General features: G+C 64.2%; 47 protein-coding genes and 1 pseudogene (1 of these 48 running past the window's edge). 10 read left to right on the forward strand and 38 right to left on the reverse strand.

What is annotated here, in order from left to right:
* From E1N52_RS32140 to E1N52_RS32150, 3 genes and pseudogenes are all read left to right on the forward strand, one after another.
* Positions 1 to 139 (forward strand): annotated as a pseudogene (locus E1N52_RS32140) (IS5/IS1182 family transposase); the annotation flags it as partial.
* A 211-nt stretch (positions 140 to 350) separates the two neighbouring features.
* The gene (locus E1N52_RS32145; RefSeq protein WP_133187478.1) at positions 351 to 1,382 is read left to right on the forward strand and encodes an SGNH/GDSL hydrolase family protein; all 1,032 of its coding nucleotides are present in this window, start codon (positions 351 to 353) and stop codon (positions 1,380 to 1,382) included.
* Positions 1,383 to 1,828: 446 nt separating this feature from the next.
* Positions 1,829 to 2,119, forward strand: a complete 291-nt coding sequence (locus E1N52_RS32150) for a CBS domain-containing protein (RefSeq protein WP_342777913.1) — start codon at positions 1,829 to 1,831, stop codon at positions 2,117 to 2,119.
* Between the two features lie 104 nt (positions 2,120 to 2,223).
* On the opposite strand, the gene E1N52_RS32155 is transcribed toward E1N52_RS32150, so the two are convergent.
* A complete protein-coding gene (locus E1N52_RS32155; protein WP_133187480.1) occupies positions 2,224 to 3,408 on the reverse strand; it encodes a citrate synthase family protein in 1,185 nt (394 codons plus the stop codon).
* Positions 3,409 to 3,581: 173 nt separating this feature from the next.
* Between E1N52_RS32155 and E1N52_RS32160 the strand changes: the two genes are divergently transcribed.
* The gene (locus E1N52_RS32160) at positions 3,582 to 4,946 is read left to right on the forward strand and encodes an MFS transporter (RefSeq protein WP_133187482.1); all 1,365 of its coding nucleotides are present in this window, start codon (positions 3,582 to 3,584) and stop codon (positions 4,944 to 4,946) included.
* A gap of 47 nt (positions 4,947 to 4,993) precedes the next feature.
* A complete protein-coding gene (locus E1N52_RS32165) occupies positions 4,994 to 5,962 on the forward strand; it encodes a 2-hydroxyacid dehydrogenase (protein ID WP_133187484.1) in 969 nt (322 codons plus the stop codon).
* A gap of 17 nt (positions 5,963 to 5,979) precedes the next feature.
* On the opposite strand, the gene E1N52_RS32170 is transcribed toward E1N52_RS32165, so the two are convergent.
* From E1N52_RS32170 to E1N52_RS32205, 8 genes are all read right to left on the reverse strand, one after another.
* Positions 5,980 to 7,050, reverse strand: a complete 1,071-nt coding sequence (locus tag E1N52_RS32170) for a LacI family DNA-binding transcriptional regulator (RefSeq protein WP_133187486.1) — start codon at positions 7,048 to 7,050, stop codon at positions 5,980 to 5,982.
* Positions 7,051 to 7,105: 55 nt separating this feature from the next.
* On the reverse strand, positions 7,106 to 8,398 hold the full coding sequence (locus E1N52_RS32175) for an MFS transporter (protein ID WP_425468173.1): 1,293 nt from the start codon (positions 8,396 to 8,398) through the stop codon (positions 7,106 to 7,108).
* A 115-nt stretch (positions 8,399 to 8,513) separates the two neighbouring features.
* Entirely contained in the window at positions 8,514 to 9,263 is a 750-nt protein-coding gene (locus E1N52_RS32180) for a ribonuclease activity regulator RraA (protein ID WP_133187490.1), read from the reverse strand.
* 27 nt (positions 9,264 to 9,290) lie between these two features.
* Complete coding sequence (gene araD / locus E1N52_RS32185) at positions 9,291 to 11,039, reverse strand: L-arabinonate dehydratase (RefSeq protein WP_342777915.1); 1,749 nt, start codon at positions 11,037 to 11,039, stop codon at positions 9,291 to 9,293.
* Positions 11,040 to 11,242: 203 nt separating this feature from the next.
* The gene (locus tag E1N52_RS32190; protein WP_133187494.1) at positions 11,243 to 12,304 is read right to left on the reverse strand and encodes a hypothetical protein; all 1,062 of its coding nucleotides are present in this window, start codon (positions 12,302 to 12,304) and stop codon (positions 11,243 to 11,245) included.
* 9 nt (positions 12,305 to 12,313) lie between these two features.
* Positions 12,314 to 18,715 (reverse strand): ATP-binding protein, encoded by a 6,402-nt coding sequence (locus E1N52_RS32195; protein WP_133187496.1) that lies wholly within the window; start codon positions 18,713 to 18,715, stop codon positions 12,314 to 12,316.
* Positions 18,712 to 21,000, reverse strand: a complete 2,289-nt coding sequence (locus E1N52_RS32200; RefSeq protein ID WP_133187498.1) for a CHAT domain-containing protein — start codon at positions 20,998 to 21,000, stop codon at positions 18,712 to 18,714. The genes E1N52_RS32195 and E1N52_RS32200 overlap by 4 nt, the downstream gene beginning before the upstream one ends.
* Before the next feature lie 3 nt (positions 21,001 to 21,003).
* Positions 21,004 to 22,431, reverse strand: a complete 1,428-nt coding sequence (locus E1N52_RS32205) for a neutral zinc metallopeptidase (protein ID WP_133187500.1) — start codon at positions 22,429 to 22,431, stop codon at positions 21,004 to 21,006.
* A gap of 403 nt (positions 22,432 to 22,834) precedes the next feature.
* Between E1N52_RS32205 and E1N52_RS32210 the strand changes: the two genes are divergently transcribed.
* The gene (locus E1N52_RS32210; RefSeq protein ID WP_133187502.1) at positions 22,835 to 23,497 is read left to right on the forward strand and encodes a gamma-glutamylcyclotransferase; all 663 of its coding nucleotides are present in this window, start codon (positions 22,835 to 22,837) and stop codon (positions 23,495 to 23,497) included.
* Here the strand turns inward: E1N52_RS32210 and E1N52_RS32215 are convergent.
* Positions 23,494 to 24,144 (reverse strand): LysE family translocator, encoded by a 651-nt coding sequence (locus E1N52_RS32215; RefSeq protein ID WP_133187504.1) that lies wholly within the window; start codon positions 24,142 to 24,144, stop codon positions 23,494 to 23,496. The two genes, E1N52_RS32210 and E1N52_RS32215, sit on opposite strands and share 4 nt — an antisense overlap.
* A gap of 114 nt (positions 24,145 to 24,258) precedes the next feature.
* Between E1N52_RS32215 and E1N52_RS32220 the strand changes: the two genes are divergently transcribed.
* A complete protein-coding gene (locus E1N52_RS32220; RefSeq protein WP_133187592.1) occupies positions 24,259 to 24,726 on the forward strand; it encodes an Lrp/AsnC family transcriptional regulator in 468 nt (155 codons plus the stop codon).
* Between the two features lie 18 nt (positions 24,727 to 24,744).
* Here the strand turns inward: E1N52_RS32220 and E1N52_RS32225 are convergent, their stop codons facing one another.
* Positions 24,745 to 26,046: an aspartate aminotransferase family protein gene (locus E1N52_RS32225; protein WP_133187506.1), complete on the reverse strand. Its 1,302-nt coding sequence runs from the start codon at positions 26,044 to 26,046 to the stop codon at positions 24,745 to 24,747.
* An 86-nt stretch (positions 26,047 to 26,132) separates the two neighbouring features.
* Between E1N52_RS32225 and E1N52_RS32230 the strand changes: the two genes are divergently transcribed.
* Positions 26,133 to 27,041, forward strand: a complete 909-nt coding sequence (locus E1N52_RS32230) for a LysR family transcriptional regulator (RefSeq protein WP_205965697.1) — start codon at positions 26,133 to 26,135, stop codon at positions 27,039 to 27,041.
* 15 nt (positions 27,042 to 27,056) lie between these two features.
* On the opposite strand, the gene E1N52_RS32235 is transcribed toward E1N52_RS32230, so the two are convergent.
* The 13 genes from E1N52_RS32235 to E1N52_RS32295 all read right to left on the reverse strand — a co-directional run bounded on the left by E1N52_RS32235 (position 27,057) and on the right by E1N52_RS32295 (position 42,332).
* A complete protein-coding gene (locus E1N52_RS32235; protein ID WP_133187510.1) occupies positions 27,057 to 28,055 on the reverse strand; it encodes an AraC family transcriptional regulator in 999 nt (332 codons plus the stop codon).
* Between the two features lie 49 nt (positions 28,056 to 28,104).
* Complete coding sequence (locus E1N52_RS32240) at positions 28,105 to 29,178, reverse strand: porin (protein WP_133187512.1); 1,074 nt, start codon at positions 29,176 to 29,178, stop codon at positions 28,105 to 28,107.
* Positions 29,179 to 29,272: 94 nt separating this feature from the next.
* A complete protein-coding gene (locus tag E1N52_RS32245) occupies positions 29,273 to 29,614 on the reverse strand; it encodes a c-type cytochrome (protein WP_205965698.1) in 342 nt (113 codons plus the stop codon).
* 41 nt (positions 29,615 to 29,655) lie between these two features.
* Positions 29,656 to 31,905 carry a xanthine dehydrogenase family protein molybdopterin-binding subunit gene (locus tag E1N52_RS32250; protein WP_133187514.1) on the reverse strand — a complete coding sequence of 750 codons (2,250 nt, stop codon included), beginning with the start codon at positions 31,903 to 31,905 and terminating at the stop codon, positions 29,656 to 29,658.
* Positions 31,886 to 32,329 (reverse strand): (2Fe-2S)-binding protein, encoded by a 444-nt coding sequence (locus E1N52_RS32255; RefSeq protein WP_133187516.1) that lies wholly within the window; start codon positions 32,327 to 32,329, stop codon positions 31,886 to 31,888. Before E1N52_RS32255 ends, E1N52_RS32250 begins: the two co-directional genes overlap by 20 nt.
* A 464-nt stretch (positions 32,330 to 32,793) precedes the next feature.
* Positions 32,794 to 34,689: an FAD-binding monooxygenase gene (locus E1N52_RS32260; protein WP_133187518.1), complete on the reverse strand. Its 1,896-nt coding sequence runs from the start codon at positions 34,687 to 34,689 to the stop codon at positions 32,794 to 32,796.
* A 109-nt stretch (positions 34,690 to 34,798) separates the two neighbouring features.
* Entirely contained in the window at positions 34,799 to 35,890 is a 1,092-nt protein-coding gene (locus tag E1N52_RS32265; RefSeq protein WP_133187520.1) for a porin, read from the reverse strand.
* 82 nt (positions 35,891 to 35,972) lie between these two features.
* Positions 35,973 to 36,992 (reverse strand): 4-hydroxy-2-oxovalerate aldolase, encoded by a 1,020-nt coding sequence (dmpG, locus tag E1N52_RS32270; protein WP_133187522.1) that lies wholly within the window; start codon positions 36,990 to 36,992, stop codon positions 35,973 to 35,975.
* 4 nt (positions 36,993 to 36,996) lie between these two features.
* A complete protein-coding gene (locus E1N52_RS32275) occupies positions 36,997 to 37,944 on the reverse strand; it encodes an acetaldehyde dehydrogenase (acetylating) (protein WP_133187524.1) in 948 nt (315 codons plus the stop codon).
* A gap of 13 nt (positions 37,945 to 37,957) precedes the next feature.
* Entirely contained in the window at positions 37,958 to 38,746 is a 789-nt protein-coding gene (mhpD, locus tag E1N52_RS32280) for a 2-keto-4-pentenoate hydratase (protein WP_133187526.1), read from the reverse strand.
* A gap of 70 nt (positions 38,747 to 38,816) precedes the next feature.
* Complete coding sequence (locus tag E1N52_RS32285; protein ID WP_133187528.1) at positions 38,817 to 40,355, reverse strand: bifunctional 3-(3-hydroxy-phenyl)propionate/3-hydroxycinnamic acid hydroxylase; 1,539 nt, start codon at positions 40,353 to 40,355, stop codon at positions 38,817 to 38,819.
* 144 nt (positions 40,356 to 40,499) lie between these two features.
* On the reverse strand, positions 40,500 to 41,354 hold the full coding sequence (bphD, locus tag E1N52_RS32290) for a 2-hydroxy-6-oxo-6-phenylhexa-2,4-dienoate hydrolase (protein WP_133187530.1): 855 nt from the start codon (positions 41,352 to 41,354) through the stop codon (positions 40,500 to 40,502).
* 54 nt (positions 41,355 to 41,408) lie between these two features.
* Positions 41,409 to 42,332: a VOC family protein gene (locus E1N52_RS32295; protein ID WP_133187532.1), complete on the reverse strand. Its 924-nt coding sequence runs from the start codon at positions 42,330 to 42,332 to the stop codon at positions 41,409 to 41,411.
* 178 nt (positions 42,333 to 42,510) lie between these two features.
* Here E1N52_RS32295 and E1N52_RS32300 point away from each other — a divergent pair, with 178 nt between their 5' ends.
* Positions 42,511 to 43,296: a TetR/AcrR family transcriptional regulator gene (locus E1N52_RS32300; RefSeq protein ID WP_246089307.1), complete on the forward strand. Its 786-nt coding sequence runs from the start codon at positions 42,511 to 42,513 to the stop codon at positions 43,294 to 43,296.
* 111 nt (positions 43,297 to 43,407) lie between these two features.
* Here E1N52_RS32300 and E1N52_RS32305 read toward each other — a convergent pair whose 3' ends face one another.
* The 14 genes from E1N52_RS32305 to E1N52_RS32370 all read right to left on the reverse strand — a co-directional run bounded on the left by E1N52_RS32305 (position 43,408) and on the right by E1N52_RS32370 (position 56,849).
* Complete coding sequence (locus E1N52_RS32305; RefSeq protein ID WP_133187534.1) at positions 43,408 to 44,835, reverse strand: MFS transporter; 1,428 nt, start codon at positions 44,833 to 44,835, stop codon at positions 43,408 to 43,410.
* A 39-nt stretch (positions 44,836 to 44,874) separates the two neighbouring features.
* On the reverse strand, positions 44,875 to 46,116 hold the full coding sequence (locus E1N52_RS32310) for an NAD(P)/FAD-dependent oxidoreductase (protein WP_133187536.1): 1,242 nt from the start codon (positions 46,114 to 46,116) through the stop codon (positions 44,875 to 44,877).
* Entirely contained in the window at positions 46,113 to 47,075 is a 963-nt protein-coding gene (locus tag E1N52_RS32315) for a VOC family protein (protein ID WP_133187538.1), read from the reverse strand. The genes E1N52_RS32310 and E1N52_RS32315 overlap by 4 nt, the downstream gene beginning before the upstream one ends.
* Before the next feature lie 74 nt (positions 47,076 to 47,149).
* Entirely contained in the window at positions 47,150 to 48,643 is a 1,494-nt protein-coding gene (locus E1N52_RS32320; RefSeq protein WP_133187540.1) for an aldehyde dehydrogenase, read from the reverse strand.
* A 25-nt stretch (positions 48,644 to 48,668) separates the two neighbouring features.
* Positions 48,669 to 49,496 carry an aspartate dehydrogenase gene (locus E1N52_RS32325; protein ID WP_133187542.1) on the reverse strand — a complete coding sequence of 276 codons (828 nt, stop codon included), beginning with the start codon at positions 49,494 to 49,496 and terminating at the stop codon, positions 48,669 to 48,671.
* A complete protein-coding gene (locus tag E1N52_RS32330) occupies positions 49,489 to 51,147 on the reverse strand; it encodes a thiamine pyrophosphate-binding protein (protein ID WP_133187544.1) in 1,659 nt (552 codons plus the stop codon). The genes E1N52_RS32325 and E1N52_RS32330 overlap by 8 nt, the downstream gene beginning before the upstream one ends.
* Positions 51,140 to 51,955 carry an SDR family oxidoreductase gene (locus E1N52_RS32335; protein WP_133187546.1) on the reverse strand — a complete coding sequence of 272 codons (816 nt, stop codon included), beginning with the start codon at positions 51,953 to 51,955 and terminating at the stop codon, positions 51,140 to 51,142. The genes E1N52_RS32330 and E1N52_RS32335 overlap by 8 nt, the downstream gene beginning before the upstream one ends.
* Positions 51,952 to 52,818, reverse strand: coding sequence for an IclR family transcriptional regulator (locus E1N52_RS32340; RefSeq protein WP_133187548.1), 867 nt, complete (start codon positions 52,816 to 52,818; stop codon positions 51,952 to 51,954). Before E1N52_RS32340 ends, E1N52_RS32335 begins: the two co-directional genes overlap by 4 nt.
* A complete protein-coding gene (locus tag E1N52_RS32345; RefSeq protein ID WP_133187550.1) occupies positions 52,815 to 53,720 on the reverse strand; it encodes an alpha/beta fold hydrolase in 906 nt (301 codons plus the stop codon). The genes E1N52_RS32340 and E1N52_RS32345 overlap by 4 nt, the downstream gene beginning before the upstream one ends.
* Before the next feature lie 29 nt (positions 53,721 to 53,749).
* Entirely contained in the window at positions 53,750 to 54,286 is a 537-nt protein-coding gene (locus E1N52_RS32350; protein ID WP_028207180.1) for a cupin domain-containing protein, read from the reverse strand.
* A gap of 45 nt (positions 54,287 to 54,331) precedes the next feature.
* Positions 54,332 to 55,108, reverse strand: a complete 777-nt coding sequence (locus tag E1N52_RS32355) for an SDR family oxidoreductase (RefSeq protein ID WP_133187552.1) — start codon at positions 55,106 to 55,108, stop codon at positions 54,332 to 54,334.
* Complete coding sequence (locus E1N52_RS32360) at positions 55,101 to 56,186, reverse strand: aromatic ring-hydroxylating dioxygenase subunit alpha (RefSeq protein WP_133187554.1); 1,086 nt, start codon at positions 56,184 to 56,186, stop codon at positions 55,101 to 55,103. Before E1N52_RS32360 ends, E1N52_RS32355 begins: the two co-directional genes overlap by 8 nt.
* Before the next feature lie 35 nt (positions 56,187 to 56,221).
* Positions 56,222 to 56,533 (reverse strand): recombinase-like helix-turn-helix domain-containing protein, encoded by a 312-nt coding sequence (locus tag E1N52_RS32365; protein ID WP_133187556.1) that lies wholly within the window; start codon positions 56,531 to 56,533, stop codon positions 56,222 to 56,224.
* 1 nt (position 56,534) lies between these two features.
* Positions 56,535 to 56,849: a non-heme iron oxygenase ferredoxin subunit gene (locus E1N52_RS32370; RefSeq protein ID WP_133187558.1), complete on the reverse strand. Its 315-nt coding sequence runs from the start codon at positions 56,847 to 56,849 to the stop codon at positions 56,535 to 56,537.
* A 450-nt stretch (positions 56,850 to 57,299) separates the two neighbouring features.
* On the opposite strand from E1N52_RS32370, the gene E1N52_RS32375 reads away from it, so the two are divergent.
* Positions 57,300 to 57,671: the 5' end (the start) of a porin gene (locus E1N52_RS32375; RefSeq protein ID WP_133187560.1), read on the forward strand. 702 nt of this gene lie beyond the right edge of the window; 372 of the gene's 1,074 nt are visible here — the first part of the coding sequence; the start codon lies at positions 57,300 to 57,302; the stop codon falls past the right edge of the window.

Here is a 57,671-nt window from a genome sequence, read left to right on the forward strand (position 1 = left end):
TTTCGGCTGGGCCAAGACCGTGGGGCGCATGCGCCAGGTGATGGTGCGTGGCTTGAAGAAGGTGGACCAGATGTTCGTGTTGAATATGGCGGCCTACAACCTTGTGCGCATGCGATCGCTGGCACAGGTGCGTCCATAGTGGCGGGAAAGCGGCAATGAGGCCAAAAAAGTAGCCTCAAACCGCCGAAACAACGTTGAATTCGCGTTGAGATTGCGCAATCTGAAAAATTTTGCGGCAGGAGCCGCGTAAGCGGAACAAGGCCGTCTCCGTTGGGCTGTATTTCAGCGGCCTGTTAGGCCCGCCGTATCCGGTCGCGGGCGCAATCGCGTCAAGCGGTAAGGGGGGCACAATGGCAACGATCGATTCCCGGATTCGGGTGGCAATTTCTGCCGGACTGATTTTCCTGTTAGCCGCTTGCGGCGGCGGTGGCGGAGGAGGAGGAGGCGGCGGCTCGAGTAGCGGCACCAGCACGCCGGCGGGCGGCGTGAAGCTGCAGGTCGTTTCGTTCGGCGACAGCCTTTCCGACGTCGGGACCTACGCGCCGCTTGCGAGCGCCGTGGGCGGCGGACGGTTCACGACCAACCCTGGTCAGGTCTGGTCCCAGGATATCGCGCAATACTATGGCGACACCCTGAACGCCGCGTACACCGTCGGTCTCGATCACAAGCTGAGCGCGCAAGGCGGCTTCGGCTACGCAGAGGGCGGCTCGACGGTCGCCACGCCAGCCAACCAGTACGACTTCCTCTCTGACGTGATCGGCAACATCGAAATGCCGGTTAATCAACAGGTGTCGAGCTACATCTCCGCTCACGGCACCTTTAACTCCGGCCAACTCGTGCTGGTCTGGGCCGGCGCGAACGACGTGCTGCGCGCCGGCAATCCGCCGACCGCCAATACGGTCGTGCAGACTGCCGCCACGACGCTCGCCCAAATCGTCGGACAGATCGTGCAGGCCGGCGCCACGCATGTCGTGGTGATCAACGTGCCGAACATCGGCCTCTCGCCCAAGGGCATCACCTCGGCCGACGGCGGCGCAAACCTGACCCAGCTATCGCAGCTCTTCAACTCGACATTGAACGGCGCGTTGCAGACGGCCGGCCTGCAAGGCAAGGTCATCGAAGTCGATTCCTACACGTGGATCACGCAGCTCATCGCGAACTTCCAGACGAACGGATTCTCCGTGTCCAACACGGCCCAGGCGTGCGACCCTTCGAAAACGCCGGACAATACGTCGCTGCTCTGCTCGCCCGCCACCTACGTCGCGGCCCATGCCGACCAGACTTATATGTTCGCCGACGACCTTCACCCGACCACGCACACACATTCGCTGTTCGCGCAGTTCGTCGAGCAGCAGATCGCGGCGAGCGGTCTGGGTCACTGAGTGCTGGGCTTACGTGGCCGCGCCGGGATGGGCGCGGCCATTTTCAAGAACATCCCGCGCATCACTTCGTTCGCTATCCATATTATTTCCAGGTCTGGAAATATGGCCCCAAAGCCCGCTGCGCTCGGCTCGCCTCCATCATTTGATGGAGATCGCAAGCCCCCTGAAGGCTGCGCACGGCGGCGCTTAGCCAGCACACGCTTACCAGAAGAGTTGACCTACACTCATTGCGTGACGCATTTCGCAACCCGCTCGACGTGACCGCGCTATGCAGCGAGGAGACCATCGCCTGCCATCGGTGCGCATCGCAGGCAGTGCGAGCAGTCGTTCGTTGTGAATCCCGATTCTGGCGCCTCAGCACCGTGTGCCCCCGCCGGTGTGTCTGCCAGAATCCTGTGGCGAGTGCGACGGTTGAAGACTCGTCGCGTCACGTTGAAGGAGCGACCATGCGCGCACTCGACATCATGACCGAGTCCGTCGTCACCGCCACGCCGGAGATGACGATCCACGACGCCGCGACCTTGTTCGTCGACAATCATATCGGCGGCCTGCCGGTCATCGACGCAACGGGAAAGGTCGTCGGCATCGTCAGCCATAGCGACCTCCTGAATCGAATAGAGAACGGCCCGAACCGCTCGAAGCGCGCGTTGTGGCTCGACATTCTGTCTTCGTCTCCGCGCGAACAAGCCGCGAAGTCCGTGCGTGAGCATGGGCGCGTCGTGGGCGACGTAATGTGAGAGAGACGCGTGATCCGCATTGCTGCCGAGAGTGTCGCCGGCGTCAAGCGCGTCGAGACCCACCTGGAATTTCCTGGCGTAATTCCCACGCTCCAGCACAGTCGTCAAGATTCCTGAGGATTCCCGGCGATTCGCGTGGCGCCGGCGGGTCCGATATAGTTGGCCCGCGGCCGCAGCAGCGTGCCGCTGGTCATCTGCTCGATGGCGTGCGCCATCCAGCCCACGCTGCGCCCAATGGCGAATAGCGCGAACACTGCGTCTTCCGGCAAGCGGCAATAACCCGCAAGCGCGGTGAGCGCGATGTCGATCGTTGGCGCAAGACCGCGCGATACGTGCACGTGCTCGATCAGCGCGCGCACTTCGTCCGGCGCATCGAAGGCCGCGAGCAGGTCCGCCGCACGCGGGTCGCCTTGCGGGTACAACTCGTGACCGAAACCGGGCAGCGGCCCGTTCTCCTTCAGCCAGCGCTCGACCGCCGCGACCACACCCATCTCTCGCACATTAGCGAGCAGCGCCTGCACGCGCAGTGCGGCGTCGCCGTGCAAGGGCCCGGCGAACGCGGCCAGGCCCGCCAGCATGCACGAGCCGAGCGACGCCCCCGTCGATGCCGCCACACGTGCCGCAAACGCCGACGTCGTCAACTCCTGGTCCGCGAGCAATGCAAGCGCGCGCCGCAGCAAGTCCGCCTGTGCTTCGCACCGCCACGCTCGCGCAAGACGCGCATGCAGCGCGCCGCTATCGCCGAAGCGGCCGATATCGGCCGGCTTGACGAAGGCGCTCGCGAAGCGACCGACGAGCCTGGCCGCTTCCTCATTCAACTGTGCAGCGTCAGGCGCGCCGCTCGCACGCGGTTGCGCCGAAGCCAGCGCGATCGACGCATATACCCGCGCACGCGGCGGCGCACCCTCGGGTACGCTCACGTCGTCGTCGAAGGTGGGGAAGACCGGCGCCGCGTCCGTTTCCCATAAGCATCGAGCCACGTCTTCGAGCGTCGCCCGGCTCGCCAGTTCGATTGCATCGTGGCCGCGGTAGTAAAGCCGCCCCCGCGCGATCGTGGAAATGCGCGTGTTGATGATGGGCTCGCCCCACGCCATCGTGCTCGCTGCGATGCTCTTGTGGGCGCGGCCAAGGTCACGCTTCTTCCTGAGCGCCGCGACGTCCGAGCCGCGGTACAGCTTGCGGCTCGCGTGCTCCGGGTCCCAGCGCACTTCGATGCGCCCGCGGCTCACATACGCATACAAGGTCTGCTTGCGCACGCCCAGCGCGTGGCAGGCCTCCTCCTGTGTCATCCAGATTTCCACTAGGTTTCCACGAGTTTTCAGGTTGATTGGCTTAATCAAGATTGACGCGTACTGGCGGGGTGCGTCAAATACAGTCAATCTGCCCCGGGCATGGAGACGATGCTTGCGGGTACGGATCGATAATGATACCCGCGGCTTCGAGCGCGGGACTGGAGACATCGATGTCAACGCAGAGGACCGCCGGCTTTGCCGCCACCGAAGTCACGGGCGCCACTCGCGCCACCCGCACGCGATTCACGATTCTGGCCGCCATCCTGCTGCTCGCGACGGTCGCCTATGCAGACCGCGCGATCCTCTCGATTGCCGGGCCCGGCATTGCAAAAGAATTCGGGCTCAACCATATTCAGCTCGGCTACGTGCTCTCGGCGTTCAGCTGGGCTTATGTGGTCGGCCAGATCCCGGGCGGCCTGCTGCTCGACCGGGTCGGCACGAAAGTCATGTACGCCGCCACACTGATCCTGTGGTCGCTCGCCACGATTCTCGTCGGCTTCGTCGGCAGGGTCACGACCGATGTGTCGATGGCGCTGGGCCTGCTGTTCGCCCTGCGCTTCGCGCTCGGACTCATCGAAGCGCCGAGCTTCCCCGCCAACAGCCGCGTGACGGTCATGTGGTTCCCGAAGGAGGAGCGCGGCTTCGCCACGTCGCTGTTTGCGTCCGCATCGTATTTCGCCGTGGCGATCTTCTCGCCGTTCGCGGGCTGGCTCACCGGCAAGTTCGGCTGGCCCGCGCCGTTCTTCGCGCTCGGCCTGATCGGCATTGCCAGCGCCGGAATCTGGGCGCTCGTCATGTACGAGCCGCGCAAGCACCCGCGCATCTCGCCCGCCGAACTCGACCGCCTCGTGGCGGGCGGCGCGATGATCGACATCGACTCGAAGCTCGAGCGTCTGTCGCGGCCCGCCGTGTCCGGCAAGGCACTGCGTATGCTGCTCGGCAACCGCATGCTCTGGTGCTCGTATATCGGCCAGTATTGCGTGATCGCGCTGAGCTATTTCTTCATCACGTGGTTTCCGATCTACCTCGTGCAGGCGCGCGGCATGAACGTCATGGAGGCCGGCCTCGCGACGATGCTGCCCGCCATCGCGGGCTTTGTCGGCGGCATCGCGGGCGGCGCGATTTCAGACGCGCTGATCCGGCACGGCTGGAGCGTTTCGTGGGCGCGCAAGACGCCGTATATCGTCGGCATGGCCGTGGGCTGCTGCATCGTGTTCTCGGCGTTCACCGAGAGTAACACCGTGATCGTCCTGCTGATGACGCTCGCCTTCTTCGGCAAAGGCGCCGCGGCCGGCGCGGGCACGTGGGCCATTGCATGCGATACCGCGCCGCGTGAAGCCGTGGGCCTTGCCGGCGCGATTTTCAACTGCATCGGCAATATCGGCGGTATCGTCACGCCTATTGTGTTCGGCTATATCGTGCAGGCAACGGGCGGCTACACGGCAGGTCTTTATTTTGTAGCGGCACACTGTGTGGTCGCGGCGCTGGTTTACCTCGTGTTCATGGGCCGCATCGAGCGCGTGAAAGTCAGCTGAGCCCGCGAGCGCACGCACTAAACGAAGCAAGGATTCATCGATTCATCATGGCAAAACCCATCATTCTCAACGCGGCCGAATTGCCGGAACGCACCCAGGCGGAACTCGCGTCGCTCTTCACGATGCTCGATCTGCCGAAGGCGCCGGACGACGCGGCGGCGTTCCTAGCGCAGCATGGCGCGTCCATTCGCGGCATTGCGCTGCGCAAGACGAAGATCGACGCGGCGTTTCTCGACGCCCTGCCCGCACTGGAGATCATTGCGAGCTATAGCGCCGGACTCGATAATCTCGACGTGAAAAGCGCGCAGGCGCGCGGTATCCGCATCGAGAATGCCTCGCACGTGCTGGCCGAGGATGTCGCGAACACCGCTATTGGCCTCGCACTCGCGCTCACGCGCGATATCGTGCAGGCAGATGCATATGTGCGTTCCGGCAAGTGGCCCGAGCACGGTGCGCTGCCGCTTGGCCGCTCGATCTCGCGCATGAAGGTCGGCATTGTCGGGCTCGGCATGATCGGCGCGGCGATCGCGAAGCGGCTCAAGGCATTCGGCTCGCAAGTCGCGTATTACGGGCCGAACCGCAAGAGCGTTGATTTACCGTACTACGACGATGTCACGCGTCTCGCAGCCAATAGCGACATGCTGATCCTCACCTGCCCGCTGACGCCGCAAACGCATCATCTGGTGAATGCGGCCGTGATCGACGCGCTCGGGCCCCAAGGCTTCCTCATCAACATCGCGCGCGGCCCCGTGGTGGATGAAAAGGCACTGATCGCGGCGCTCGATGCGCAACGGCTCGCGGGCGCGGCGCTCGACGTGTTCGAGCACGAGCCACACGTGCCGCAGGCACTGATCGACAACCCGCGCGTCGTGCTCACGCCGCATATTGGTTCGGCCACCGAAGAAACGCGCACGGGCATGGCGGACAACGTGGTCGATATGCTGGCGGCCCACTTTGGCATTGCGAGTCCGCGCAGTGCGCCTGCGCAAACCCTCGAAAACGCCGCCGCAGCCTGAAGGCTACACGAGGCGGCTCAAGCCGATTCGCGCGCGACGATCGTGAACCCCACGTCGAGCGCGCGAGGCTCGCTCACGCTGGTTTCGCCGCTCAGGCGGTCGAGCAGAAAACGCGCGGCGTTCACGCCGATACGGGTGCCCTCCACGCGCACTGTCGTTAGCTGCGGTGTAGTTTCGGTCGCGAATTCCAGATCGCCGAAGCCGCAGACCGCCAGTTGCGAGGGCACTTGCACGCCCATCTGGCGCGCAGCGCCGAGCGCGCCGATGGCGAGCAGATCCGAGCCGCAGAACACGGCGTCGATATCCGGCCCGCGTTCGAGCAAGGGCGGCAGCGCGCGCTTGCCGTGCGCGACCGAACTGGGCGGCGCGACCAGTTCTTCGGGCACGTCCTCGATGCCTGCCTGCGCGAGCCGTTCGCGAAAGCCCGCGCGGCGCGCGAGCGCGCGAGCGTCATTGGCGGAGATGAGCGCGGGACGGCGGGCGCCGCGCGCGAGCAAATGCGCAGCCACTGCGGCGCCGATCTGGTAGTGAGAAAAGCCCACGAGCATGTCGATCGGCGTATCGGTCATGTCCCACGTTTCGACCACGGGAATACCGACGTTCTTCAGCCGCTCGCGCAACGAATCGGTATGCGCGACGCCCGTGAGCAGCACGCCTTCGGGGCGGCGGCTCAATACCGTATCGAGCAGGCTTTCTTCGTTCGACGCGCTATAGCCGCTCAACGCGAGCAGCACCTCGTAACCCGCGCGCGACATCGTCTCGCTGAACACCTGAATGGTTTCCGAAAACAGCGAGTGCGAAACGGTCGGCACGATGGCCGCGATGAGCCGCGAGCGCGCCGACGACAAACCGCCCGCCAGCCGGTTCGGCACGTAGCCCAGCTTCTGCACGACCTGACGCACGCGCTCCAGCGTTTCCGGCGCAACCGACTCCGGGTTGTTGAACACGCGCGACACTGTGATGGGCGAGACGCCCGCCTGCGCGGCCACGTCGGTGATGCGAAGACCCTTCGGCCCGCCGCGCGTGCGCTTCGTGCGCACGGAGGCGTCCGCGTGTTCGATGCTCGGAGCGGGTTTGATGGTCGACATGAACTTGAACGGAGGTGGGCAATGCGCGGCTATTGTAGCGAAACCGCCTCGCAGCCTAGCGCGCGTTGTTCGGCAGCGGCGTGCCGTCAACGGTTTGCGGCGTGCGGTTGCCACCATCGCCACGGCGCAGGATCATGGCGGTCACGATCGCGAAGATCACCATGCACGCGGCGGGCACGAGCATGGGCATGCGCGTGCTGCCCGTTGCCTGCTTCACGAAGGGCACGAGGTTTTGCGCAATGAAGCCGCCGATATTGCCGAGCGAATTGATCGCCGCGATGCCCGCCGCGGCACGCGCGCCGTAGAGGAATTTGGGCGGCAGCGTCCAGAAGCACGGAATCAGCAGATACATGCACGGCGCGCCGAGACACAACGCGGCGAAGCGCAGCGCGTGGCCAGGCAGAAAGACCGACGAAACGAAGAACACCATGCCGAGCAGCGACGACACCAGCATCGCGACGGTCGCATGGTTGCTCGCGCGCAGGCGCGAAGGCAGCGTGGCGAGCACGATCGTCGCCAGCAGCCAGGGGATGATGTTGAGCAGCCCGTTCGTCGTGTTCGTCACGCCAAAGCCTTTTACGAGCGTAGGCAGCCAATAGCTCACGCCGTACACGGAGATCGACAGCATCATGTAGTAGAACGCCATGCCGAGCACGCGCCGCTCCGTGAACACGCTGAGCACCGAGCCGTGGCGCGCCCGGCTGCGCGCGGCCGCGCTTTCGGTCGAGAGCGTGTGCGTGAGCCAGCGCTTCTCGCCTTCCGAGAGGAACTTCGCCTGCTGCGGGGCCTGAGGCAACAGGAACAGCACGACGATCGTCAGCAGAACCGATGGAATGCCGGTGACCACGAACACGAGCTGCCAGCCTTGCAGGCCGAACAGTCCGCCCTTGTCGAGCAGCCAGCCGCAGATCGGCGCGCCGATCATGTTGCCGAGGCTGCTGCCCACCGTGAAGTAACCGAGCATGCGCACGCGGTGGCGCTGCGGGAACCACAGCGTGAGGTAATAGATCACGCCGGGATAGAGCCCGGCTTCCGATGCGCCCAGCAAAAAGCGCAGGATGTAGAACATCGTGGCGTTGCGCGTGAAGGCGAGCAGGATCGTGACCACGCCCCACGTGAACATGATGCGCGCCATCCAGCGCGGCGCGCCGTACTTGTGGAGCAGCACATTGCTCGGCACCTCGAACAGCAGATAGCCGATGAAGAAGAGCGAGGCGCCAAGCCCGTATGCGACTTCGGAAAGCCCGAGGCTGCCGAGCATCTGCAGCTTCGCGAAGGCGATGTTGGAGCGGTCGATATACGCGACCAGGTAGAGCACGCCGAGCAGCGGCATCAGCCGCCAGCCCATGCGGTTGATCAGACGCGGCTCGTCGATCGCTGCGGTGGCATCGTTCACGTTGTCTCCTGAGCCCGCGTCATGCGCGGGCCTCTGTTTATCGGTATCGTCCTGCGTGCTGCGTGCGTTATTTTGCCTGCTGATCGCACCATGCGCGATACGCCGCCAGCGTTTCCTCGTTGGGCGGATACGTGCCGCGCAGTGCGAGTCCCGACTCGATACGCTCGGTGATGAACGCTTCGAGCCGCTCCTGCTCGGTGGCGTCGCGCGCCACTTCCTCGGCCATTTCGTGCGGCACGATCACCACACCGTCGGCATCGCCCACCACGATATCGCCCGGATAAACGGCCACGCCGCCGCATGCGATCGGCACGTTCAGGTCCACGGCGTGATGCTTCGCGAGATTGAGCGGCGCGCTCGCCCCCGCGCACCAGATGCGCAGGCCAAGCGCCGCGATCGTGCCGCTGTCGCGCACGGGTCCGTCCGAAACCATGCCCGCCACGCCGCGCTTGGCGAGGCGCAGCGCGAGAATCGAGCCCACCGATGCCACGGTGCGGTCGCCGCGGCAGTCCTGCACGAGCACGCTGCCCACGGGCGCGGTTTCCACGGCCTTGCGCTGCGGGTGGTCCGGATTCTGGAACACGCCCACGTGGTCGAGGTCCTCACGCGCAGGAATATTGCGCAGCGTGAACGCCGGACCGACGAGATTCGGCACGCCCGGCTCAGGCTTCACGAGCGGCGCCACGCCCTGCAGAAACACGTTGCGCAGGCCGCGCTTGAAGAGTTGGGTCGTGAGCGTGGCGGTGCTCACGTGACGCAGTTGCTCGAGCGCGGCTTCGCTGACTGGCGGGTTCGATGCGGGGTTCGGTGCGGTCATGATCGGTGATGTCTTCAATGATGGGGATTAGTGAATTTCGGGTTCGGCGCCGTGGGCTTCGCACGACGTGGCGGCCGGCGTTTCGAGGAAGTCGAAATCGCAGCCCTTGTTCGCCTGCGTCACGTGCAATTGATGCATCACACCGAAGCCGCGCTCGAACGGCCGCTTCGGCGGCGTCCACGCCGCCTTGCGCGCGGCGAGTTCCGCGTCGCTCACATGCAGATGCAGGTGACGCGCCTCGACGTCGAGTTCGATGATGTCGCCGTCTTTCACGAGCGCGAGCGGGCCGCCCACGAACGATTCGGGCGCCACGTGCAGCACGCACGCGCCGTAGCTCGTGCCGCTCATACGCGCGTCGGAAATGCGCAGCATGTCGCGCACGCCTTGTTTCAACAGCTTCTGCGGAATCGGCAGTTGGCCCCATTCGGGCATGCCCGGCGCGCCCACCGGGCCGGCGTGCTGCAACACGATCACGGAGTCGGCGCTCACGTCGAGGTCTTCACTGTCGATGCGCGCCGCCATGTCGTTGTAGTCCTTGAACACCACCGCGGGGCCGCGATGCCTGAGCAGATGCGACTCCATCGCCGCGGGCTTGATGACCGCGCCGTCCGGCGCGAGATTGCCCGTGAGCACGGCGAGTCCGTCGCGCGCGACGAGCGGATTGCTGCGCGTACGAATCACGTCGTCGTTGAAAATCTCCGCACCCGCGATGTTCTCGCCGAGCGTCTTGCCGTTCACGGTCATCTGCGTGCCGTCGATCAGGTCGCCCAGTTCCACGAGCAGTGCGCGCAGACCACCCGCGTAATAGAAGTCCTCCATCAGATACCGGCCCGCGGGGCGGATATTGCCGAGCACCGGCGTCACGCGCGCGAGTTCGTCGAAGCGCGCGGTGGTCAGATCGATGCCCGCGCGGCGCGCGACGGCCACGAGGTGGACGATCGCGTTGGTCGAACCCGACATCGCGAGCACGGTGGTCACGGCGTTGTCGAATGCCTTCGCGGTGAGGATGTCCGACGGCTTCTGGTCGGTCCACACCATCTCGACAATGCGCTGCCCCGTGAGCGACGCATACTGCGCGTGACGCGAATCCGCGGCGGGAATCGACGAGAAGCCGGGCAGCGTGAGGCCGAGCGCTTCGGTCGCGCTCGTCATCGTGGAGGCCGTGCCCATCGTCATGCAGTGGCCGGGCGAGCGTGCAATGCCGCTCTCGATGCCCTTCCACTCGTCTTCGGTGATCTTGCCCGCGCGCAGCTCCGCCCAGTACTTCCATGTGTCCGAGCCGCTGCCGAGCGTGCGGCCGTTCCAGTTGCCGCGCAACATCGGCCCGGCGGGCAGATAGATGGCGGGCAGGTCCATGCTGATCGCGCCCATCAGGAGACCCGGCGTGGTCTTGTCGCAGCCGCCCATCAGCACGCAGCCGTCGAACGGGTAGGACTTGAGCAGCTCCTCCGTCTCCATCGCGAGGAAGTTGCGGTAGAGCATGGTGGTGGGCTTCTGGAATGGCTCGGCCAGCGTCATGACCGGCATCTCGACCGGAAAGCCGCCCGCCTGCCAGATGCCGCGCTTCACTTCCTCCACACGCTGCTTGAAGTGGGTGTGGCACGAGTTGATCTCGCTCCACGTGTTCACCACGGCGATGACGGGCTTGCCCATGTAATCGGACGAGTGATAGCCCATCTGCGCGGTGCGCGAACGGTGGCCGAACGAGCGGAGGTCGTTGACGCCGTACCAGCGGTAGCTGCGCAGGTCTTCGGGCTTCTTACGGACTTGGGACAAGGTGCTCTCCATGATAACGCTACCATTTCGACGGATAAAAAAAGCCGTCGAAGGCCGGCGGGTGGGCATTGCGCCGCCGGTGACGTGATGGGGCGAATGGTAGCGTTATCATTGGCGGGGCGATCCTGGGGGAAGTACGGAGCGCGGCAAAGGCCTTCGTCCGCGACTACCCGTGTTGTGCCGAGCACAGCCGTTCGCCGCCCCTAAGTGTTCACAATCTCTTCCAGCGTCAGGGCGGGCTCGCTAAGCGCCTGGCTTACCGTCATGGCGCGCACGCGCATGATGTCTTCCAGGGTCGGGACGGCACCAGGCGTGACGCTATGCCCCGTTTGCGCGATCTCGGCAAGCTCCGCCTTGATGGCATCGGCAACGCGGCGGCGATCGTGCACGGCGAGGTCGGGAGACTGCCAGACCACCACGAGCGCCGCCTTCAGGAAGTCGTCCGCTTTGTCCTGCTCGCCTTGAATCGCTGCGGCAATCGCCTCGTTCAACGGCTCCTCGATATTGGGCATGCGCCAGTTGTCGCGTTCGCTGCGCCCTTCAATACGCAGCAGCATATAGTCGAAACCTTCGAGCGGCTCGTGTGTTCCATTCTGCCGCTCGTAATGCAATCGGCCGCCCTTGACCGAAAGGCGTGCGGGATCCACGTCTTTCGTGGACGCGAGGATCAGTGCCCGGTAACCGGGCTTGAGAACGCTGCCGCCGCGGCCGTCGTCGGCCACGTATTCCCGATGGAAGCCGAATACCATCCCGCCAGTGCCTTTTTGCAGAAGACTTTGCATGCCCGCGTTCACCTTGTCCGCGATCTGCAGCGTCTGACTAAGCGGGGCACCCACGAGTCCGGAAAAATTCTTCAGGATACCGATAGTTTCCGAAACGTAGTCCCGTCCCTTCAATGCAATCAAGGCAGACTGGATTTTGACCTTTCCCCCTTTGAAGGGCATCAAGTCGGTCAAGGCATAGCTTTCGAACACGCCGGGCCCAGGCTGACCGGTACCATCCGTCACATGTGTGACCCTGACAGGCTTGCCCCCGAATTCGAGTTCGATGCCCGTATGAACGGCAGGAAATTGCTCGACAAACCATTTTTTGTCCTTCGCAAGGAACATGTCGTCCAGCCAGATGCGCAGATAGTCGCGCATCGGCTTGATCGACTCGACCGGACCTGGCAAGTCGGTCCTTTCGATGGGAATCTCATGGCTAATGTAGTGTTGTGCATCGCTCTTCAGCCAGCTTTGAATCTTGTCCCAGAACGTATCGGACATGGCTCACCTCTATGTCTTGAATCCGTAGTAACGGTTTTCGACCGCCAGTTTCGGCGACCGCGTGAACAACGTGACCTCGAAACTCAGCTCAACCAACGCCGCGCGGAATTCCGAACTATCCAACCCGGCCTGCAGATCCGCCGAACCCTCGCGCGGCGGCGGCGGCCTGAAGCGCCGGATCATGCGCTGTATCAGCGCGACGAGACTGAACAACTGGAACAGATTCGGTGACCTCGCGGCATCCAGACGATACGACATGGCGCTCGTGATGTCCTCTGCTAGCGCGAGCGGCAATGCTGGCAGGAACACAATAGTATGGATACCTGAATTGAACATGTCGACAGCCAACAAGCGCGCGTCGCCCGTGCGTTTGCGATCGACTTCGAGGCGGCGTATGCGCTCCACCGGCTCTTCCTGGATCACCACGATCCCCGCATCCCAGCGCAATCCCTGCACGGTTGATTCGGGCGCGATGCTTGTGACCATTTCCTTCCACGTCGTGTACGCCGGACGCAGGCTGCCCATATTCGCTACACCAACGAGATGAAAGACCCGACTGGCATCCAATTGCGGGTTCGTCGCACTGAAAACCTTGCCGATGCGCCACGCGGAAGCAAGGGGTGCTTCCAGTTCAGGACGGCAGACGAGCGCGACGCCCAAGGTGGACCATTGCGTCAATCCGGCCACGGGTTGGGGAAGCACCTCGCCAGGGCGAACGAACGTAGGCGTGCCAAGCAGAATGTCCCGAATGTCGCGGCGCGTTTTGATACTCAGTGCGGCTTCCCAGGGATACGACGCCAACTTGCGATCCACGACCAGCATGGTTGGTCCCGGCACGAGAAGGCCACGCAGATCCGCCCGCATGGCCGCAGCGACATTCGCGTAGGGCGCGAAGCCCACGTGCCCGGCGTAGGTGAAATCGCCCGGCTTTCCGAGCGTGGTCCGCCTCGCCAGCCGATAATCGAAGAACACGCCGCCGGGTTGCGGCCGCTCCTGAACCAGCAGTTGCGGACGCAGGCTTGCGAGCACCCTGCGCGGCAACACCACGTGCACGAGAAAGAGCAAAATCGCGATGTTGAGGGCCATACCGGCCAGTTGCACCAGCACAAATCCGGTTGCCTCGAATTTCGTCGTCGCCAAGACTCCAGCGGAAATCAGCAGTGCGGCGAAGGTCAGACTGCTTGCGAACAGCAAGGGTCGGAAATGATCGTGCGCATCGCTTGCCACGGTTCGCGCTCGCGTTGTGGAAAGCAGGTCGAATTGCGCAATCGTGCCGTAGCGCTGGAAGGCGCTGGACTCCACCCGCTCCGTTTGTTCCGCCCGGCCTTTTGTGCTGAATTCCGCCTTCAGCCTCGCAACGCGTAGCAACCAGTCGAACCAGGGCGAGTCGAATTCGGTGCTCGCTTCGAGGCGGTCCCATTCGGGCAATGCCTCGTCGATCAAACGGCACGACTCATACGCCCTACGGGCCCGCCGCATGAATTTTCTCGCTTCATCGCGCTCGCCCAATCGAATCGCGTTCAACGCGGAGCAAACCGACGCGCGAAAGTGCCCGAATGTGTCGTTGACCGTCTCGTAGAGATAGTCGGCATATTTGAACAGGCTGACGGCCCGATCAGGCAAACGCAGCGCCAGCAGTTCCGCTTGCTCGAACGCCATTTCGGCGAAGTAGCGCGTGTTCTGCGCCGATGGCATCCAGTTGATTTCGCCTCGCAGCGCCCGCAGCCGAAGCATTAATTGCGGATCTTCCTTGCACGCCGTCTCGGTGCAATACTCCAATAGCGGTCCTGCGTAATCGCTTTCGCGGCCTTGCGCCCGACGCATCAGATCGAGTTCCAGCGCATCGAGTATCGAATGGGGATCGAATGTGCCGTCGGAGCGGCGCAGCGCGTCCGGGAGAGATCGCTCCGCCTCACGGGCAAGTTGCCCCGACTCCTCAGGATCGTGCGCCGATTGCGTTGCCCACCAGCCATGCCAGGACGGCGAAGCGGCTTGCTCGATCGCGATCAGGTCTGCCGTGGCCGACAATGCATCAGGCTCGCGCATCACGCGCTTTAGCCGCAGCGTCATGCGCCTGACTGCGTCAAGCGCGTCCTGGTCAGCCGCCGCTGTCGCCTTCGCGAGCACCGTGCGAAGCAGCCGGCCGGCTGCCTCGGCATCGCCGCTCGCAAGCAGCACCCGGGCAATGCTCACGAACAACAGCGGCGCTTCACGATGCGCCTTGCACACAGGCCGGCGGCCCGGGTCGTAGATCCTGTCGATATCGAGGTCCGGTACGCGCGGCACCCCCGCACGCAACTGCAGCAGCAGCACGCGCGCGAGCAGCCGCTCCGCATCCACGCTGACCAGCGCGTGAAGCGCCGAACGCGCGCACGCCTCGAATTCGTCCGTGTCGCCTGGGCGGGTGCCAAAGCGCAGCAGCAGCAGCAGCCACGCCCGATGTTTGATCGAGGCCGGCACGCGCCAGTCGGCATAACCGCGCGACGTGTGACGGTCCGACAATTTCTCGATGAGCTGCCTTGCTTCGTCCTCCGTATCCTGCAGAATGCTCGGGCTTCGCGCCGCGAGACTCGCCATAAACGCCCGAAGCCCCGGGTCAAGCGACGGATCGCGCACGAACGTGGCGATCTCGAAGAGCGGCACATCGCGCTCCACGCGAGCATCGAGTCTGGCGGCAAGCCCGGCCACGAGTTGCCGGTAACGCCACTCGTCGTCGCGAAACTGTTTGACCCGCGCAAGCAGATCGGCGTCGATCTGGTCCAACGCGATCGTCGCACGCAGATAGAGCCACCGCTGTCCCACCAGATCGGGATGACGTGCGGCTTCGGCCTGAATTTCCTCCCACAGGCTCCGCCTAAGCTGAGCGTGCGGTCCGTGCAGTGCCGCCGCCGCATACGTGGCCCGAACCGCCGCGCCCAATGGCGAACGCCCCTTGCCCGCTGCATTGCCCTCGCACATGAGATATTGGCAAACCGAATCGGCCCAGGCCCAGTTCGCCAGGTCCGTGACCGCGCGATCGATTTTCGCCCACAGATCCAGGGCCGAAATCTCGTCGCTCAGCCGTAATGCCGCGTCGATATTCGCAACAGTCAGGTCTGCGAACGGATCGGGCGCGTCCAGTCTGCGCGACATGACACACGCGAGTTTCGGGCCTACGGTCCTGCGCGCGAATTCGAGCTGAGCGCTGCGGCTCGTGTCCTCGTAGTAGTGCACAAGCCGCGGCAGAAGGTTGTGATCGACCTGCAAAACATCATGTTGATAGTCGATCCATTCAAGCCCCCCCAGCTCGCGGAAAATTCTGCGCCGCTCTTGCGCGTTGCCAACCAGGTCCTCCAGCATGCCGATATCGAACCGGCGCAACAGCACGGCCGCCGGCAACATCTTGAGCAGGGACTCGTCCTTGATGCGCCCGAGTATGCGCATCTCCACATAGGGATCGGTCTTGCCCGAACTGATCGTCTCCGACGAAAGCTCGGGCACGTCCTTGATCCAGTCTGCGTAGAGCGAGATATCGAACGGGTTGTAGCGCTCGATGTCATCCGGCGCCGGCGTGCGCGGAAAATGCCAACGGATATCGATCGGCGTATCCACGTCAGGGCTCTTGTCCAGGATAGCGGTAAGCCGCTCCTCGCCTGGGACCACTTTCGCCACGCGCGTAAAGAAGTCGGACGCCTCGCTGCGCGTGAAGCCACGCACCGGAAGCAGCTGCAGGTAGCGCTTTTCACGCGGTAACATCTTGTTGCGCTCGGACAGTGCATCGGGCAGCGCTTCCCAGCCGGGCTGACCGTCCGCGTGCGTATCGCCTGCGCGCGCGAGTAGCCGGCGCCCGGCGAAGACCACGCGCAAGCCCGGAAACCTGTCGTGCACGCGTTCGAGAATCCGGAACGTGGCTTCGACGCTCGGCAGCATGGCGCCCGCCGGTTCGAGCCGCGCCAGTTCCTCGCAGGTGTCCAGCATGAAAACAACCGGTTTCGGCAAATTCACGAGCAGCGTGAGGAAGGTTTCTAGCACGTCGCCGAATGCTACGCTCATGACGTTCTTGAGCGGGTCTTCGGGCGGCGGCTCACTGGCCAGGCTCGCATGGACGCCGTTCAGCCGCCCCACGAATTCACCGTAGCGTGCCTCCTGATCCGGGCCACCGTAGAACCGCAATTCCTCGGCGAGACTCGCCAATAGCTCGCCAGGCCTGCGCACCGGATAGTCCGGGCTGATGTGATCGAAATCGACGCGCGTCGTGGGAAGCCTGCGCCCGTCGACAATCGCGAGCTGCGAGGCGATGTAGCGCAGCAGCATGGTCTTGCCGACCCCGCCCGCGCCAAGGTAGTGCAGCGCCCACGGTTGCTCGTCGGATGCGGCGAGCAACTGCCGGAACGCGTCGATCTGCTCGGCGCGCGGATAGTAGTGCGCCAGATGTCGCTCGTCAGCCGCGCGTCTAAGCGTGAGCTGGATGGCGTGCCGCCCCATGACGAGTGCCGGCTCGAGGCCCGCGCCGAGGACCTTCGCAAGCGGCGTGGCGACGTTCAGAATCTCCATGGCGGCGCTGGCGTTTCCCGACTCCACGGCGGCGCGAATCTGGCGTGTCAGCTCCGCCGCCGCATCGACAACACCGCCCGCTCCGGCAACGGCGGCCCAGCGTGCCGTCGCCGTTGGCACGTCGTCGCCGCGCGCCGCGCACGCCAGAATCGCGCGGGCGCTCGTCCGGGCGGCCTCGTCAAAGAATGTCGGGCCGCGACGGCTTTGCAAATAGGCCGTGACGTCTTCGCGCAGCGGCTCGCTAAGCCAAAAGCCGCGAGCGGCGTCGACACCGCGTGCAAGCGGCCAGATGGCAAGCGCAGCGTTGCTGGGCAAATACGCGCCGACCTCGCAGATCGCCGCCAGCCGATCGCTGTGATTTGGCAGCCGCCTCAGCTCTTCGACGAGGTATGCGAAAATGGGCGACGCGCGCCGAGCAGTCAGCAGCGCAGCGATGCGCGCGGCGGCCACGAGCCGTCCGCGTTGCGCCGCCTCCCGCGCCACCTCGAAAACGAGCGCCGGATCGCTTTTCGCCGCAGCTTGCGCGGCGGCAGGCGAAAGTGTGCACAACACGCGCTCGCGCTCCCGCGCATTAAGCGGTTCCATGGCCTCTGCGAGACCAACCACGGGTTTCGACGCATACGTTTCGAGCAGAATCTGGGCGCGCGCGACGGGATCGTCGTGGTCATTCGCCAACGCTAACGCTTCATCGACCTTTCCGATTTTCGCGAGTGCGCGCGCGGCAGCGGCCAGCACGCTCGCTCTTTCGCCCGCTTCCGTGATCGCGCCCGCGAGCGCAATGACGTTGGAGACGGCCTTCGCCGCCTTCTCCCGCGTGAGCCACGCAAGCGCGGACGCCAGCATGCGGGCACGCAGTTCAGGGTTCGCGACTTTGCTGACCGCGTCATCGAATAGCCCATTGACCTGCGCACGCAGAGCCGGAACCAGTCCCGGTGCGACGTTGAGCAAAGCGGCCGCGCGGGACTCGGGCTCGGCGATATCCCTGAGCGCACCCAGCGCCGCGTTCCAGATGTCGAGACGCGGGCCGCCGGAAGCCGGCGTAGCGGCTTGCAGCAGTGCTTGCGCGCGGTCCTCCGGTACGTCGATAGACGACGCTGACTTGATGATGTAACGCTCGAGGGTCGCGTCGTCGGCGTAGCCGGTTTGGAGCACGGTCGCGGCGCGCACCCTTGCTTTGGGATCCTGAATAGTCGAGATTGCATCGAGCGCGGCGGGGACGATTTGTGCCCCCTGCGGGTCGCTCACCGCCGCCAGCCGCACTGTGGCAGATTCGATGACCGAGCTTCCCGTTTTCGCTGTCTCCGACAGTTGCTGCTCCAGAAGCTGCGCCGCGCGCCGCGTGGCCTCGGGGTCCGGCGCTGCGCTGTCCGCCGTGAAAATCGTGCGGATCGCGGTGGCGACAGAAGCGATCGCCGAAGAGGACTGCGGCGCGCCGGACAAATAGCTTTGCGCCTCGCGCAACACGCGCTTTTGCAAGGCGCCCGGCGCCATCGCCTGCGCGCACTCGCGTAAGTCGTCAACCCGCTTGCGCTTATCGGCTTCCGAAAGACGAGGCCAGAGCGCCATCATGGCCTCGGCGTTACGACGCGCCGCAACGGACTCGGCGGCGCGCGTCTCGCGAGCGCACACGCCGGCTGCCTCCGCGCGTTCGAGAAAGTCGGCCAGCGCGGTCGAATCGACTTGGGAAACGACTTGGGCATTGCCCTGGGCCACCGGGAAGCAGGCCGACGCGGCGAGGCGCTCAGTCCAGAGCGGGACGATGACGAGCCACGCGAGCGAAGCGTCGTCGAATTCGCCTAGACGCGCGGTGCGCCGCGCCTCGATTCTCTCGCGCAGCGTTTTCTCGACGTCCAGTTCGAATCCAGCGAGCGTGCTCACGGCGTGCTTCCCGTCTGCAATTGCAGCTTTTTCATTTCGTCCGAATCCGTGGCTCGCTTCAGAAAATTTTCCTTGCTTGCCATATCGGCCAGCATGAAGAACTTATCGGTGAGGAACTCGCGTGGCAGGCCGTTCAACCACTTCCGGTAGAGCCCCTCCCACTTCTCGACGGTCGGCGCGTCGGTATCGTAATCCATCACCCAGGCCTGATCCGAAATGCCGGCAGCGAGATTGCCATCGAATGGGTTGAGAAGCACGCGCGCGTACGCATACATGTCCTCCGACCAGCCCTTTTCGCCGCGCACGAACGCGCCGACGCGCGATACGCGCCAATACGCCCGCTGCCCTTCCACGACCGGCTTGAGCAGATCGTCGGCGGGCGTGCCAAGCCTGAACGAGATCACCACCGGCACCGGCTCCTCCTTCGTGCCAAATCCGTACGCCCCTAGCTTCACCGTGCGCGCGATCGCGTCGAATTCCCTGAAGTAGTCCTGCACGTCGTCGAGCAGCAGCACGCAACGGCTTGCATCGCTGGCCAAACCCTCCCTGCGGGCCTCGTGCATCAAGGCAGCGAATTCCATTCGGATCGCTTCAGCAATCGCGGCGGGACTGATCTGCGGGTCGCCGGCGGTGCCGGTCCAGCCGATCCGCAGCGCTTTCGCAAGACGTGCATCGAGCTCGTTCAGCGCCATTTGCTGATGGTGGTAGTACTTCAGTTGCACCAGTGGCCCCTCGTTTCCCGTCTCGAGACCAATCGACTGACGCGCTGTTTCCATCGCCTCGTTGATCCGCCAGGCAATCTCCATTGTGCTGCCCGGCGCTTTGTATGTCGGTGCGCCAGCCAGCATGGCGCACGGCACATGCTGATGCCGCAGCGTCTGGATCACCAGCTCCTCGAGCAAACGGGTACGGCCACAGCCCTTGTCGCTGCCTTCGGCGTTGTTCGAGTCGCGCGCATACGCTGCGAGCACGACGCCACGTTCTGGTTCGCTGAAAAGCTCGTCGAACAGCCGAAAGAACTCCGTGCGGCCACAGAAAACCGGGATGCGCTCGCGGCGTAGCAAATACGGCGGCAACCGTTTCGCAATCGTCGGGAGCTTGCCGGTGGCTGCCGCGACGGCGGGCCGATAATCCGGCTGCACGGCCGCCGAAAGATAAACAGTGGGAAAGCCCCAGTCCACCGAACGCAATGGCGCATCGCCTTGGGCAATCGCCGCGCGGCGGCCTTTCGTCGTCGCCGCGACGAGCGTCTCGCCGCTTCTCACGAGGGCGTGCCCAAAACCGCGCGTGAAAAGCCGGCATGCCAGGTCGGAGATGCTCCCGGACATCGCCACGACGACCGGCACGCCCTCACGGACCAGTTGTGCCGCAAGCGGCGCGACCGCTTCGGGACCCAGCGCGCTGCCGACCGACGCGCCCGTCTTGCACGAACTCAGCACCACGATCTGCGGCGGCTTGCCGTTGACATTCAGCCATTGCCAGATCTGGGACGCGAAGAAATGCGACATGGGATTGTGCGCGTCCGGCTTGAGCTCGATGAAACCCGCGTTCGTTCCGAGATCCAGATCGCCGTGGCAGATGAAATGAACGACTTCCGGCCCAAATGCGGCAATGTGTTTTTGCAGTACCTCCGGGCTGGCGTTCTCGAGCACATAGGGGTAGAAGGGGCAGTCGGTTCCTGCGTCGCGCAGAATCCCCATGATCTCCGCACCGGGCCGGATGGAAGGATCGGAATACGACGTGCCGACGGCAAACAGCACACGCGGCAGCGCGCTCAATGGTTTGGCATCCGAATCACTGTCCTTCACGACACGCGTCAGCGCGACGTCGATGCGCCCGCTGTCGCGTTGGGTGCTCGCCACGAGGAAGTTCGACCCGTTGTGCATCATCTCCCAGTGCAGCCGCGAAAGGTTGCTCTCGTTCGCGTCCCATTTCAGGGCAAGCTCGACGAGCGACGCCTGGCTCGCCTGCGCGACATCGAGCATCTGCGACCAATGGACGGCGCCAACGAGGTTGTCGAACAAATAGCGTCCATAGTCGACGATATGCTTGGGACTGCGTTCCACGATCTCCCGATAGACTTCCCGCACATCGCCCGGCGTTTGGCTCGACAGCCCCTCGCACGCCGGTTCGCCCGCCGCGTGCGACTCGGCATCGGGAAAGGGCAGCAGCCCGCCGTCCCCGTCGTCCTGCTGCAACATGCGGCGCTCCCAGGCAATGCCGGGACCTTGCGCATTGACGATCCACGCGCCGGCCGCGCGCTCGACGCAAACGGTGACTCGCATGGTCTACATTCCGGGTTCGGGTAAGTCTGCGAGAAGCAAGCCGGCAAGACGATCGTTACGCGTATCGACTTCATCGGCAGCCGGGGTATGGGCGAGCCGTACGATCTCTTCACGGCTCGCCACGATCGACTCGATCAACTTCTCCTGGAGCAGAAGCCGGCGCTTCGCGCGCTGCGCTTCGTCGGCCGTGTTACGGATCGCGGACCAAGCGCCGACGCCTGCCCCGAGCACGAGGCGCGCCGACTTAAGATAGCCGTTCGGGACCATCGCCCCTTCGCCACGCAGCGCCTTGGACCAAAGCGCGACGTTGCCACCGGGCAGAAAGTCTTCGCGCTCGAATTGGGCCATGTCCTGCAGCGTTCCGGACTGCGTATAGCGGGCGCTCGTCACGGCTTGAGCGACATGCGCGACGTTTCCGAGGTCCGCCGTGGCTGCGATGCGCAAATCGCGATTCTTCGACATCGCGGGCGCCGCCAGCAGATTTTCGACATTGAGCCCGCGCAGCGCCGAAGTGCCGTCGAAACCCAGCCGGTTCGCCACGTCGCTCATGAACACAAGCCGCACGAGCGCACAGGGGTAGCGAGGATTGCTATCGTCGAGCATGTCGGCCGGCTCGCCCCAGACCAGTTCTGCCAGCGCCCAGAGCGCCCACGGACCGATCATCAGCAGTGAATAGCAGTCCGCGAACAGTTCCTTGCCCCATCCGCGCCAGCGCGCGCCGCCGGCGGCTTCGAGCGTATCGGCAAAAGCGCCCAGCATCGCCCCGGCATTGAGGTCGAACTGGACATGGTGGCCAATCTCGTGCGCGAGGTAAGCCAACCACCATGGCTCGTCCACCGCAACCGGCGGAAAGCCCGTGACCGGCAACGGTAGTTGCGTGAGCATCGCATTCAGAAATCCGCCGTCGACGTCGGAGCGCAGCTCTTGTGGCGGTTCGTCGCGTGGAATCGCATACGGCGAAAAGGCAAGCGCAACGAACGGAAGCGGTACCGCGGGCACGGCGACGCCAGCCGCCCTGAATGGCTGCGCGTAACAACTCCAGACGATCTCATCGGCCGCCTTAAGTGTCGGTGCGAGAGCAGGGTCGCCGCGCTGGTCGAATTTCGTCTGAAAATAACGCCAGATACGCTGGATCCAGAGTAGTCTGCGCTCGATCAGACGCATGGCGGAGTAAGTCGAACGCTCGCTTTGGGACGCCGGAACAGCGCGAATCTGGGCATCGACTTTGTCGAGCAGAAATCCCAGTTGTGTCGCCAGGGTCGAAATCTGCGTGACATACTGCCTGTTCGTGTCGTTACGCTTGCTGACGCGGACCCATTCGTTGATCGCATACCGGAGGCTTTCCAATACGCGGAGCGTCTGATTCTTTCGCTCCAGGGTGCCGGGCGATGTGGCGGGTACCGATGTCGCGTTCAGGATCTGCGTGACCACGATGATCTCCGCGTTGCCACAACAGCACGAATAATCGTAACGATAGGAGAAATTCCCCTGTGTGCAAGCGGCCGGCTCGACGGCAGGCACAGGCAGTGTGCGAGCATACGTATGAGCAGTTTCCTCGTACGCAAACGAAACCAATGTGTGCTGGCGCACACATGCTGCGCAGGTGCGTTCGTGCCGCGGTCGAATCACTCGCCTTAGCCAGCGTCGTTGCGTTCCGGCCCGATATCCGCGCTCCGTGGCGCACCCCCGCGAGCGTTCCGGCGCTCCCGGCACGAAGCGTTAAACCGGGCGATTGTCGCCCCCAGCTGAACGCAGCATCGCGCTCCAGCCACTTTATGCACACCCGCGCCGACCGCATACTTCGTCACATAGCCTCCACCGACCCGTCAACGCCATGCTAAACAGGGACGCCATTCGCTCCGGTGCGTTTCTCGAGAGTTTCAGCCATCTCCCGCCGGAAATTCTCTGGACGCAAGCCCAGATCGCCCAGTCGCTCGCCGATACGATGGCGAAGCGCCCCGCCGGCGAAGAGGTCTGGGTGTTCGGCTACGGTTCGCTCATGTGGAATCCGCTCTCGCACTTCGACCGGCGCGCGAGCGCCACGCTGCATGGCTGGCGCCGGAGCTTTTGCATACGCCTGTTCGGCGGACGCGGCACCCCGCAGTGCCCCGGCCGCATGCTCGCGCTGGAGCGCGGCGGCCATACGCAAGGCGTGGTGCTGCGGCTCGATGCCGCCACGCTCGACGAAGAACTGCACATTCTCTGGACCCGCGAAATGCTGACGGGCGCCTACACGCCCGCCTGGACCGCGGTGACGCTCACGACGGGCGAGACGCGGCACGCCCTCGCCTTCGTGGCGAACACCTGCCCGCGACAATACGAAGCCGATTCGAGCCCCGCGACCGTTGCGCGCGCGATTGCCCAGGCACATGGGCCGCTCGGCAGCAACGCGGAATATGTGTTCCAGCTCAGGCGAGCGCTAGCGGATTGCGCGATGACGGACGCCTACGTCGAGGAAGTGGCGCAAGCCCTCGAACGTTTCGAAACGACGTCTTAAGCGAGCCGCGCGAGACCGGTCACCATCTGAACGACGCCAAACGCGGCAATCGCAACGGCGGAAAAAAGGGAGATGCCCCGCGTGAACGCGAGCGGCAGCTTCGTACGCAACGCGGACGTCACGCCGCTCAGGAACAACCACCACACGGCCGAACCCGCGAACACGCCCGTCACCATAGTCACCATCAGCGCCACCGAAAACCCTCCCGGCGCGCCATGTTCGCCTGGCATGGCCGGCAAGGGCCCGAGCGCGGCGAACGCGGCGATGAACGAAAAAATGGTCAGGGGGTTCGAGAGCGTCAGCGCAAACGTCGTGAGGAAATCCCGTGTGACGGGGCTGCGCTGCGTCTCCTGTACAGCGGCCGGCGCGGTGGGCGACTCGCGCGCGATGGTCCACGCCATCCACACCAGAAATGCGCCGCCCGCCGCCTTCAACACCACCGTCAGCATCGGCAGCGCCGTCACGATGCCGGCCACGCCGAGCGCGCCAAGCAAGCCATAACACGCATCGGCACACGCAGCGCCAATGCCCGTTGCGAAGCCGGAGTAAAAACCGCGGCTCAGGCTGCGCTGGATGCACAGCATGCCGATGGCCCCGACGGGTGCGGCGATGCAAAACCCCATCGCCACGGCTTTGACGAACAACATGTCCCCTCTCCCGCAATTCGTGTTCTATGAGGGACTATCGTAGACGGCGAAGAGTATCCGCAGAAGTCGGGATTTAAGGGAAAATCGGCTTTTCACCTTAAACATTTCGCCATGATGGACGATCTGGACTGGAAAGTACTGGCGCTGCTGCAGGAAAACGGCCGCATGACCTACACCGAGGTCGCACGCCAGGTGCATCTCTCTGTGCCTGCTGTCACGGAGCGCGTGAAACGTCTCGAAGAGGCCGGCGTGATCGAAGGCTACACGGCGCGTGTGAATCCGGCCGCCGCCGGCTATCCGATCTCGGCCCTGATCGGTATTACCGTGCCCCAATCCGCGAAAACGAAGTTTCTCAAGCTACTCGGCACGATTGCCGAAGTGCTCGAATGCCATCACGTGACTGGCGCAGACTCCTATGTCATTCGCCTCGTTGCGTCGAGCGTGGCCGATCTGGAGCGCCTGATCCAGCGCGTCAATCTCTACGGCGAGACGCGCACGTCCATCGTCATGTCCACGCCGCTCGCCGCGCGTGCGCTCGCGAAGCCTCAGGTCAGCCCGGCCGGGTCGCGCGGCAAGGCCTAGCCGCGACGACCCGGGTCCTCAGAGCGAACGCTCGATCGCCTGGCCCAGCAGTTCTACGCCGAGATCGATCTCCTGCTCGCTCACGGTCAGTGGCGGCGCGATGCGGAACACGCCGCCCATGCCCGGCAACTGCACGATGTTCATGCTGAGCCCGAGCTTCATGCATTCGCGCGTGATTTTCGCGCCGAGGCCGTCGGCAGGCTCCTTCGTGCGGCGGTCCTTGACGATCTCGAGACCGAGCAGCAGCCCGCGCCCGCGAATGTCGCCGATGCACTCGAAGCGCTCCATCAGGTCCAGCAGCCCGCGCCGCAAGCGATCGCCCATGATGTTTGCGCGCGCAACGAGTCCGTCGCGCGCCACCACGTCCAGCACCCGCAGGCCGACTGCGGCAGGCAGCGGATCGGATACATGCGTCGTGTAGAACAGGAAGCCCCGTTCGTGCGCGGCTTCTTCGATCTGCGCAGAAGTGACCACGGCCGCGAGCGGCAGGCCGGCGCCCAGCGTTTTCGATAGCGTGAGAATGTCGGGCGTCACGCCATCGTGCTCGCATGCAAACATCATCCCGGTGCGGCCAACGCCCGTTTGCGCCTCGTCCAGAATCAGCAGCATGCCGCGCTCTTCGCATTTGCGCTTGAGCGCCGCCATATAGCCTGGCGGCAATTCGATGATGCCGCCCGAACTCAGGATCGGCTCCGCGATGAAGGCCGCGAGATTGCCGCTGGACTGGCGGTCGATGAGATCGAATGCGTAATCGAGTTCCGCGAGGTAATCGTATTGCCCGTTGCGCTCGAAGCGCGGCCGGTACGTGAACGGCGCGGGAATCGCATACGAGCCCACCGCGGCGGGACCCACGCCCTTGCGCCCCGCGCTATAGGTGGCCGAAGCCGCGCCGCCCGTCATGCCGTGCCACGACTGCGCAAAGCCCACGATTTCGAATTTGCCCGTGACGAGCTTCGCCATGCGGATGGCGGCCTCGTTCGACTCCGCGCCGGTGCTCAGCAGCAGCGCCCGGTCGAGCCCGTCGGGCGTGACGTTGGCGAGACGCGTGGCCAGTTCCACTACGGGCCGCGAGAGCATGCCGCTGAACAAGTGGTCCAGCTTGCCCGCGTATTCGTTGATGACGGAGACGATTTCCGGGTGGCTGTGACCGAGCACGGCGCTCATCTGCCCCGAGGTGAAGTCGAGAATCGGCCGGTCGTCCGCGTCGTAGACGAAGCTGCCCTGGGCGCGCTCGATGATCATCGGCTCGAACGTGCCGCCATAGCGGATCAGATGCTGTCTCGCGTTGCGCCAAAACTGCTCGTCGTCGTTCCTGGACACGGGCTTCTCCTCGTCGGGTAGCGGGTTTTGCGGGTTTTCCTTGCAGTCTAGTCGGCGCTCTGGTTTTATAGAATCGAATAGTTCTTATGCAAGCTAGAAGAGAGGCTAATATCGTGAGCCGTCCGCTGGAAATCGATCTGCTACGTTCGTTTGCGGTCATTGCCGAGGTGCGCTCGCTGAGCCGTGCCGCCGAACGCGTTGGCCGCACCCAGTCGGCGCTCAGTCAGCAGATCAAGCGGCTGGAGGAAATCGTCGATCAGCCGCTGTTTCAGCGCACCGGCCGCGGCGTCGCGCTGACAAGCCCGGGCGAGCGCCTGCTGGTGCACGCCCAACGCATTCTGCGCCTGCACGACGAGGCCATGGCCGACCTGTGCGGCACGGGCTTGTCGGGCACCCTGCGCTTCGGCTGCCCGGACGACTATGCCGCCGTGTTCCTCCCCTCCTTGCTGCGCCGGTTTTCGGGCCAGCATCCGAATGCGCTCGTGGAAGTCGTGTGCGTTCCCACGCCTCGCCTTCTCGAACAACTCGACAAGCGTGCGGTCGATCTCGCGATGGTGTCACTGCCTTTGACCGCCATCGGGTCCGCCAACGCAAGCGGCCCGCACGACGAGATCATTCGCCGCGAGCAACTGGTCTGGATCGGCTCACCCGGACTCGACTCCGCCCACTTCGATCCGTTGCCGCTCGCGCTCTCCGATCCTGACACGCTCGATCACATCGCCGCCTGCGAAGCGTTGGAGCGCACGGGGCGCGCCTACCGCGTCGCGTACGCGAGCAGCAGCCTCGCCGGTCTCACCGCGCTCGTGCGTTCGGGTCAGGCCTTCGCCGTCATGACGCAGACCGCCGTTCCCGCGGATCTGGCGATTCTCAATGGCGACCCCATGCTGCCGCCGTTGCCGACCGTTGGCATCACGATCAAGTTCGGGCGCAAGCGGCCGTCGCTCCTCACGACGGCGTTTGCCGAGCACATCCGGCTCACGCTGCCGCTGTTATGAGCGCACGGCGGCGCATCACAGCATTTGCGGCGGCCTTTCGGCCTCGGGCGCACCCGCGGCCAGCGCCAGGTCGTACGGGTCGCGCACGCTGCGCGCGTACTGCTTGGGCGCCATGCCCGCCCAGCGACGGAACGCGCGAATGAACGCCTTCTCCGACGCGTAGCCCACACTCATGGCGATCTCGATGAGCCGGCGCCGCGAATCGCGCAGCGCGCCGCTCGCGATATACATGCGATACGACGTGAGATGCCCGATAGGCGTTTCCTCGACCAGCTCGACAAAACGCGCGCTGAAACGCGAGCGCGACATACCCGCGATCGCCGCCAGCGACTCGACGGTCCAGTCTTGCTCCGGGTGCCGGTGCAGTTGCGCGATGGCGCGGCCGATCTGCGGGTCCATGAGTCCGCGCAGCCAGCCCGTGTGGCTCACCGCCGAGGCTAGATGCGCGCGCAGCAACTGCACGAACAGCACGTCGGCAAGGCGCGCGGCCGCGACGGCCCAGCCCGGCTGGCAGGCCATCGATTCGCGGATAAAGGCCATGAGCGTGTCCGCGAGCCATGGGCCAACCGCGGCGTCGTTCGCGCGCACATGAATGAGCGGCGGCAGTACCGAGAACAGCGGATTGCGCACCGCCTCGCGGTAGAACACGATGCCCGTGTAGAGATCGCATACCGCGCCGCCTCGGCCCGACTCGATGCGCAAAGGCGTGTCGAAGCTCGGGCGTATGCCTGCGCGCGCGGCGAGGTCATCGAAGGGGACAGGCGCCACGTCGGGGGAGGAAGCCAGCACGTGTTCGTGGCCGTGCGGCAGCAGCACGAAATCGCCGGGCTCGACATACAGCGGCTCCATGCCCTGCACGATCACATAAAACGGCGCGCCGCGGCCCGTGCGGAACATCACGCCCTCGATCGCCGGCTTGCGGAACGCCCATGACGCCGCGAGCGAGAAGTGCCCCGTTACCACGGCGTCGGCGCGCAGATCCGCCAGTGCGGCGCTCAACAAGTCCGTCGCCATTGTTCCCTCCTCCCTTCCGAATCGATCTCGCTGCGCGGCGCGCGCGGCGTCAGAAGCGTTGCTGTATGCCCATCATCGCGCCGAACTGGTTCGCGCCCGTCTGCACCGTGCCGGCGGCGGCGACCGCGTTCGCGGCGAGCGCGCTGTTCAGCATGTATCCGAGCGACGCGTAAAGCGTCGTGCGTTTCGAAACGAAATAGTTCGCGCGGCCGACAAACATGGTCGAATTCGATTGATCGCGCAGAATATAGCGCAGCGCCTGGAAATCCAGTGAAAAAGCCGGTGTCACGTAGTAGTCTGCGCCCAGAAAAAAGAGATCGGATTGCATATGCTCCGCCGCGGCCGTGTTGCGGCGAATCCAGCCACCGCCCACCTTGGCCGAGCCGAATTTCACGTAGCCGTCCACGATCACGCGCTTGTCCGTATCCGCGCTGCTCGTGAGCGGCGCCGAGGCGCCAGGGCCGCCGTACATCACGTCGTACGACGCGGCGGCGCCGCCCCATGCGTTGTCGTAGGCGAGCATCATCGTGTACTGGCGGCAGGCCACGGCGTCGCCGGGCAGCTGGCCGCCGCAGTTCGTCGCCGATGGGCCCGCGGGACCCGCTGCGTCGCGCCCGAAGCTGTAGGTCCCGCCGATCGTCACGCCGTGGAATTTGCCGAGATAGCCTACGGCGTTGTCGCTGCGCGCATTCGGCAGATAGCTGTCGAAGCTCGCCATCGAATGGATCGACGGGCCGATCACGTCGGCGTTGAACAGCACATACATCGACATGTTCATCTGGCGGCCCAGCGTGAGCGTGCCGTAGTCGCTGCTCACGCCGACGTTCGCCTGGCGGCCGAACAGGCGCCCGCCGTAATTGAGTGCGCCGCTATTGGGCGCGAAGCCGCTTTCGAGCACGAAAAAGGCCCGGTAGCCGCCGCCCAGGTCCTCCTGACCCCGCAGACCGAAGCGCGACGGCACCTCGCCCGTGAGCGAGGGCATGCCCACGAACGAGCCGCCCTTCGCGGTGTTGTTGTAGTACTCGATGCCCGTATCCACGATGCCATAGAGCGTCACGCTGCTCTGCCCCCACGCGAGCGCCGAAGCGAATGCGAACGATGCTGCCACGATTGCCTTTTTCATCACGATCTCCGACCCTTTATTTCGTCATACTTATTTATTTGAATGGACACCGGACCGTTCGACGCGGCCCGGCTTCAGCATCAGCTTTGCACGATCATTCGCTCTTGCTGCCGGCGAGGATCCATTGCGCGACGATCTGCGCATCGCTCGCGCTGATCGCGTTGGGCGGCATGGGTATGGCGCCCCAGTTGCCCGAGCTGCCGTTCTGGATGTGCGCGACGAGCGCGCTCGCCGCGCCCGGCTTGCCCGCGTAGCGCGCGGCCACGTCACGGTACGCGGGGCCGACGAGCTTCTTGTCCACGGCGTGGCAGCCGAAGCAGGCATGCTGCGTGGCGATCTGGCGCGCGTGCGCAATATCCACGGCCGGCTCGGCAAGCGCGCTCTGGGCGAGCACGGCTACCGCGAGCGGCGCGACGAAATAAGGAATACGAATCATGGTGTAAAGCCTATTTGTAGGGATGAAACAGGGATTCGATTTCAGGCTAGCGCCTGCTCGAGCGGCATGGTGCGCAAGCGTGTGCCCGTCGCTTCGAACAGCGCGGCGGCCACGGCGGGCGCGACGGGCGGCAGCGCCACCTCGCCGCAACCTTGTGGCGCACGGTCGCTCTCCACGATCTCGATCTCGATCTTCGGCATCTGCGAGAGATACAGGAGCGGGTAGTCGGCGAAATTCTCCTGCACGACCGCACCGTCCTTGAATGTGATCTCGCTCTTGAACGTGTTGGTGAGCGCGAAGCCTATGCCGCCCTCGACCATCTCGCGGATCAGCATGGGATTGATGGCCTGCCCGCAATCGATGCCGCACACCACGCGTTCGAGTTTCGCGTGGCCTTCCACCATGCGCAGTTCGACGATGATGGCGACATAGGTCGTGAATGCGCCGCCACGGCCCGTATAGAGACAGTACGCGAGGCCGCGGTACACGCCCGCTGCCGGCCTGCGCTTCCAGTTCGCCCGCGCCGCCGTGCGATCGAGCACACGCAGCGCCAGCGGATCGTCACGCAGCAGCGTGCGGCGGTAGTCGAGCGGATCGATGCGCGCCGCGTGCGCAAGTTCGTTGATGAAGCTCTCGAGGAAAAAGACACTGGACGTGCTGCCCACGCTGCGCATGAAGCTCACTGGAATGTGCTGATCGACGCTCACCGAATCGACGAGCAGATCCGGCACCGAGTAGCCGAGGTCGTAAAGGCCGTCGAGCATGGTTTCGTCCCAGCCGCCCGCCTTCTCGAAGTAGTCGCGCTTGATCGACCAATAGAGCGATTGCCCCACCACACGCAGATGCATGGCGCCCGGATAGCCGTCGGGTCCGAGCACGGCGCGCATGCGCGCCGAAACGCCGGGGCGATAGAAGCCGTGGCGGACATCGTCCTCGCGCGAGCGGATCACCTTGACCGGCCGCCCCACCGCCTTCGAAGCGACGGCCGCATGGATCACGAAGTCGGGCACGTACTTGCGTCCGAAGCTCCCGCCGAGGAACGTCGTGTTCACAATCACCTTCTCGGACGGCACCTTGAAGATGGCGGAGAGCGTCCAGCGCACCTTGTCCTGCCCCTGGATCGGCCCCCACACTTCGATGTCGTGCTCGCGCACGTGCACCGTCGCGTTCACGGGCTCCATGGTGGCGTGAACGATATAGGGCGTGTGGTAGTCGGCTTCGATCAGCCGCCCGGCTGCGGGCTTGCCGAGAGCGCCGAGTGCGCTGTGCTCATTGCGCGCGGCATTGAACCGCGCGCTCGCGTCGCCGATGCGCGTGGCCACCACTGCTTGCTCCGACATCAGCGCGGCCTGGCGCTCTGCGAGTATCGTTGCGCTGTCCGCGGGCGGGCCGCCGTCTTCCCACTGCACGTCGAGCGCGTCGCAAGCCTTTTTGGCCTGCCAGTACGTATCGGCCACAACGATCACGGCGTCCTTCGCCTGCACCACCTCGACCACACCCGCCAGCGCCCGCACCATATCGCGGTTGCGCACGGCACGAGGCTTGCCGTTGAGCGTGGGCGCCATTTTCACCGCGCCGACCAGCATGCCGGGCACCTGCACGTCGATGCCGAATACCGCGCTGCCGTTCACCTTTGCCGGGGCGTCGAGCTTGTGCAACGGCTGGCCGATGAGCGTGCGCGCCGATTCCGCCTTCAGGCGCGGCTGCGGGTTCAGCGGCAGTTTCGCGGCGTCCGCAAGCAATTCGCCGTAGCCGACCGAGCGCCCCGTTTGCAGATGGATCACACGGCCGGTCTTCGTCGCACACTGCGTGGGCCGCACGCCAAGGCGCCGCGCACCCGCCGCGAGAAACACCTCGCGCGCCTGTGCGCCTGCCACGCGCAAACGTTGCGTGAACATCGTGACCGACATCGAGGCGCCCACGAACTGCTGTGGATGCTCGTTCGCCGCCGCGATGCGATACGCGTCGCGCCCCGTCACGAACTGCACGCTCACGCGCCGCCAGTCGGCGTCCATTTCGTCGGCGAGCACCTGCGGCAAGCCGGTGTAGACACCCTGCCCCACTTCGGCCTGTGAGAGCCCGATGATCGTCTGGCCGTCCGGATCGACACGCACCCAGTCGTTGATCTCGCGAAAGCGCGTCCCATCCTCCGCTGCGCTCACCTGCTCGCTGAACGCGAGCGGCAGCACGAGACTGCCCGCAAACGCGAGACCGGTCTTGAGGAAATCGCGGCGGCTTTCGCGCAGCGGCTCGCCCACGTCTCGCGTGCGCTCAGGAATTCGCTGCGACATGAATGGCCTCGCGAATTCGGTGATAGGTTGCGCAGCGGCACAGGTTCGTCACGCCCTGGTCGATCTGCGCCTCGGTGGGATGCGGATGTTGCTTGAGCAGCGCGGCAACGGCCATCACCATGCCGGACTGGCAATAGCCGCATTGCGGCACGTCCTTCGCGATCCAGGCCTGTTGCACCGGATGCGACGTGTCGGGCGCGAGGCCCTCGATGGTCGTGATACGGCGGCCCGCCACCGCCGAGACTGGCAGCACGCACGAGCGCGTAGCCTCGCCTTCCAGATGCACGGTGCAAGCCCCGCATGCGCCGATGCCGCAGCCGTACTTGGTGCCCGTCAGGCCCGCGGACTCGCGGATCACCCAGAGCAGGGGCGTATCCGGATCGCCTTCGAACTCGAAGAGCCGGTCGTTCAGTGTGAATTGCATGCGCTGTCTCCCAAGATTCGCCGCCTTTTTGCCGCATGAAAAGCGGTTGGCGATGTGTGGAATTCTTGGCGCGCCTAAAATACGCGGCAATGGCGCGACGGCCCAAATAAGTTGCCGTTCGTCTCTTTCATTGAGCCTGGATATTCATCTGATGAAACTTGGGCATATTCTTGTTTCACCCATGAATTCCGGCTTGTTTCAGCGTTCAGCTCACTTGAGCGCCGCGCTCTTGAATTCACATATGTATTTGCGTTCCATCTGTGGAATGTTTTCGGGACGCCTGGCGACTGCCGTCAATCGTGACGCGCAAACAAAAACGGCACGCCATGGCTGGCGTGCCGTTGTGCACTGCTCGATGTCGAGGCGCTCGTCTACGAAGCCGAGCGCGATGCCCGCGGCTGCCTATAGTGCGGAAAGGGAACAACTTCCGCGTCCGTTCGACCAATTCGCGATGTCATGAAGGCTCAACGCATGCGAAGTATCGGCCGGAAAAAGGCATGCAGTTCCGCGTAAGCATCCAGTGGCAGAACATGCGCGACGTATTGGTCCGGACGGACAATCACGAGCGCGCCACGTTCGCGGTCGATGCCGCGCGCGTCGAAAACATCAGCCGACGTGTCGCTCGTAAAGGCTTTCTCGTAATCGACGAGACCGTAGCGCCCCTTTTGCGGCCGCAGGAGATCGGGCAGCGACTCCACACGCACTTCGCGATGCGGTTGCTGCAACACGGCACGCAGATCGAGCACGCTGTCGATATCGGCGCCCTCGGGAGTCACGAGCCGGAGCACCGAATCGGGCGCAGAGAAGAGATGCTCGCACAGCGCATCGAGCGCTTCCCCCCGTGCATCCGCGAACGCGTAGAGTCGCCAGCGGCCGTCAGCGCGCGCGGCATGGCCGAGATGGACAGGCTTCGCGTCCGCGAGGCGAATCACGGGTGCCGAGTGAAAACGCGTGCCGATCACGAAGCCGCTGGCGAGCGCCTGATGCGTGGCCTCGCCCGTGAGCGTGCCGGGCCGGTAGCGCGTTGCGACGCCCGCCGTATAGCGGCCCGCGCGCACGAAATACGCCTGCAATTCGGCAGGATCGACGCCTCCCGCTTCCGGACGGTTCGGGTCCTTCGGCGGCGCGGCCATCATCGCGGACCACTCCTTGTCGAAATCGATCAGCTCCTGCGCTATGGGCTGGCGCTCGGCAGAATAGGTGCGAAGCAGATCCGCGTCGCTGCGCCCTTCCAGTACCGCGCCGAGCTTCCAGCCCAGATTGAAGCCGTCCTGCATCGACACATTCATGCCCTGACCGGCCTTCGCGCTATGCGTGTGACAGGCGTCGCCGGCGATGAACACGCGCGGCTCGCGTGACGTCCGGTCGGCCGCGACGGCGTCGTCGAAGCGGTCGGTCAAGCGCTGCCCCACTTCATACACCGAGAACCATGCGACCTCCTTCACCTCCAGCGTGTAAGGCTGCAGAATCCGTTGCGCGGTTTCGATGATGCGATCGACCGAGGTCTGCTTGATGCTATCGCGATTCTCCGGTGTCACTTCGCCGAGATCGACATAAAAGCGCACGAGATAGCCGCCCTCGCGCGGAATGATGAGCAGATTGCCTTCGCTCGCCGATTGAATTGCAGCTTTGAGCCGGATGTCCGGAAAGTCGGTGACGGCTAGCGCGTCCATCACCCCCCATGCATGATTGGCGGCGTCGCCGCGCAGCGTTTGCCCGATGGCAGCACGCACGCGGCTGCGCGCGCCGTCGCAGCCCACCACGTAGCGAGCACGCATGACGACCGTTTCGCCCTCTCGCGCTTCGTCCGTGCGGCGCAGTTTGACGCGCACGGGATATTCGCCCTTGTCTTCGCGCACGAGATCGACAACTTCGAGCCCATAGTCGGGTTCGAGGCGATGCGAGGAGCAACGCATCACATCGAGCAGATAGTCCTGAATGCGCGCCTGATTGACGATGACGTGCGGAAACTCAGACAACCCTGTTTCGGTATCCTGGACACGTCCAGTACGCTTGATCGCACCCCGTTCAAGCGCGTCGGGTCGCCAGAACACTGTTTCGTTGACCCAGTAGGCCTCGCGCAGCAGTCGATCGCTGAGCCCGAACGCTTCAAACATTTCGACGGTACGACACGCCACGCCGTCTGCCTGCCCCATCTGCAACGGCCCGTTGCGGCGCTCGACCACGCGCGTTTTGATCGTCGGGAATTGCGAGAGCTGCGCCGCGAGCACGAGTCCCGCGGGACCGCTACCGACAATCAGCACGTCGACAGCGTCGGGTGGCATGCAGTGAGGGGTGCCCTCGGCGGCCGGTTCGATCGTCGGGTCGCCAGCGCGGAAACCGTTAAGATGGAACTGCATGTTGTCTTCCTCTATTCGGTGCGTATCGTTGTGACGGGAAAAATAGTCCGTACGCCAACCATTTGAAATTGCTTCGGGGGCGGGCACGTATCAAGCGTGCCCGGCCGAATTAAAAAGTGGTACGGAGGCCGACTCGGGCAATCGCCTGAGAGGCGCTGCTCGACGAACCGTTCGGATCCATGATGCCGTTGATTGCCGCCTGAGCGCCCGAATTCGCACGCTGGTAGACGCCTTCGGCGTACACCATCGTTCTCTTCGACAACGAGTAGTTCAGCGTTGCACCAAGCTGGTTGGCATGGTTGTTGTCGAGAACGTCGTTCCCCTTCATGTACATGTAGCTCGCCCCGAAAGACCAGGCGGGCGTGATCTGCCAGCTTGCGGCGAGCTGTCCGGCGTAGGCACCGGCGCCCGTAAACGAATTACGCACGGTCACAAAATCAGCAGCGGTATAGACGGGGCCGAAAACATAGTGAGCACCGACGCCCCAGTTCCAGACGGGGATTTGCGGCGACCCACTGGCTGACCCCGGATACTTCTTCTGTGTGTACGCCGCTCCGACGCCAAACGGTCCATTCGCGTAGTTGAGGCCAAAGCTCATCGCAGAGTTGGAACCGAACGAACCCGCAACGCCGCCCGGCGAATAGAGTGCGCCAACCGACAATCCGGCGAATATGGGCGACTCGTATTTGATGGAGTTCGAAGTGGGAATGCCACTGGTTCTGCTCCAGTCGAACCAGCCCGTCGGGTTTTGGGGAATACCGAGCTTCTGGAACGGGCCAGCGGCGAAGTTATACAGTCCACCGGAGAATACGGGCGGCGCATTCCCTGCCTCTGTCAGCGACGTGTACATGAAATCGTAGACGTTACCGAGAGTCAGCTTGCCAAGATGTGCGTTGTCGAGCCCGACCCAGGCATTCCGGCCAAACAGGCCTTGCTGCAGCATCGCACCCGTCCCAAGCTGGAACTGGTTCTCCAGCTTGAAGATGACTTTCGTACCGCCACCCAGATCTTCGGCGCCCGTGATCCCGAACAGGTTTGGGTTGAAAATCCCGTCATCGAATTTGGTAACGGAGTGCCCGCCCTGGTTCGACACGTACGAGATGCCGCCATCGATCAGACCGTACATCGTGACGTTGCTTTGTGCAAAAGCACCTTCAACAGGAAGGACTGCCAACATTATGGCAATGGAACATTTCCGCATTCAAGTCTCCAATCGTATTCTAATAAGCTCACAATTCCTGCTGACAACCACCCGAATCACGCGTGAGGTTTCACCGACCGAATCAAGGCTGACCCAATCTACCCTTCAGATCGAGCGCCACGTCGACGATCATGTCTTCCTGACCGCCCACCATCCGGCGCTTGCCCAGTTCGACAAGAATATCCACCGTCTTCAGGTCGTACTTCTTCGCGGCCACCTCCGAGTGGCGCAGGAAGCTCGAATACACCCCCGCATAGCCGAGTGCGAGCGTTTCGCGGTCCACGCGAACCGGGCGGTCCTGCAGCGGGCGCACGATGTCGTCAGCGGCGTCCATCAGCGTGTAGAGGTCGGTGCCGTGATTCCAGCCCATGCGTTCGGCTGCGCCGATGAACACTTCGAGCGGCGCGTTGCCTGCACCCGCACCCATGCCCGCGAGCGAGGCATCGACGCGGTCGCAGCCTTCCTCCACCGCCACGATCGAGTTCGCCACGCCCAGCGAAAGGTTGTGGTGCGCGTGCATGCCCGTCTGCGTTTCGGGCTTGAGCACCTGCTTGACGGCACGGAAACGGTCGCGCACATCGTTCATCGTGAGCGCGCCGCCCGAATCGACCACGTAAATGCAGGTCGCGCCGTAGCTTTCCATCTTCTTCGCTTCGACCGCGAGGTTTTCCGGCGTGGTCATGTGGCTCATCATCAGGAAGCCCACGGTGTCCATGCCAAGTTCGCGCGCGTATTCGATGTGCTGCTTCGAAATGTCGGCCTCCGTGCAATGCGTGGCGATGCGCACCACGCGCGCGCCGGCGTTGTACGCAGCCTTCAGGTCGTGAATCGTGCCGATGCCGGGCAGCAGCAGCGTGGCGATCTGCGCGTGCGTAACCACGTCGGCTACCGCCTCGATCCATTCCAGGTCGCTGTGCGCGCCGAAGCCGTAGTTGAAGCTGGAGCCTTGCAGGCCATCGCCGTGTGCGACCTCGATGCTGTCCACTTTCGCCTTGTCCAGCGCGCGGGCGATGTCCTGCACGTTCTGGATCGAGTACTGATGGCGGACGGCGTGGCTGCCGTCGCGCAGCGTCACGTCGGAGATATAGAGTTTCTTGCTCATGGTCTTATCCCTCCACGCTCAGAAGCGTCTGCGCCATGCGTTCGGCGGTGGCGAGCGCGGCGGAAGTCATGATGTCGAGATTGCCTGCGTAAGCGGGCAGATAGTGCGCGGCGCCTTCCACTTCGAGGAACACCGAGGTCTTCAGGCCGCTGAACTTGCCGAGGCCCGGAATATTCAGGGGCGCGTTCGCGGGGATCTCGTCGAACTGCACCTTCTGCTTCAGGCGATAGCCCGGCACGTAGGCGTGCACCTTCGCGACCATCTCCTCGATGGACTGCTCGACCTTCTCGCGGTCGGCCAGATCGGAGAGCGTATAAACCGTATCGCGCATCATGACCGGCGGCTCGGCCGGATTCAGCACGATGATGGCCTTGCCCTTTGCGGCGCCGCCCACCACCTCGATCGCCTTCGATGTCGTTTCGGTGAACTCGTCGATGTTGGCGCGGGTGCCGGGGCCCGCCGACTTGCTGCTGATCGACGCGACGATCTCCGCGTAGTGAACCTTCGCGACGCGCGACACCGCCGCGACCATCGGAATCGTGGCCTGGCCGCCGCACGTCACCATGTTGACGTTGGGCGCGTCGATATGCGCGTCGAGGTTCACGACCGGCACGCAGTACGGGCCGATTGCGGCGGGCGTCAGGTCGATCACGCGGATCGACGGCTTGAGCGTGCGCAGCAGCGCGTCGTTCTTCACATGAGCACCAGCGGACGTCGCGTCGAACACGAAGTCGATATCGTTGAACACCGGCAGGCGCGTAAGGCCTTCGGCGCCTTCATGCGTGGTCGCCACGCCAAGCCGGGCGGCGCGCGCGAGACCATCGGAGTTCGGGTCGATGCCGACCATCGCCGCCATCTCCAGATGCTTGCTGTTGCGCATGATCTTGATCATCAGATCCGTGCCTATGTTGCCGGAGCCGATGATCGCAACCTTGAGTTTTTCGGAAGCCATATGAATTCCTGTGTCAGGCGGAGAAAGTCGCGCGAACGCTGCCGAGGCCTTCGATCTGCGCGGTGTACGTGCCGGGTTCCTTCACGGCGACCATGGGCCCGAGTGCACCCGTGAGCACCACGTCGCCCGCACGCAGCGGCGTGCCGAGCTGGACCATGCGGTCGGCGAGCCACACGGCTGCGTTGAGCGGATTGCCGAGGCAGGCCGCGCCGTTGCCGCGCGAGAGCACTTCGCCATCGCGCGAGAGCTCCATGGCGCAGGCGGTCAGGTCGATCCGCGAAAGCGGCACCGGGCGGCTGCCCACCACGAAGCGCGCGCTCGAGGCGTTGTCGGCCACCGTATCGACGAAGCGGATGTCCCAGTTCTGGATGCGGCTGTCCACCACCTCGATGGCTGCGAGCGCATAGGCGCTGGCGCGCAGGATGTCGACGAAGGTGTGCTTTTCGAACGTGAGGTCGTGCTCGAGCACGAGCGCGATTTCCGCTTCCACCTTCGGCTGGATCAGTTGCGAGAGCGGGATCGCTTGCGCATCGCCGTACGCCATCGACGCGAACAGCGCGCCGAAGTCAGGCTGATCGACGCCTAGCTGCTTCTGCACCGCAAGCGACGTGAGGCCGATCTTGCGGCCCACGATGCGCTCGCCACTCGCCACGCGCAGATCGACGTTGGCTTGCTGAACGGCGTAGGCAGTGGCGATATCGTCGATAGCAATCTCGCCGCGCACCGGCTCGATCACGTTGCGCGAGGCTTCGGCGTTGCGCAGTCGGCTCGCAAGCGCATCGATCACGTTGATATGTGGCATCCCTTAGCTCCTGTTCATCTAGTGTTCTCAGGGTGGCTCTGCGGCCACCCGCTCCTCTTCTTTCGACGGCTCAGGCTGGCACAGCCAGACCGGTCACGTCGGCGGCGGCGACGAACCGATCGGGGCGCAATGCCACTACGCGCGCACCATATTTGCGCAGCCACGGACGCAATACGCCGTCCAGGTCGATCAACTCTTCGTCACCCTGAGTGTGCTGGTCTTGCTGGCGCACGGCGACGTACCGTGCACCGAGACTGTCCCAGGCGTCCTTTTCCGCGGCACTGAGCAGCGTCGCCGGGTCAACGTCGTCGCCGAGCAATACGAAACCGTCACCGAGCAAATCGTCCAGGCGCCCCATCACCCCGCGAATGTCTCCGACCACCGGTTGCGGCACCATCCGGCCCACGATGCTGTCGTCGGCGAGAGGGCCACGCAGCCATCCGGCGGCGAGGACCGGCGGTGCGATCAGCGGCGGTTCCTGAGCGGCATCACGATGTGCTGCATCGAGTGCGGCCTGCTCCTCCTCCGAGAGCTCCTGCTTGATGACACGGCCAAGCTGAACCGCAAGCTGGGTGTAGAAGACAGCGTTCGGCCGACGTTCCGTTTCGTAGGTGTCGAGGAAATGCTCGGGCAAGGATCCATTGAGGACGCCCGCGAGCTTCCAGCCGAGATCGAATGCATCGCGCATCCCCGTCTGCATGCCGGCGCCAGCCCAGGGCGGCATGAGGTGCGCAGCATCGCCAGCCAGGAAGACACGGCCTTCGCGCCACTTGTCAGCCATGCGGGTGTGGTGGCGATAGAACGCATGCTGGTGAATCTCGACGTCGTCCTCAGTCACGCCCAGCGCCTTGAGCAGCGGCCAGATCTGGGCGTTCGTGGCGAAGTCGGCCTCGGTCTCGCCGGGCTTGAGCGGCAGCTCCCAACGGTGATTACCGCCCGACAGCGCGATGTCCACCACCGGCCGTTCCTTGTCGGACCAGAAGGTCAACAGGTTCCGGTCCGGCCACCAGCGTTTCGCACGACAGTCGATCACGATCCACATCACATCGAGCGTATCGCCCTCGAGCTTTGCTCCGATCATGCCGCGCGTGGCGCTGCTGCCGCCATCGCAACCGATCACGTAACGCACGCGCGTGCTCGTCACTGCGCCGGTATCGATATCCTTCGCGGTGACCGTGACGCCGGTTGCGTCCTGTTCCAGCGATGCCACCTCGAAACCGTAACGGACGTCGATCAAATCGCCATGCTTCGCAGCGGACTCGCGCAGCGTAGCTTCCATGGTCGGCTGATAAATATTGAAGAAGCGCGGCTTGATGCCCAGAGTCGAAGGCGGATGCTCGACGCGCATGATCTCCGTACCGTCGTAGCGCATCCACCGCAATGCGCGTTGGGGATCGATGCATTTCAGGACCGGCTCGTCAACGCCGAGACTCTGGAAAATCCGCATCGTCCAGTCATTCACGGTGACGGCACGGGCACGCGGATAGATGTCGCGATGCCGTTCGAATGCAACACAGGAAATGCCGTACTTCGCGAGCGTAAGTGCCGCAATGACACCGGAAGGACCGTAGCCGACAATGGCAACGTCCGCGTCGAAGTGTTCTGACATGGGGTGACTCCAATGGGTTTTGTGGAATACGAAAACCGGCTCGTTGATTCGTAGTGCGTATTACATTGCACATGCGTCTCCGTGTTTCTCTCACGGAGACTGCATTCCGAATGCACGCTGCGCCGTCGCAGCCGTCGTTAGCCGTTAGTTCTTCAGGAACTCAATGACGAGCCGGTTGAATTCCTCGGCGTGTTCCCACTGTGCCCAGTGGCCGCACTTCGGGAAGATATGGAGCCGCGCATCCTGCAACGTGCTGATCATGCGCAAGCCATGATCGAGCGGCACGAAGCGGTCGTCACGTCCCCACGTAATCAGCGTCTTGTGGCCGATTTCCGGAAAGCGGGAGGAAAGGTCCCACTTCGTAACTGGGCAAAGCTTCGAGCTTTCGACGAAGTTCTTCAGGTGGTTCAGGTTCGACTCGATATTGTTCCAGCGCCCCCGACGCAGCTCTTCGGTGATCGCCCCTGGGTTGTAGACGAAAACGTCGAGCATGGCTTCGAAGTTCGCGTAATTCGGCTGCGAGTAAAGCTTGAACATGTGCTTGATGCCCTCGCCCGGTTGAGGCTGGAGGATGCTCGGGCCTTGCGCGCCCGGTCCCATGAGCACCATGCGATCGAGGCGATCGGCAAACTCGAGCGCGAAACTCAGCGCCGAGGCGCCGCCCATCGAGTTGCCGACCAGATGCGCCTTCTTGATACCAAGCGCATCCAGAACGCCCTTCGTGGCGCGCGCGTTCAGCAGGTTGCGCGGCACGTCGCTCACGATTTCGCCGGATTTGTTGAATCCGGGGCTGTCGATCAGCAAGACACGAAATCCCTCGGCAACCAACGCTTCGATATTGCGATAGTAGTTGCTCCAGCCGCTGGCGCCGGGGCCGCCGCCATGCAGCATCGCGACAACGGGGCCTTCGCCGGCATCGTTGAAATGAATCGTGAAATTCTCAAGGCCCGGTTCGTTGATCGTCACGAACTTGCTCGTACTGGATTCGGTCAGGGTCACTTTTTTGCTCCGATGATGGTAGATCTATGCGTCATTTGCTTGATCAAGGACGATTCACTGTGCGATCGCGGCTTCCGGGCCCGGCGGCGGATTCAGCTTATGCCCCCAATCGCTGAGTTCTGCGTAGCGTTTGACCTCCCACGTTGCGTCGTCCACCACGATGCCACCCGCGCCAAATTCGATGGCGAAGCCGGAAGGCGAAATCATGTAAAAGGAAAACATCTGGTCGTTGGGGTGATGGCCCAATTCCATCAGGATGGGCACTCCCGCCTGCTTGCAGCGATCGTAGGCCAGGCCAACATCGTTGGGGTCGACACACTCGACCATGACGTGATGAATACGTTTAGGGACCGGAAACGGCACGTCGGCAATCGCCAGAGAATGGTGCCGGCCGGTACGAGCGTGAAAAAAGGCGACATCCAGGTTGACGCCGGGCGCGGCATCGCCATTGATCGAGTCGCTGAGTTTCAGGCCCAATACGCGCTCGCAAAACGCCCTGGCCGGTGCGCTCTGCCCGGGCACGGTGACGAAGTGTCCCGCACCGAGTCGCCCGGTGCTGAATCCACCGCGCAGCACTGACGAACGGAAAGTGTCCCGGAATGTGGTCCTGTAAGCACCGCAGTAGAACTCGTGCCGGATGCCGTCCGGATCGCAACAGACAAACAGACGTGAGACACGGCGCTGTTCGGCAACTTCAGTGTCCGCCTCGTCAACGTCGATGCCTTGGGCACGCGTCTGAACAACGAACGCCTCGAGCTCTGCGTCGGATTCGAATTCCCACCCAGCGGCGAGGAAATCATCGAGGTCGCTCTTCACCAGCAAGATGCGCTGTTCGTAGTCGTCCATACGCAGGCCAAGTGACTCGCCGGGCATTCGCCGTCCGGCCTGCAAGCCAAGTACGTTGACGGCAAACGCCTCCCATGCCGCCAGGTCGTTGACTCCAAAAACCATGTATCCCAGCGTCGATACGCTATGCATTACCTCTCCTCGTTTCGCGATTTTTCCTGACTGCAAGCCCGGCGCACTGGTGAAGCGCTTTCAGCGCGCCATGTGATCCGGACCTGGCATCCGATTGCCGCTCCCGAATCTGGCGGTTGAGACCACGACGGAAGTGTACCGATAGGTCCAAAACGTCGCACCCCAGGGAAAACAAGTAATGTACCAATCGGTCCAAGACCGGATGACGTATACTTCCCGGATGGAAAAGGCACAACAGATTGGCAATCGGCGCGGCCAACGATCGCGTCAGGAAATCCTCGACGCGGCGGCACGCGTGATGTCGGCTTATGGTTACGCTGGCACTTCAATGTCCGCACTGGTCGAGGCGACCGGCATCCCCAAGAGCGCGATCTACCATCACTTTGGCTCGAAGGCTGGACTGCTCGCAGAAGTGATGGCCAGAGGCGCTCGCGACTTCTTCGCCGCCATGCGCGAAGCGCATGAAAATCCGCCGCAAGGGGGGACACCGCGCGAACGACTCGGCTGGTACCTGAAAAAAACGGGCGAGGTGTTCGAGCACCGGGAAAACTTCCTGCGCCTGTTGTTCGTCATGGTCATGAGCAACGAGGCCGCCGAACCCGAAGCGATGCAGATCGTTGTGGAAGTGCGCACCGAAGGCCGCAACTACATGCACGAGATGATTCGCAACGCATTCAGCGAAGTGGGCGAGGCATTGGCGTCAGCTGTAGCCGACGAACTCGCGCACTTTGGCATGCTTGGATTTGATGGTGCGTTTATATCCTTGCAGTCTGGCGACAACAAGACAATGAAAGCGCACATGGAGCAACTCACCGACGCCATGATCGCGCTCGGCGAAGCGCGTGCTGCGTCGCTCAGGGAGCGCGCTCCAAAGCGGAAGAAGTCGGCTCCGGAAATCCAGAGTGAGATGCGCCCGCAACGAGGAGGACGCGCGCCGAGCGGCGGCTTAAAAGTCTCTGGGTAGCGTTTTTCGGGTCCACCGGTACCTGGCAGGAAGCAAGGCAAATGCCCCAAAAAAAAATGCCGTCCCGGCCGGGACGGCAAATTCGTATCTAAACCCAATGCGCTATACCGCTCAAGCCTCCAGTTGCTCGAGCACCTTCCCCTTCGTCTCGATGCCGAGAAAGTGCACCGTCACGGCCGCGATGAACGGCACCGCGGCGAGAATATAGAACGCCACGTCGAGATTGCCGCCGATCATCGTCTTCGAAACTATCGTTGGTGCGAAGATGGCGGCCACCTTTAGCCATGCACCGCCCACACCGCAGCCCAGCGCTCGGATGCTCGTGGGGTACAACTCAGGCGTGTAAACGTAAGCCGTGATGAAACCGCTAGCGAGCAGACCGAGCGCCAGCGCGCAAAACGTCGCGACCACGTAGACCGACATCGCATGGCACACGCCGGCCAGCACGAGAGAAATCGCGCACAGCACGAAGGAGACGTTGATCACGGGCTTACGGCCCACCTTGTCGACCAGCAGCGCGCAAGCGAGCGAACCGAGCACGCCGAGCACCGAGGCCGCGACCGCGAGATTGAGCGCGAGCTGCAGCGGCGCGTGATAGACGTTGCGATAGATCGTCGGCAGCCAGGTGGACAGCCCGTACTGAATGAAACCGCAGGTGATCCAGAGCATGGCCACCGCGATCGTGCGCTTGCGATACGCGGGCCCGAACAGGTCCTTTACGCTGCGCTTGGGGTGGCGCGCGACGAGCGCGTCGAACTCGGCGGCGTTCGTGACCGGGGCGAGCGGACCTTTCGCGGTGCGCTCGAACGCGCTCACGGCGCGATCCGCTTCCTGCACGCGTTCGCGCTCGGCAAGCCAGCGCGGCGACTCGGGCACGAGCTTGCGCAGCACGAAGAACAGCACGAGCGGCATTCCGCCAATGAAGTACATGATCTGCCAGCCAAAGCGCGGCACGAGCCACGCACCCAGCGCATTCGAAGCGAGCAGGCCGACCGGGAAGACAATCTCGTAGAGGAGAACGAAACGTCCACGTCCATGAGCGCGGCTAACCTCGTTGATATACGTCGCGGCCACGGGCAGCTCGCCGCCGAGTCCCAGGCCTTGCACCACGCGCAGCGCCGCGAATACGGCGAAGCTCGGCGCGAAACCGCACGCAATGCTCGTCACGCCGATGATGCCCGAACTCCAGGCAATCGCGCGCACGCGGCCGTGGCGTTCCGCGAGCCACGGAAACAGAAACGCGCCGAACAACTGCCCGACCGAGCCCGACGCAATCAGAAAGCCGATTTCCCACGGCGTGAGATGCCACTTCTGGATCAGGATCGGCAGTGTCGCGGCAATCGCGATCACGTCGAAGCCGTCGAAGAACGTGGCGAGGCCGATGAGGATACGCGCGCGCACCAGCATGGCGTTGGTCGGCAGCCGTTCGAGCCGCGCGATGATCGACCCGCGCGTGTGGAGCCCACCGGTCGCGTCGCTGAGCGGCTCGTACATGGCGGCGCCGCCGCGATGGCCGATGGAGTTATCGAGGGTTCTCATGCCTGTGATCCCGTCCCGTGTTGTCTCGTGTATGAGGTGTTAAGCGAGCGCCTTGCTCGTGTCGACGAGGGCGGCGAGATCCACCGCGCGGCCCTGGCTCATCCATTTGCGCGCGAGCTTGAGTTCGCGTGCTGCGTTGATCGCGATGACGCCGCGCAGATGGCCGTCCTCCACGAAGAAGAGCGAAGCGCGCTTCTCTTCGAGGCTGCCGCGCAGCGCCGGCACAATGCCGGCGGGAATGTCGCCGAGTATCTGCAGGTTCACGTCGTACTGATCGGACCAGAACCACGGGATCTCCGCATACGGTGTCTTCACGCCGAGCACGGCTTTCGCCGCTGCAATGGCCTGGTTCTGCGCGTTGGCCCACGATTCGAGCCGCACGCGGCGCTTGAGCCACGCGTTCGGATGGTTCGCCACGTCGCCGCAGGCGAATATGCAGGAATCCGATGTTTCTCCGAATTCATCCACCACGATGCCGTCGTCCACCGAAAGGCCCGCCGCGACGGCAAGCGCCGTGTGCGGCGCGAGGCCGATGCCGGCAACCGCAAAATCGGCGTCGAGCGTGCTGCCGTCCGCGAACGTTGCACGCACGCCGCCTTCGGGCCGGTCTTCGAGCGAGAGCAGCATCGCATTGAGACGCACATCCACGCCATTCGCGCGGTGCAGATCGAGCAGGAAGCGCGACACATCCTCCGGCAACGAGCGGGCGCACAGGCGCGGCGCGCCCTCCACCACCGTTGCCTGCACGCCGAGCTTGCACGCCGTTGCGGCAACTTCAAGGCCGATCCAGCCGCCGCCGACCACCAGCACCCGCTGGCTGCTGCGCAAACGCTCGCCGAGTGCCAGCGCTTCGTCCAGCGTGCGCAGGTACGTCACATGGGCGCTCTGCGCCACGCTCGCGGGCAGCTTGCGCGCTGCGCCGCCTGTCGCGATCACGAGCCGGTCGTACTTCACTTCGCGGCCCGAACGCGTGGTCACCACGCGCGCCGCGCGGTCGATGGAGGTCGCACAGTCGGGTTGCCACGTTTCGACGTTGAGCGCCGCGAATTCGTCGGGCTTGGCGATACGCACCGTTTCGATATCGGCTTCGCCCGCGAGCACGGCCTTGGAAAGCGGCGGACGCTCGTACGGCAGATGCACTTCGTCGGCGATCATCACGAGGCGGCCTTCGTAGCCCTCTTTGCGCAGCGTCTTCACGACCCACCCCGCGGCCTGGCCGCCGCCGATTACGACGACGGTACGCGGTGCCTCCCGTGCGGTGTTTTCAGGTGTCGCGCTCATGGCTTGCGCTCCGTCATGAACTTGCCCTGCGGCGCTTCGGCGTGCTTCTGGCGGCGCGTATTACCGTCGAGGCCGCCGTCCACGGCCCACTCGGCGAACACGGTGGGGCCCGGCTCGAAATCGCGCGGCTGCCATTCGGGCGTGAGCACGTCTTCGTCGGCGTAATACTCGATCAGGCCGCCCGCCGGGTTCTTGAAGTACCAGAAGTAAGCAGACGAAACCGGATGCCGGCCAGGACCGAGTTGCGTGGTCCAGCCGCAGCGGCTGATATGCAGGCCGCCGCCGAACACCTCATGGATATCGCGCACCGTGAACGCCACGTGATTCAGGCCCTTCTTGCCGTCAGGCAGCGCGAGCAGGAACAAGTCGTGGTGGCCGCCGTGCGGCGCGCAGCGCATGAAAGCGCCGCGGTTCGGATAGCGGTCCGAGGTCTCGAAGCCGAGCCGCTCGTGATAGAACTTTTCCTGGTCGGCCAGGCAGTTCGTGAAGAACACCACGTGGCCCACTTCCACAGGCTCCGCGCGCTCATAAACCGGTGACGGCTGATCCACACGCAGCGTCTGCCCCCACACGTTCGAAGGCGAGCCCTTCACGTCGATCTCGCGTCGGCGCGTGACTTCCACGCGAATCGCCATGCCAGCGGGGTCGAAGCAGCCCACCGCGTCGGCCTCACTGTAGTAACCGGGCTGGTCCTTCAGGCGTTCGCGCAGCGCGTCGAGTTCTGCGCTCGTCGCCACGCCCCACGTCACTTCGCGCAGCGTCGGGCCCGCTTCGAATGCAGCGGGGAGCGTTGCATCGTTCGAGTCGACCACGAGCACGGTGCAGCCGTTGAGCGTTTCGAAGCGTGCGCGCGTTTCGTCGTGCGCGGTTTCCTTCAAGCCCCAATCCGCGAAAAAGCGGCGGCAGGTTTCAAGGTCCGCCACGCCGTAAGTAATCTGTTCGATGCCGAGTATCGTCATGTTGCTTGTCTCCTGTCGACCGCACCTGGCGCTGTGGCGCTGAGTGCGGTCCCATGCATATCGAGTCCGCGCCCTCAGGCGTTGGCCCAGGGCAATGGCGCGTCGTTCAAGCCCCAGTAGAGGCTCTTTTGCTGCGTGTATTCACGAATGCCGAGCCGCCCTTTCTCGCGGCCCATGCCGCTCTCCTTCCAGCCCGAGAACGGCGTGGAGATCGAGAACAGCTTGTACGTGTTGATCCACACCGTGCCTGCTTCGAGCTTGCGCGCGACGCGCCAAGCGCGTTTGTAGTCGCGCGTCCAGATGCCGGCAGCGAGGCCGAACACGCTGTCGTTCGCTTCTTCGATCAGCGCCGCTTCGTCGTCGAACGGCATCGCCACGAGCACCGGCCCGAAAATCTCTTCTTGGCAGATGCGCGCATTGTTCTGGAGTCCTTCCAGAATGGTCGGCTGATAGAAGAAGCCGTCCTCGCGCCCGTCGCCAACCGGACGCTCGCCGCCGCACAGAAGCCGGCCGCCTTCCTCCAGACCGATCGCCACATAGCGCTCCACCGATTCGCGGTGCTTCGCCGTAATGAGCGGGCCCATCTGCGTGTTCTCGCGCGACGGATCGCCCACGCGCAGCTTGCGCGCGCCTTCGACGAGGCGCTTCATGAACGCGTCGTAAATCGAGCGCTGCACGAACAGGCGCGATCCGGCGATACACGCCTCGCCCGACGAACTGAAGATGCCGTACAGCACGCCGTTCACGGCATGGTCGAGATCGGCGTCTTCGAACACGATGGTCGGCGACTTGCCGCCCAGCTCAAGCGACACCGGCATGAGCTTTTCCGCTGCAATGCGCGCGATGCCGCGGCCCACTTCGGTGCCGCCCGTAAACGACACCTTCTTCACGAGCGGATGGCGCACCAGCACATCCCCGATCACCGAGCCCTTGCCGGGCAGCACGCTCAGGATGCCCTTGGGCACGCCCGCTTCCTCGCAGATGCGTGCGAGTGCGAGCGACACGAGCGGCGTGACTTCGGCGGGCTTGAGCACCACCGCGTTGCCGGCCGCGAGCGCCGGTGCGAGCTTTTGCGCGTCGGAGGCAATCGGCGAATTCCACGGCGTGATCGCCGCCACGACGCCAATCGGCTCGTGCACGCTCATCGTCAGGTAATCACCGCGCGAGGGCGTGAGGTCGTCATCGAGCGTTTCGAGGCACGCCGCGAAATAGCGGAACGTGTTCGCCGCGCTCGCCACCAGCACGCGCGTTTCGCCGATCGGCTTGCCGTTGTCGCGGCGCTGCAGTTGCGCGAGCGCTTCGTGGCGCTGCATGATGAGGTCGGCAATGCGATAGAGCACGAGCGCACGCAGATGCGGCTTCATGCCGGCCCATTCGCCCTGCTTCCATGCGGCGTGCGCCTTCTCGACCGCTTCGCTCGCGTCTTCAGCGCTCGCCGTCGAGACCTCCATGTTCAGCGACTGGTCAGCCGGGTAAAGGCTCGCAAAAGGCGCGGCCCGTCCCTGGCGCCACTCGCCGCCGACCAGGATATCGCTGTTCGGGATTAGGCTCGTATCGAATGAAGTCATCTTCAGGGTCTCACTTCTGTTCGCATCAAATCACGCAGCGCGCGGCGCGGTTGCGCAGTGCGCGAATCGCGCTATACGCGGTGAGCGCGGAGGTCTTCGGGTTGTCGGGCAGCGGCTTGCCGCACATTTCCAGCGACATTTCGCCGAATGCGCCGCGCGCCACGATGCGGTGCACGTTGCGCTCCACGGCCGGATCGGCGATCAGGCGCACCGTCGTCTGGTCCAGACCGAGGCCTGCGAGCGCGATGGTTGCCGCCACGTTCGCGTTCTTCGGAAAGAGCCGCGCCGCTTCGCGCGCGCTGCCTTCGAAAATCACCTGCTCCTGCTTGAGCGCACGCAGGTCGCAGACCTTTTCCGCAGGCGTATCGAGCCAGCCGAGCGGCGGCTTGCGGCCCGTATACAGCACGTCGTCGAGGCCACCCAGCTTCGCCGCGGAAAGCGCGTCGATGCCGCCGATCGCGCCCGAAAGCAGCGTAAGCGTGGCGTCGCCTTTGTCGGCGGCAAGCGAGAGACGTTCGAGCAATTCGACATCGGAAAGCGCGCCGATCGAGGCCACCGCGCAATCCGTGCCGCTTTGCAGCAGTGGCACGACATGATCGACGAGCGCCGCATGACCGGCGCATTCGAGCGCGAATTGCGGCCGCGTGGAAAGCGCGTGCACCGACGACACCACTTCCACCGCGCCGTCCACCTGCTCGCGTACGGCGGCGGCGTGGTGCTCGGGCACGATCACGTGCGAGACGTGCACGAGCGGATCGGCGGCGACCGCGCGATACACGGTCTGCCCGATTGCGCCAAAGCCGATCATCGCGATGTCGATGGGTGCGTGCGGCACGGCGTGGCCGTTATGCATGTTGGGGCTCCTCCTTGCGCACCGGCGGACCCGCGAACGCCGTCTCGAAGCTACCCACGGCCTTCATGTCCACTTCGAGCAGCACGGGGCCTTCGAACGCGATGCCTTCGCGAATCACGGTGTCGGCGTCGTCGAGCGACGAGAGGCGGTAGTGCTTGAGGCCGAGGCTCGCGCAGAACTGCGAGAACTCCGGCTGGTGCAGATCGACGTACATGCGGCGGCCGCCGTATTGCACGTCCTGGATGTTGCGGATCACGCCGTAGCACTGGTCGTTCATCAGCACGATCATCACATTGGCCTTTTCCTGCACGGCCGTTGCGAGTTCGCCGACGTTCACCATCAGCCCGCCGTCGCCCACGAGGCACACGGTCTTCGCGGCGGCATTCGCGAGCGCCGCGCCGATCGCCATCTGCATGCCCTGGCCGATGCCGCCGCCGAGTGCATGCACGCCCGCGCGCGGCGTGAAGATCTTCAGGAGGCGGTTGCCCCACGTGCTGTTCGAGATCGTGACGTCGCGCACCCAGTTGTAGTCGCGGCCCACGGCGCGCTGCAGCGCTTCCACGAGACGGCGGTAAGGACCAAGACCCTTGGCCGTTTCCGCCACGGCGATTTCACGCGCCTCGGCAATATCGGCGGCGAACTGCGGATCGACCTTGATGCGGCTTTCCAGGTGCGTGGCGAGCGCGTCGAGCACGCGCCCGGCGTCGCCATGCACGAACAGCGCATTACGGTAGCCGCGATTGTCGGCGAGCGCATCGGCGTCGATGCGATACAGCGGTTGCGGCAGCGCGAGCTTGTACTTGAGCGTTTCGTTGCCGCGCAGACGCGAGCCCACCACCAGCATCGCGTCGCAGGTCTTGTACAGACGCTCGACCGAGGGGCTCACGTTGAACGCGCCGAGTGTGGCCGGATGATCTTCGGGCAGCACGCCGCGGCCCTGCACGCTCGTCACCACGCCAAAGCCGAGTGCAACGAGGCGCTCCACCGCGGCGCGCGCATGACGCGTGCCGCCGCCCAGCCACAGCAGCGGGCGCTTCGCCTTCGCGAGTTCGTTTGCCAGCTGCTCCACACGCGCTTCGTCGTGCGTGAGCGTCGTGAGGTGCGGCGCCGTGAGATCGGCGGGCCAGTCGGTGAGCGCCGCCTGAATGTCGATGGGAATCTCCACGCTTACCGGGCCGCTCGGCGCCGTCTGCGCCACGCGCACCGCTTCGCGGATCGTGGGCAGCGCGGTCTCGACCGAACGCACGCGGAATGCGGCCTTCGAAATCGACGAAAGCATGGTCAACTGATCGGGCGCCTCGTGAATGTACGCGAGGTCCTGATCGAGGTATTCGGTTTCAATCTGGCCGGTGATATGCAGCAGCGCCGTGCCTGCCGTAAGCGCTTCGACCATTGCGCCCGCCGCGTTGCCCGCCGCCGTGCCCGTGCTGGTGAACGCCACGCCAAGGCCGCCCGAGACGCGTGCAAGGCCATCCGCCATGTTGACCGCGCCCGCTTCGCCGCGCGCGCCGACGTAGCGGATGTTGCCGCGCGTCCCGATGGCGTCGAGAATCGGCATGTTGTGGATCGAGATCACGCCGAACGCGGTTCGGACTCCACATTGTTCGAGGAAGGCGGCGATCAGTTCGCCGACGGTGGTTTTGTTAGACATGACGTGCAACGCCTCCAGATACATCGATATGACTGCCCGTCGTATAGGACGACAGGGACGTGGCCAGATAAAACAGCGCCTGGGCGGCTTCTTCGGGGCGGCCGAGGCGGCCAAGCGGAATGTGCTTCTTGCGCGCGAGCGCTTGCGTCCAGTCTTCCCAGCTCTGGCCCGCGGACTGCGCCTCCTGGTCGCTTTCGTAGCGCCGGCGCCACTGCCCCGACTCCACGATGCCGATCAGGATCGAATTCACGCGGATCTGCTCGGGCGCGAGTTCGACGGCGAGCGACTTGATGAGGCTCAGCACACCGGCGCGCGCGGACGAGGTCGCGACCATATGCGGCTCGGGCTGCAGCGCGAGCAGCGAGTTCACGCAGACGATCGCGGCGTTGCCCGCTTTCGCGGCATGGCGCAGCAGGGGCAGGAACGCGCGAGTCGGGCGGATGATGCTGAAATACTTGAGGTCGAGTTCCTCGCGCCACGCTTCGTCCGACGTATCGGCGAAGGTGGAAACGCGGCCTTGCCCCGCGTTGTTCACGAGCATGTCGGCGCGGCCGAATCGTTGTTCCACTTCTGCCGCGAACGCGGCGACTTCGCCCGCGTCGAGCACGTCGCAGCGCGACGCGAGCAGTTGCGCTTGCGGATAACGCTCGCGCAGGCCGCGTTCGGCGCGCGCGAGGCGGTCGCTGTCGCGGCCGCAGATCGCCACCGCTGCGCCCGCACGCAGAAAGAGTTCGGCGGTGGCGAGGCCAATGCCGGACGAACCGCCCGTCACGACCGCGACCTGACCGGTCAAATCGAGTTGAATCATTTGATCCCCAATGCTTTCATGTAGGGCGCACCCTTGCCGGCGGATGCCTGAGGCCTGCTTTGAGGCCGATAATTCAGGCGCTTCGAGAGTTCGTTGGCTGTGTGGCGCACTTTGTCGATCAAACCGCCGTCGAGCAGCTGCGCGTCGATGCCGGGGCGCGGAATGGTCGTCGTCACCACGGCGGCAATGCGGCCCGTGTCGTTGCGCACGGGCGCCGACACCACGGAAATGCCGCGCTCGAACGACGATTCGCTCACGGCATAGCCGCGTTCAGCGTCTTCGCGAATGCGCTCGAACAGCGCTTCGACCGTCTCCGGCGTGGAAGGCGTGAAGCGTTCGAGCCGCGGCTCTGGATAAAGCGCACGCAATTCACCGAGGGTGAGATCGCCCATCAGCACCTGGCCGTGGGTCGTGGCGTGCGCCGGCAGGCGCGTGCCGACATTCACTTTCACCGAACTAAAAATGGGCGCGTGGCTCTGCGCCTTGGCGACGAACACGATATCGCGTCCGTCGCGAATCACGATATGCGAGGTCAGTCCCGTTGCGTCGCGCAGCGCCTCGATCAACGGCAGTCCGAGGTCGGTGAGTTCGAGCGAGCTGAGGTATTCGAAGCCCAGACGCAGCACGGCCACGCCGAGGCGATAGTTACGGTCGCGGTCGGCGCGCTCGAGAAAGCCCAGCGATTCGAGCGTTTGCAGCAGACGAAACACCGTGGTGCGCGGAATGCCCAGGCGGCGCGAGAGTTCGGGCGCGTCGAGCACCGGCTCGCGCGGCGAGAATTCGGTCAGGATACGCAGGCCGCGCTCCAGACCCGGCACGCGGTAGCTGGCGTCGTTGCGGTCTTCGTCGACGTCGGGTGTCATGCCTTAAGCTCCGTAGTACTGACTGTACGAGTCAGCGTGGATTCGATCAGCGTGCTATAAGCCTGCGGTTGTTCGATATAGCCCGCGTGGCCCGCTTGCGGCACGAGATGAAACGGCGCGCGGGCGACCTGCGCGAGCCGCTCGCAGGCTTCGGGCGGCGTAATCGTGTCTTGTGCACCTACCGCGACGGTCATCGGCACCTTGCCCACGCATCGCGCGAGGTCGGCGGCGAGGTCGGCGTTCGCGAGCAGATGCGTGGCCTGGGCGTAGCCGTGCGGCACGATGCGCGCCATGTTCCAGCGCACCCAGGCACGTGCGGCGTCGCTGGCGTGCGGCGAAAGCATGTTCGCGCTGCGCTGCTCCGCGAGACCCTGCGCACCGAGATCGGCGAGCATCGCTAGGCGCGAGTCGCGCTTTTGCGCGCGCACAGCGGCATCGGCGGCGCCATAGCCACCGGCCGGCGAAATCAGCAGCAAACTGGCCACGCGCTCGGGATGTGCGGCGGCAAACGCACCTGCCATGATCGCGCCGAGCGAGTGGCCCACCAGCGCGCAACGCGCGATTTGCAGCGCGTCGAGCCAGTCCGCCAGCACGCGCGCATAGTCCGCCGCGACCGGCGACGCGCTCGCGACAGGCGTGGAAGCGCCGTAACCGGGCGCATCCCACGCGAGCACGCGGCGCGCGCCGCCGAGCGCTTCGAACTGCTGCACCCACGAAGCCGCCCCGGAGCCGATACCATGCAGGAGCACGTTCGGCAGCGCTTCCTTATCGTCCTCGACCGCGCCCACGGCTTCGCGATAACTCACGCTGGCCTCGCCCGCCCGCGCACTCTGCAGTGCGAAGCGCGCGAGCCGCGTTTCGAGCGTGGCGGCGGATGATGCGGTGTGGATCGTGTCGTTCATGGCTTCGGTTCGGGTTGCGGCAATGTTGCTTACTTCATCTCGCGCTTGATCTTCGCGAGCGGCGAGTCGGGCGGATACGTCGGCGTGATGGGCTTCGACGAACCGAGCATCACGCACATCAGCGCATCCTCTTCGCCCACGTTGATTTCCGTGCGGTACACGCCCGGCGGCACCGAGATCAGGTCTCGTTCGCCCAGCACGGCTTCCCACGTCTCGCCGTCCTTCTCGCAGACGACTTTCATCTTGCCGCGCAGCACGAAGAAAATTTCTTCGACGTCGATATGGATATGGCTCGGGCCGATGTTGCCGGCCGGAATCACCATGGTCGAGAACGTGAAGCCGCCCGCGGGCACGGTGTTGACGTCTTTCGCGACGCCCGTGCCGCCCGTGCCCACGTAGCGCATTTGAGCGCGGCGGTACTTCGGGTCGTAGTCGGCCTGGAACTTCAGCGCGTCCCAGTCGTAGCGGCGCGTTTCGAAGCGCGCCACGCGCGTGTTCATCCAGTCTTCAAAGCTCGCGTCGGCGGGGCAGTCCCACGACTTGCGCTCGATATCGGCATCGGCCATGTTTTCTCCTTGGGTTCTTTCGAACCTATCGTCAGTTCTACGAAATCAGTTCATCACGAAGCCGCCGTTGACCGGCAGCAACTGTCCGGTCACAAAACGCGCAGCGTCGGACAAGAGGAACAACACCGGGCCCGTCACATCCTCGGGCACCTGCGCGCGCCGCAGCGCCCGCCCTTCCAGGTAGTACGTATGGCGCTCGGCGGGTACGTAAGCCGTCGCCTCCACTTCGGTCAGGCCGGGCGCAATGGCGTTGACAGTGATGCCGTCCGCGCCGAACTCGCGCGCGAGCGAATGCGTCATCGCGATCACGGCGCCCTTGCTCGCCACATAGGCGAGCAGTTTGGGCGCGCCCCACAGCGCCGTATCGGAAGCGATGTTGACGATCGCGCCGCGGCCCGACTCGCGCAACCAGCGCTGCGCTGCCGCGCACATGAGCCAGGTGCCGCGCACGTTCACGTCCATCACCGCGTCCCACGTCTCGACGCTCACTTCGTGCGCGAGCTTGCCGCCCGAGTTCGTGATCGCCGCGTTGTTGATGAGCGCGTCCACACCGCCCATACGCTGTGCAGCGGCATCGACGAATGCGGCGATGCTTGCCGGCTGCGCGAGATCGAGCGGCGCGAAGGCGACGTCGTGCCCGGCTGCGCTGAGTTGCTGAGCGAGCGTTTCGCCCGCCTCGACCAGCACGTCGCCGAAGGTCACACGTGCACCGGCCTCCGCAAGCGCCTTCACGAACGCCGCACCCAGACCGCGTGCGCCGCCCGTGACGACCACTCGCCGCCCGGCGAGCGCGACCTGCGCCGCAAACGTGGCGTCATGCATGGCCATGCTCTGCGGCTTGTGCGTTGGCGCCCTTCCCGGCGCGCAGCGCGTCGAGTTCGGCGAAGTGCTGCTGGGCGCGCTGGCGCAGCATGCGCCGCACACGCGTCATGCCGACGTCGTGCTGATAGAGGAATTCGTGATCGCGTGCATTCGGCGCCATGCTTTCCAGCACATAGCGGTCTTGCTCCAGCACGGCCCAATGCAGGCCTTCGAGGCGATTGCGATACATGAAGCGCCATGCGTCGCGCTGCCATCCCTGCACCTTGCGCGTGCGCCAGAAGTAGACCTGACAGTTGTTTTCGTCCACCGGCACGGCGAAGCCGATAATGCCGAAGTTGCCACCCGGGCCGAACTTCTTCTTGTACGGAATCGCGAGGCGCATCCACAGGCAGCCGGTTTCGCCCAGTTCGACCCAGTCGAAGTTGACGTCGCGCTGGCCGACCTTTTCGAACATGAGGCCGGATTCGGTCTTGCGCACGCGCATGTCGGCCTGCTTGTCGCCATCGGCCATCGAATGCGAGGTGGCGTGCAGATACGCGCCGTGCATCGGGTCCATCACGTTGTCGATGGCGTACTGGTAATTACACTTCCAGTTCGACACGCACAGAAAGCTTGCGTACTCCTCACCAACAAGTTCCTCCGGCAACTGCAGCGGGGCCGCTTCCTTGTGCGCTTCGTCGCCGAACCACAGGAACACCGCGCCGGCATGCTCCTGCGCCGGATACGACTTCACGCACTTCTGCCCTTCGAGGGGGCACGCCGAAACGGCCGGCACGTTCTGCACCGTGCCGCCGCCATCGACTTCGATGCCGTGATACCAGCACGCCACGCGGTTGCCGAGGTTCCAGCCGAGGGACAGGCGTGCTCCGCGGTGCGGGCAGCGGTCTTCGAGCGCATGGACCTGGCCGTCCTGATCGCGCCACAACACGATCTGTTCGCCGAGGCGCGTGATGCCGATGGGCGCGTTGCCCACCTGCCAGCTCGGGGCAACGGGATACCAGTAGTTCTTGATGCCGCGGTCGAGATAGGCGCGGATGGGATCGGCGCCGCCTGCGGCTTCAATCGTGGGGGACGTCATGTGGGGTCTCCGTATTCAGTATTGGCTGCGCCGGCTCATTCGGCGAGCAGACGGAATTCGGCGGCGAGGCGCTCGGCGTTCCATGCTGCGCCTTCGGGCGTGCGAAAGCCGATGCGGTTCAGGCCCGCCACGACTTCCTCGAGTTCGGCGGCGCCCGCTTCGAACACCTGTTCGAGTGCGTCACCGAAGTCGTTTTCGTATTGGGTGGGCTCCGCCTTGCGCGTTTGCCACACCATGTTCTGCGCCTCGCCCGGCTGCTCGATCACGCCTTTGCCGGCGACGTTGTTCGGTTGCGGCGCGAGCCAGGGCTTGAGCCACGGATTGAAATTCACGGGGACTTCTCGCATGTCATTCCACCTTGATCTGGATTTCTTCACCGGCGAGCCGCACTGAGTACATCTTCAGATCGCGGCCGCCGGGCTCCTTGAGGCACTTGCCGGTCGGGATATGGAACACGGCTTCGTGCAGCGGACATTCGACGGTGTCGCCATCGACGAAGCCTTGCGTCAGCAACGCGTAAGCGTGTGGGCAGACGTTTTCCAGCGCGTAGATCTCGTCGCCCACCTTGTAGATGCCGATCTCCGTGCCGCCGAGTTTGTATTCGAGCGGCCCGTCTTCGGTCAGATCGCCGGCATGCCCGGCGCAGCGCCATTCTTCAGCCATTTGTCACCTTTCCCGTTCAACCGTGTTCCATATACGGAACAGTAGTTCGTGTATGGTCAATTATGAAACGGTCTCGGGAAGAAAAAAATAGAAATCCGGTGCGCCTGGGGAAAACACCGAGCGCAGCTTTCAAGATGACATCTTCGAGGTCGCCAAGGGTGCCGTTCTGGTTGCCAAAACGCTTACGGCACGTGCACTTACGCGCGTATGGCGCATCCGGGTAGCGGGCGGCACCTGGGGGAATCACCGTCCCAAAAAAGTGTTTTGGCGTCTCGCAAGAATCTCTATACTTTCCATAGGCAGCACGTCTAACCATATATGGAACAAACGGAGCCACGCGAGAGCGCTTGCCGACAGAAGCACGCCGCGCACTGCCTGTGGATTAGCCATGCAGGTTGGGTATGCCGGATCGATAGCCCGGCTTTTCGTCATACGATCAGGAGTCCAAAGTTGAAGCATTTCATTGCCGCGGGGTTGACGGGCATTTGCGCCGTCTCGTCTGCATGGGCGCAAAGCAGCGTCACGCTTTATGGCAGTCTGGATGCGGGCGTGGCCTACGTCAGCAACGTAGGGGGTCATTCGAAGTGGATGATGGAGCAGGGCAACACCCAGCCTGACCGCTGGGGCCTGCGCGGTCAGGAAGATCTGGGCGGGGGCCTCAAGGCGATCTTCCAGCTGGAAAACGGCTTCTACACCAACACGGGCGCGCTGGCGAAGGCCAACACGCTGTTCAACCGCCAGGCGTATGTGGGCCTGAGTTCGGAGCAGTTCGGCACGCTGACGCTCGGCAATCAAACGCCGTTCTCGTTCGACGTCCTCGAT

The organism is Paraburkholderia guartelaensis (genome assembly GCF_004353905.1).
Taxonomy (GTDB): Bacteria; Pseudomonadota; Gammaproteobacteria; order Burkholderiales; family Burkholderiaceae; genus Paraburkholderia; species Paraburkholderia guartelaensis.

Excerpts from the sequence above, each read along its gene's own strand:
- E1N52_RS32310 (WP_133187536.1), bottom strand. The coding sequence starts at position 46,116 with ATGAGCGCGACACCTGAAAACACCGCACGGGAGGCACCGCGTACCGTC.
- E1N52_RS32240 (WP_133187512.1), bottom strand. The coding sequence starts at position 29,178 with ATGAAAAAGGCAATCGTGGCAGCATCGTTCGCATTCGCTTCGGCGCTC.
- E1N52_RS32320 (WP_133187540.1), bottom strand. The coding sequence starts at position 48,643 with ATGACTTCATTCGATACGAGCCTAATCCCGAACAGCGATATCCTGGTC.
- E1N52_RS32300 (WP_246089307.1), top strand. The coding sequence starts at position 42,511 with ATGTACCAATCGGTCCAAGACCGGATGACGTATACTTCCCGGATGGAA.
- E1N52_RS32160 (WP_133187482.1), top strand. The coding sequence starts at position 3,582 with ATGTCAACGCAGAGGACCGCCGGCTTTGCCGCCACCGAAGTCACGGGC.
- E1N52_RS32255 (WP_133187516.1), bottom strand. The coding sequence starts at position 32,329 with ATGCAATTCACACTGAACGACCGGCTCTTCGAGTTCGAAGGCGATCCG.
- E1N52_RS32200 (WP_133187498.1), bottom strand. The coding sequence starts at position 21,000 with ATGCGAGTCACCGTTTGCGTCGAGCGCGCGGCCGGCGCGTGGATCGTC.
- E1N52_RS32150 (WP_342777913.1), top strand. The coding sequence starts at position 1,829 with ATGCGCGCACTCGACATCATGACCGAGTCCGTCGTCACCGCCACGCCG.
- E1N52_RS32340 (WP_133187548.1), bottom strand. The coding sequence starts at position 52,818 with ATGACACCCGACGTCGACGAAGACCGCAACGACGCCAGCTACCGCGTG.
- E1N52_RS32230 (WP_205965697.1), top strand. The coding sequence starts at position 26,133 with ATGCAAGCTAGAAGAGAGGCTAATATCGTGAGCCGTCCGCTGGAAATC.
- E1N52_RS32215 (WP_133187504.1), bottom strand. The coding sequence starts at position 24,144 with ATGTTGTTCGTCAAAGCCGTGGCGATGGGGTTTTGCATCGCCGCACCC.
- E1N52_RS32260 (WP_133187518.1), bottom strand. The coding sequence starts at position 34,689 with ATGCAGTTCCATCTTAACGGTTTCCGCGCTGGCGACCCGACGATCGAA.
- E1N52_RS32360 (WP_133187554.1), bottom strand. The coding sequence starts at position 56,186 with ATGACGTCCCCCACGATTGAAGCCGCAGGCGGCGCCGATCCCATCCGC.
- E1N52_RS32190 (WP_133187494.1), bottom strand. The coding sequence starts at position 12,304 with ATGTCCGATACGTTCTGGGACAAGATTCAAAGCTGGCTGAAGAGCGAT.
- E1N52_RS32155 (WP_133187480.1), bottom strand. The coding sequence starts at position 3,408 with ATGACACAGGAGGAGGCCTGCCACGCGCTGGGCGTGCGCAAGCAGACC.
- E1N52_RS32210 (WP_133187502.1), top strand. The coding sequence starts at position 22,835 with ATGCTAAACAGGGACGCCATTCGCTCCGGTGCGTTTCTCGAGAGTTTC.
- E1N52_RS32370 (WP_133187558.1), bottom strand. The coding sequence starts at position 56,849 with ATGGCTGAAGAATGGCGCTGCGCCGGGCATGCCGGCGATCTGACCGAA.
- E1N52_RS32345 (WP_133187550.1), bottom strand. The coding sequence starts at position 53,720 with ATGAACGACACGATCCACACCGCATCATCCGCCGCCACGCTCGAAACG.
- E1N52_RS32305 (WP_133187534.1), bottom strand. The coding sequence starts at position 44,835 with ATGAGAACCCTCGATAACTCCATCGGCCATCGCGGCGGCGCCGCCATG.
- E1N52_RS32180 (WP_133187490.1), bottom strand. The coding sequence starts at position 9,263 with ATGACCGCACCGAACCCCGCATCGAACCCGCCAGTCAGCGAAGCCGCG.
- E1N52_RS32355 (WP_133187552.1), bottom strand. The coding sequence starts at position 55,108 with ATGCATGACGCCACGTTTGCGGCGCAGGTCGCGCTCGCCGGGCGGCGA.
- E1N52_RS32235 (WP_133187510.1), bottom strand. The coding sequence starts at position 28,055 with ATGGCGACGGACTTGTTGAGCGCCGCACTGGCGGATCTGCGCGCCGAC.
- E1N52_RS32245 (WP_205965698.1), bottom strand. The coding sequence starts at position 29,614 with ATGATTCGTATTCCTTATTTCGTCGCGCCGCTCGCGGTAGCCGTGCTC.
- E1N52_RS32330 (WP_133187544.1), bottom strand. The coding sequence starts at position 51,147 with ATGTCTAACAAAACCACCGTCGGCGAACTGATCGCCGCCTTCCTCGAA.
- E1N52_RS32145 (WP_133187478.1), top strand. The coding sequence starts at position 351 with ATGGCAACGATCGATTCCCGGATTCGGGTGGCAATTTCTGCCGGACTG.
- E1N52_RS32285 (WP_133187528.1), bottom strand. The coding sequence starts at position 40,355 with ATGTCAGAACACTTCGACGCGGACGTTGCCATTGTCGGCTACGGTCCT.
- E1N52_RS32350 (WP_028207180.1), bottom strand. The coding sequence starts at position 54,286 with ATGGCCGATGCCGATATCGAGCGCAAGTCGTGGGACTGCCCCGCCGAC.
- E1N52_RS32170 (WP_133187486.1), bottom strand. The coding sequence starts at position 7,050 with ATGTCGACCATCAAACCCGCTCCGAGCATCGAACACGCGGACGCCTCC.
- E1N52_RS32315 (WP_133187538.1), bottom strand. The coding sequence starts at position 47,075 with ATGACGATACTCGGCATCGAACAGATTACTTACGGCGTGGCGGACCTT.
- E1N52_RS32275 (WP_133187524.1), bottom strand. The coding sequence starts at position 37,944 with ATGGCTTCCGAAAAACTCAAGGTTGCGATCATCGGCTCCGGCAACATA.
- E1N52_RS32335 (WP_133187546.1), bottom strand. The coding sequence starts at position 51,955 with ATGATTCAACTCGATTTGACCGGTCAGGTCGCGGTCGTGACGGGCGGT.
- E1N52_RS32295 (WP_133187532.1), bottom strand. The coding sequence starts at position 42,332 with ATGCATAGCGTATCGACGCTGGGATACATGGTTTTTGGAGTCAACGAC.
- E1N52_RS32250 (WP_133187514.1), bottom strand. The coding sequence starts at position 31,905 with ATGTCGCAGCGAATTCCTGAGCGCACGCGAGACGTGGGCGAGCCGCTG.
- E1N52_RS32265 (WP_133187520.1), bottom strand. The coding sequence starts at position 35,890 with ATGCGGAAATGTTCCATTGCCATAATGTTGGCAGTCCTTCCTGTTGAA.
- E1N52_RS32220 (WP_133187592.1), top strand. The coding sequence starts at position 24,259 with ATGGACGATCTGGACTGGAAAGTACTGGCGCTGCTGCAGGAAAACGGC.
- dmpG (WP_133187522.1), bottom strand. The coding sequence starts at position 36,992 with ATGAGCAAGAAACTCTATATCTCCGACGTGACGCTGCGCGACGGCAGC.
- E1N52_RS32175 (WP_425468173.1), bottom strand. The coding sequence starts at position 8,398 with ATGGGCTGGCGGCTGATGCCGCTGCTCGGCGTGCTCTACCTGGTCGCG.
- E1N52_RS32365 (WP_133187556.1), bottom strand. The coding sequence starts at position 56,533 with ATGCGAGAAGTCCCCGTGAATTTCAATCCGTGGCTCAAGCCCTGGCTC.
- E1N52_RS32165 (WP_133187484.1), top strand. The coding sequence starts at position 4,994 with ATGGCAAAACCCATCATTCTCAACGCGGCCGAATTGCCGGAACGCACC.
- E1N52_RS32325 (WP_133187542.1), bottom strand. The coding sequence starts at position 49,496 with ATGCATAACGGCCACGCCGTGCCGCACGCACCCATCGACATCGCGATG.
- mhpD (WP_133187526.1), bottom strand. The coding sequence starts at position 38,746 with ATGCCACATATCAACGTGATCGATGCGCTTGCGAGCCGACTGCGCAAC.